At 73.4% G+C, this 57,671-nt stretch carries 46 protein-coding genes and 1 tRNA gene (2 of these 47 only partly in view); 22 read left to right on the top strand and 25 right to left on the bottom strand.

Annotation, left to right across the window (positions count from 1 at the left end; translation table 11 throughout):
* Positions 1–169, bottom strand: the 5' end (the start) of a protein-coding gene (locus JS756_RS04445) for an LLM class flavin-dependent oxidoreductase (protein ID WP_205381577.1). 695 nt of this gene lie to the left of the window's left edge; only the first 169 of its 864 coding nucleotides appear in the window; the start codon lies at positions 167–169; the stop codon falls past the left edge of the window.
* Between the two features lie 288 nt (positions 170–457).
* On the bottom strand, positions 458–2,050 hold the full coding sequence (locus JS756_RS04440; RefSeq protein WP_438817284.1) for a DUF2252 domain-containing protein: 1,593 nt from the start codon (positions 2,048–2,050) through the stop codon (positions 458–460).
* Positions 2,051–2,633: 583 nt separating this feature from the next.
* Between JS756_RS04440 and JS756_RS38510 the strand changes: the two genes are divergently transcribed.
* From JS756_RS38510 to JS756_RS04420, 4 genes are all read left to right on the top strand, one after another.
* Complete coding sequence (locus JS756_RS38510) at positions 2,634–3,485, top strand: hypothetical protein (RefSeq protein ID WP_205381576.1); 852 nt, start codon at positions 2,634–2,636, stop codon at positions 3,483–3,485.
* Positions 3,486–3,574: 89 nt separating this feature from the next.
* Positions 3,575–4,762 (top strand): DUF6545 domain-containing protein, encoded by a 1,188-nt coding sequence (locus tag JS756_RS04430; protein WP_205381575.1) that lies wholly within the window; start codon positions 3,575–3,577, stop codon positions 4,760–4,762.
* Positions 4,759–6,183, top strand: a complete 1,425-nt coding sequence (locus JS756_RS04425; protein WP_205381574.1) for an FAD-dependent oxidoreductase — start codon at positions 4,759–4,761, stop codon at positions 6,181–6,183. The genes JS756_RS04430 and JS756_RS04425 overlap by 4 nt, the downstream gene beginning before the upstream one ends.
* Before the next feature lie 485 nt (positions 6,184–6,668).
* The gene (locus JS756_RS04420) at positions 6,669–6,932 is read left to right on the top strand and encodes a GntR family transcriptional regulator (protein WP_205381573.1); all 264 of its coding nucleotides are present in this window, start codon (positions 6,669–6,671) and stop codon (positions 6,930–6,932) included.
* A 215-nt stretch (positions 6,933–7,147) separates the two neighbouring features.
* Here JS756_RS04420 and JS756_RS04415 read toward each other — a convergent pair.
* Positions 7,148–7,234, bottom strand: a tRNA-Leu gene (locus JS756_RS04415).
* Positions 7,235–7,687: 453 nt separating this feature from the next.
* Between JS756_RS04415 and JS756_RS04410 the strand changes: the two genes are divergently transcribed.
* The 6 genes from JS756_RS04410 (at position 7,688) to pknB (ending at position 15,892) form a co-directional block, all read left to right on the top strand.
* A complete protein-coding gene (locus JS756_RS04410) occupies positions 7,688–8,542 on the top strand; it encodes an FHA domain-containing protein (RefSeq protein ID WP_205381572.1) in 855 nt (284 codons plus the stop codon).
* Between the two features lie 10 nt (positions 8,543–8,552).
* Positions 8,553–9,077, top strand: a complete 525-nt coding sequence (locus JS756_RS04405) for an FHA domain-containing protein FhaB/FipA (RefSeq protein ID WP_205381571.1) — start codon at positions 8,553–8,555, stop codon at positions 9,075–9,077.
* 140 nt (positions 9,078–9,217) lie between these two features.
* Entirely contained in the window at positions 9,218–10,771 is a 1,554-nt protein-coding gene (locus JS756_RS04400; protein ID WP_240203216.1) for a Stp1/IreP family PP2C-type Ser/Thr phosphatase, read from the top strand.
* A 27-nt stretch (positions 10,772–10,798) separates the two neighbouring features.
* A complete protein-coding gene (locus tag JS756_RS04395) occupies positions 10,799–12,238 on the top strand; it encodes an FtsW/RodA/SpoVE family cell cycle protein (RefSeq protein ID WP_205381569.1) in 1,440 nt (479 codons plus the stop codon).
* Positions 12,235–13,719 (top strand): peptidoglycan D,D-transpeptidase FtsI family protein, encoded by a 1,485-nt coding sequence (locus JS756_RS04390; RefSeq protein ID WP_205381568.1) that lies wholly within the window; start codon positions 12,235–12,237, stop codon positions 13,717–13,719. Before JS756_RS04395 ends, JS756_RS04390 begins: the two co-directional genes overlap by 4 nt.
* Before the next feature lie 169 nt (positions 13,720–13,888).
* On the top strand, positions 13,889–15,892 hold the full coding sequence (gene pknB, locus JS756_RS04385) for a Stk1 family PASTA domain-containing Ser/Thr kinase (protein WP_205381567.1): 2,004 nt from the start codon (positions 13,889–13,891) through the stop codon (positions 15,890–15,892).
* Positions 15,893–16,109: 217 nt separating this feature from the next.
* Here pknB and JS756_RS04380 read toward each other — a convergent pair whose 3' ends face one another.
* From JS756_RS04380 to JS756_RS04355, 6 genes are read right to left on the bottom strand one after another with little or no spacing between them, the layout of a single operon-like run.
* Complete coding sequence (locus tag JS756_RS04380) at positions 16,110–16,856, bottom strand: class E sortase (protein WP_205381566.1); 747 nt, start codon at positions 16,854–16,856, stop codon at positions 16,110–16,112.
* A gap of 12 nt (positions 16,857–16,868) precedes the next feature.
* Positions 16,869–18,074 (bottom strand): class E sortase, encoded by a 1,206-nt coding sequence (locus tag JS756_RS04375; RefSeq protein WP_307790313.1) that lies wholly within the window; start codon positions 18,072–18,074, stop codon positions 16,869–16,871.
* A complete protein-coding gene (locus JS756_RS04370; protein ID WP_205381564.1) occupies positions 18,071–18,709 on the bottom strand; it encodes an aminodeoxychorismate/anthranilate synthase component II in 639 nt (212 codons plus the stop codon). Before JS756_RS04370 ends, JS756_RS04375 begins: the two co-directional genes overlap by 4 nt.
* Positions 18,706–18,894, bottom strand: a complete 189-nt coding sequence (locus JS756_RS04365) for a hypothetical protein (protein WP_205381563.1) — start codon at positions 18,892–18,894, stop codon at positions 18,706–18,708. Before JS756_RS04365 ends, JS756_RS04370 begins: the two co-directional genes overlap by 4 nt.
* A gap of 26 nt (positions 18,895–18,920) precedes the next feature.
* A complete protein-coding gene (locus JS756_RS04360) occupies positions 18,921–19,592 on the bottom strand; it encodes a class E sortase (RefSeq protein ID WP_307790312.1) in 672 nt (223 codons plus the stop codon).
* Positions 19,593–19,607: 15 nt separating this feature from the next.
* On the bottom strand, positions 19,608–20,387 hold the full coding sequence (locus JS756_RS04355) for a DUF881 domain-containing protein (protein ID WP_205381562.1): 780 nt from the start codon (positions 20,385–20,387) through the stop codon (positions 19,608–19,610).
* A 154-nt stretch (positions 20,388–20,541) separates the two neighbouring features.
* On the opposite strand from JS756_RS04355, the gene crgA reads away from it, so the two are divergent.
* Entirely contained in the window at positions 20,542–20,796 is a 255-nt protein-coding gene (crgA, locus tag JS756_RS04350; RefSeq protein WP_205381561.1) for a cell division protein CrgA, read from the top strand.
* 269 nt (positions 20,797–21,065) lie between these two features.
* Here the strand turns inward: crgA and JS756_RS04345 are convergent, their stop codons facing one another.
* Positions 21,066–21,956, bottom strand: a complete 891-nt coding sequence (locus tag JS756_RS04345; protein ID WP_205381707.1) for a rhomboid family intramembrane serine protease — start codon at positions 21,954–21,956, stop codon at positions 21,066–21,068.
* Between the two features lie 91 nt (positions 21,957–22,047).
* Positions 22,048–22,581, bottom strand: a complete 534-nt coding sequence (locus tag JS756_RS04340; RefSeq protein WP_205381560.1) for a peptidylprolyl isomerase — start codon at positions 22,579–22,581, stop codon at positions 22,048–22,050.
* Between the two features lie 313 nt (positions 22,582–22,894).
* Here JS756_RS04340 and JS756_RS04335 point away from each other — a divergent pair, with 313 nt between their 5' ends.
* Together JS756_RS04335 and JS756_RS04330 are read left to right on the top strand one after the other, a co-directional pair.
* The gene (locus tag JS756_RS04335; protein ID WP_205381559.1) at positions 22,895–23,593 is read left to right on the top strand and encodes a DUF5324 family protein; all 699 of its coding nucleotides are present in this window, start codon (positions 22,895–22,897) and stop codon (positions 23,591–23,593) included.
* A gap of 520 nt (positions 23,594–24,113) precedes the next feature.
* Positions 24,114–24,938 carry an NshR family nosiheptide/thiostrepton resistance 23S rRNA methyltransferase gene (locus tag JS756_RS04330; protein ID WP_205381558.1) on the top strand — a complete coding sequence of 275 codons (825 nt, stop codon included), beginning with the start codon at positions 24,114–24,116 and terminating at the stop codon, positions 24,936–24,938.
* 40 nt (positions 24,939–24,978) lie between these two features.
* Here JS756_RS04330 and JS756_RS04325 read toward each other — a convergent pair whose 3' ends face one another.
* From JS756_RS04325 to JS756_RS04260, 14 genes are all read right to left on the bottom strand, one after another.
* Entirely contained in the window at positions 24,979–25,896 is a 918-nt protein-coding gene (locus tag JS756_RS04325) for an SDR family NAD(P)-dependent oxidoreductase (protein ID WP_205381557.1), read from the bottom strand.
* A complete protein-coding gene (tsrT, locus tag JS756_RS04320) occupies positions 25,893–27,734 on the bottom strand; it encodes a tryptophan 2-C-methyltransferase (protein ID WP_205381556.1) in 1,842 nt (613 codons plus the stop codon). The genes JS756_RS04325 and tsrT overlap by 4 nt, the downstream gene beginning before the upstream one ends.
* Entirely contained in the window at positions 27,724–30,654 is a 2,931-nt protein-coding gene (locus JS756_RS04315; protein WP_205381555.1) for a lantibiotic dehydratase, read from the bottom strand. The genes tsrT and JS756_RS04315 overlap by 11 nt, the downstream gene beginning before the upstream one ends.
* The gene (locus JS756_RS04310; protein ID WP_205381554.1) at positions 30,651–31,841 is read right to left on the bottom strand and encodes a cytochrome P450; all 1,191 of its coding nucleotides are present in this window, start codon (positions 31,839–31,841) and stop codon (positions 30,651–30,653) included. Before JS756_RS04310 ends, JS756_RS04315 begins: the two co-directional genes overlap by 4 nt.
* Positions 31,842–31,858: 17 nt before the next feature.
* Positions 31,859–33,205 (bottom strand): AMP-binding protein, encoded by a 1,347-nt coding sequence (locus JS756_RS04305; RefSeq protein ID WP_205381553.1) that lies wholly within the window; start codon positions 33,203–33,205, stop codon positions 31,859–31,861.
* Entirely contained in the window at positions 33,181–34,743 is a 1,563-nt protein-coding gene (locus JS756_RS04300) for a cytochrome P450 (protein WP_205381552.1), read from the bottom strand. Before JS756_RS04300 ends, JS756_RS04305 begins: the two co-directional genes overlap by 25 nt.
* Complete coding sequence (locus JS756_RS04295; protein ID WP_205381551.1) at positions 34,721–36,661, bottom strand: TOMM precursor leader peptide-binding protein; 1,941 nt, start codon at positions 36,659–36,661, stop codon at positions 34,721–34,723. The genes JS756_RS04300 and JS756_RS04295 overlap by 23 nt, the downstream gene beginning before the upstream one ends.
* On the bottom strand, positions 36,658–38,676 hold the full coding sequence (locus tag JS756_RS04290; protein ID WP_205381550.1) for a hypothetical protein: 2,019 nt from the start codon (positions 38,674–38,676) through the stop codon (positions 36,658–36,660). Before JS756_RS04290 ends, JS756_RS04295 begins: the two co-directional genes overlap by 4 nt.
* Complete coding sequence (locus tag JS756_RS04285) at positions 38,673–40,442, bottom strand: nitroreductase family protein (protein ID WP_205381549.1); 1,770 nt, start codon at positions 40,440–40,442, stop codon at positions 38,673–38,675. The genes JS756_RS04290 and JS756_RS04285 overlap by 4 nt, the downstream gene beginning before the upstream one ends.
* Positions 40,439–41,554 (bottom strand): lantibiotic dehydratase C-terminal domain-containing protein, encoded by a 1,116-nt coding sequence (locus JS756_RS04280; protein ID WP_205381548.1) that lies wholly within the window; start codon positions 41,552–41,554, stop codon positions 40,439–40,441. Before JS756_RS04280 ends, JS756_RS04285 begins: the two co-directional genes overlap by 4 nt.
* A complete protein-coding gene (locus tag JS756_RS04275) occupies positions 41,541–42,563 on the bottom strand; it encodes a lantibiotic dehydratase C-terminal domain-containing protein (protein ID WP_205381547.1) in 1,023 nt (340 codons plus the stop codon). The genes JS756_RS04280 and JS756_RS04275 overlap by 14 nt, the downstream gene beginning before the upstream one ends.
* Positions 42,560–45,274: a lantibiotic dehydratase family protein gene (locus JS756_RS04270; protein ID WP_205381546.1), complete on the bottom strand. Its 2,715-nt coding sequence runs from the start codon at positions 45,272–45,274 to the stop codon at positions 42,560–42,562. Before JS756_RS04270 ends, JS756_RS04275 begins: the two co-directional genes overlap by 4 nt.
* Positions 45,267–45,851, bottom strand: a complete 585-nt coding sequence (locus JS756_RS04265) for an alpha/beta fold hydrolase (RefSeq protein ID WP_498063046.1) — start codon at positions 45,849–45,851, stop codon at positions 45,267–45,269. Before JS756_RS04265 ends, JS756_RS04270 begins: the two co-directional genes overlap by 8 nt.
* 532 nt (positions 45,852–46,383) lie before the next feature.
* Entirely contained in the window at positions 46,384–46,566 is a 183-nt protein-coding gene (locus JS756_RS04260) for a thiocillin/thiostrepton family thiazolyl peptide (RefSeq protein WP_205381544.1), read from the bottom strand.
* Positions 46,567–47,086: 520 nt separating this feature from the next.
* Here JS756_RS04260 and JS756_RS04255 point away from each other — a divergent pair.
* The 9 genes from JS756_RS04255 to JS756_RS04215 all read left to right on the top strand — a co-directional run.
* Positions 47,087–47,494 (top strand): DUF2867 domain-containing protein, encoded by a 408-nt coding sequence (locus tag JS756_RS04255; protein ID WP_240203214.1) that lies wholly within the window; start codon positions 47,087–47,089, stop codon positions 47,492–47,494.
* Positions 47,495–47,682: 188 nt separating this feature from the next.
* Positions 47,683–48,519, top strand: coding sequence for an SAM-dependent methyltransferase (locus tag JS756_RS04250; protein WP_205381542.1), 837 nt, complete (start codon positions 47,683–47,685; stop codon positions 48,517–48,519).
* A 24-nt stretch (positions 48,520–48,543) separates the two neighbouring features.
* Entirely contained in the window at positions 48,544–49,863 is a 1,320-nt protein-coding gene (locus tag JS756_RS04245) for an acyl-CoA dehydrogenase family protein (protein ID WP_205381541.1), read from the top strand.
* A 94-nt stretch (positions 49,864–49,957) separates the two neighbouring features.
* Positions 49,958–50,365 carry an ester cyclase gene (locus JS756_RS04240; protein WP_205381540.1) on the top strand — a complete coding sequence of 136 codons (408 nt, stop codon included), beginning with the start codon at positions 49,958–49,960 and terminating at the stop codon, positions 50,363–50,365.
* A gap of 20 nt (positions 50,366–50,385) precedes the next feature.
* Complete coding sequence (asnB, locus tag JS756_RS04235) at positions 50,386–52,233, top strand: asparagine synthase (glutamine-hydrolyzing) (RefSeq protein WP_205381539.1); 1,848 nt, start codon at positions 50,386–50,388, stop codon at positions 52,231–52,233.
* A 256-nt stretch (positions 52,234–52,489) separates the two neighbouring features.
* Complete coding sequence (locus tag JS756_RS04230) at positions 52,490–53,473, top strand: alpha/beta fold hydrolase (RefSeq protein ID WP_205381538.1); 984 nt, start codon at positions 52,490–52,492, stop codon at positions 53,471–53,473.
* Positions 53,470–54,600, top strand: coding sequence for an aminotransferase class I/II-fold pyridoxal phosphate-dependent enzyme (locus tag JS756_RS04225; protein WP_205381537.1), 1,131 nt, complete (start codon positions 53,470–53,472; stop codon positions 54,598–54,600). The genes JS756_RS04230 and JS756_RS04225 overlap by 4 nt, the downstream gene beginning before the upstream one ends.
* Before the next feature lie 201 nt (positions 54,601–54,801).
* Positions 54,802–56,166 carry an alkaline phosphatase gene (gene phoA / locus JS756_RS04220; protein WP_205381536.1) on the top strand — a complete coding sequence of 455 codons (1,365 nt, stop codon included), beginning with the start codon at positions 54,802–54,804 and terminating at the stop codon, positions 56,164–56,166.
* Positions 56,167–56,469: 303 nt separating this feature from the next.
* On the top strand, positions 56,470–57,671 hold the 5' portion of the coding sequence (locus tag JS756_RS04215; RefSeq protein ID WP_205381535.1) for a tetratricopeptide repeat protein. 859 nt of this gene lie beyond the right edge of the window; the window shows 1,202 of its 2,061 coding nt (coding positions 1–1,202); its start codon is at positions 56,470–56,472; its stop codon lies off the right edge, out of view.

The raw sequence follows: 57,671 nt of genomic DNA, 5'->3' as shown, positions 1-57,671 counted from the left end.
GCAGCATCCAGGGGTCCGCGAAGGGGCGCCCCTGGTGCTGCCGGTGCAGTACGTGATCCCAGACGAAGAGTCCGTCCCAGCCTGCCTGTTCGGCGGCGACCGCCACGGTCACGACGTTGTGGGGATCAGCGAAGTCACCGAAGTTGGGAATATTGACGGAGAAGCGCATCCCAGCAGGATGCGCAGCCGACGACAGCACGGCAACGGTAAATCGACGCCGTGGCGGGCGAGTTCACGTCAGGCGCCCGCACAGGGGTCCGCCGACCGCTTCGCGACCGGGACGGGCCCGGCCCGCGCGCCCCTTGCGGCCCGGGCCCGGCCGACCGCCCCGAGACCGGAACGGCGCCAGGACCGCGGGACCGGTTGCCGGGACGGCGCCAGGACCGGCCCGGGACCAGGCCGGGAAGCCGGAGGGCCTCACCCGAGGGTCCCTGCCGGCCACAGGCCGGGATCGCTCCTAGACCCCCGTCTCCGCGGCGATCCGCCCCGACCGGACCGCCGCCAGCAGGTCCGCGTGGTCGGCCTCGGTGCGGTCGGCGTAGGCGACGGCGAACGCGGCCACCGCCTCGTCCAGTTCGTCGTTCTTGCCGCAGTAGCCCGCGAGGAGACGCGGGTCGGCGCTGTGGGCGTGGGCGCGGGCCAGCAGCGCTCCGGTCATCCGGGCATAGTCGTCGACCTGGTCGGCGGCGAGCGCGGCCGGGTCGACGCTGCCCTTGCGGTTGCGGAACTGCCGGACCTGGAAGGGGCGGCCGTCCACGGTGGTCCAGCCGAGCAGGATGTCGCTCACGACCTGGATGCGCTTCTGCCCCAGCACCACCCGGCGCCCCTCGTGACCGGGGGCCGGCACGTCGAAGCCGGCAGCGGCGAGGTGCGGCACCAGCGCCGAGGGCCGCGCCTCCTTCACCTGGAGCACCAACGGCTCGCCCCGGTGGTCCAGGAGCAGCACGACGTAGGAGCGAGTGCCCACGCTGCCGGTGCCGACGACGCGGAAGGCCACGTCGTGCACCGCGTGCCGGGCCAGCAGCGGCAGCCGGTCCTCCGGGAGCGTTCCGATGTAGGACTCCAGGGACGCCGCCACGGCCGCGGCCTCCTGGTCCGGCACCCGGCGCAGCACGGGCGGCGCGTCGACGAAGCGGCGCCCGCCGTCCTCGGCCCGCTCGGTCGACTTCGCCGCGAAGCGGCCGCTGGTGTTGGCCCGTGCCTTCTCCGAGACCCGCTCCAGCGTGCCCAGCAGGTCGTGGGCGTCGGCGTGGGAGACGAGTTCCTCGTCGGCGATGGCGTTCCACGCGTCCAGGACCGGCAGCTTGGCCAGCAGCCGCAGGGTGTGCCGGTAGGCGCCGACCGCGTCGTGGGCCGCCGCACGGCAGGTGTCCTCGTCGGCGCCTGCCTCGCGGCCCGCGAGCACCAGCGAGGCGGCGAGCCGCTTCAGGTCCCACTCCCAGGGGCCGTACACCGTCTCGTCGAAGTCGTTGAGGTCGATGACCAGACCGCCGCGCGCGTCGCCGTACAGGCCGAAGTTGGCCGCGTGGGCGTCGCCGCAGAGCTGGGCGCGGATCCTGGTCACCGGGGTACGGGCCAGGTCGTACGCCATGAGGCCCGCGGAACCGCGCAGGAACGCGAACGGCGTGGCCGCCATCCTGCCCACCCGTATCGGCGTCAGCTCGGGCAGCCGGCCCCGGTTGGACTCCTCGACCGCGCTCACCGCGTCCGGACGCCCGGTGTCGAGGTCGAGCTCGGCGTGCGCCGCGCGGGGCACCCGGTGGCGCAGCGCCTTGCCCTCCGCCTTCGGCGAGCCGGCCGGCCCGTCACCCGCGCCGGACCACTCGGCGAACCCCCGCACCCGCGGCAGCCGCCGCACCGCGGCCCCCGAGGAGCCCGAGATGCCCGACGTACCCCGCGAACCCGAGAGCCCCGACGACTCCGAGGACTCCGAGGACTCCGAGGACTCCGAGGACTCCGAGGACTCAAGCAACTCCGGTGATTTCGGTGATCCCGGTACTTCCGCCGGAGGCACCGTGCGCCCGCCCGCCGCCACACCCGTACCAGTCATTCCGACCGCCTCCCCCGCACTCACCGCACACCAGGACGAACATCAACTGGAGCCGACCGTACAGCCGGCGGCGGAAACGCGTCAGACCCTGTGGACGACTCGCCCTCTCCCGAAGCGCCCCGCCCGGCCACCGGGAGCCCGCGCACCTTGAGAGCATCGGCAAAGCCGCCGACCGTCACCGCAGGTACGGCGGTCCGGAACGCACACGGCTCCTTCCCTTCGGCGAAGGAGGGCAATTCCGACCGGCGTGATTCGGCCGATGTGAAGCGCCCCTTCCTGTTCGGCTCCGGCCCGCACCCGGCGGACATGCGCCAACACCCTTTGCTGTGCGTTGAGTTGACAAAGTCCGGAGCGTAGGGTGTCGGCTCCGCGCCTACGCCGGGTCCCTCGTGGAATCCCCTGTGGCCGGCACGGGTGAGCGCGTGTACCGGCGCGCGAAGCCCGATGCCTTCCGCCGAGGAACCGTGAGTGAGCGGCGCTCGATTCGAGCCGTCGGGATGCTCGACATGCTCGGCACGAGGCCGAAGGCACCGCTGGACCGCGACGACGGGGAGGCAGACCAGTGACCGCAGGTGCGAGGGCGATGCGGCGCCTCAGCGCCCGGCTCGTCGAGAACCTGACGTTGCCTCCCGGCGGCGGGGATGTCGTCCCCGCGCTCGGCGAGGCACTCAGCCGTGTACGGGGCAGACCGGTCCGGCTGCGCGCGGCGGCCTTCCCTCCCCTGACCGCGAGCGGGCTCTGGGTGGACCGTGTCGACCACGACCTCATCGTCTACGAGGAGAACACCGAGCCGGAGCACCAGCTCGTGATCATCGGTCATGAGGCCTGGCACATGTTCCAGGGCCACTGCGGCGGCGTCACGCACCACGGCCCCGTGGCGTCCCGCGCGTCGGGCGGCGAGGCGTCGACCGTTCTGGCGGACGTCGTGGCCTCGGTCACCGCGTCGGAGACGGGCGTACCGGAACCGGGGAAGCACGGGACCGCGGAAAACGGTCCCGGGGAGTACGGGCGGCCCGCAGCTCCCGGGCCCCGGGACCCCGGGGCCGCCGGTTCCCGACCGGCGACACCGCCGACCACCCGGTCCGCACCGCCGAGGTCCGCACAGGCGAGGTCCACCCGGCCGTGGTCCACGCCGCCGGGCACCGTGAAGGCGGGGGGACCCGAGGCGGAGGCGGTCGAGGCGGCAGGGACAGCCGGGGCGGCACGGGGAAGACCCGTGAAGCCGAGGCACGTCGCCTCCGTGTTCGCCGCCTTCCCGTTCGCCGGGCGCGGCGACACCCGCGAGGGCGAGGAGGAGCGCGACGCGGAACGCTTCGGCTTCCGGTTCGCGACCGACGTACAGAGGGCGCTGCACGAAACCCGCCCGCCGGGCGAGGCGCACGACCTGGCCGGCCGCATCCAGGCGTCCATGGTCCACCGCATCCGCCGGATCTGATCCGGCGGCCCCGCCCCCGCCCCCGCCCCCGCCCCGGCCCCGGCGCCGCGCGCCCGCACCGTGCCCGTCCCGAGAAGGAGAACAGCAAGGTGACGTCCGGGCCGGGCAACCTCATGTACTTCAGCAGCGGGGGCGCCCTGCTGCTGGTCTGCGCGGTGAAGGTGCCCGCGCTGATCCAGCGGCCGCACGACGCGCTGCTGCGCGCGGCCTGCAGACTCCTCTTCGCGGGCGGATGCATCATGTTCCTCGCCGCCCCGGGCACGATCGTCGCGCTCAACCGGCTCACCGGGATCACCAACTTCTCCGCCCCCGTGGTGTACGCGACGCTGACCGCGTACTCCGGTTCGAGCCTCCTGCTGATCATCCACTGGCGGCCGGGGCCCGCGGAGCAGACCCGCCGCCTGGCACGCCGGTGCACGGCCTTCTACGGCCTGGCGATCGTCGCCGTCTTCCTGCTGTTCGCCGCGGGCAGCACTCCGGTGGAACAGATCACGCTGTTCGACGTCTACTACGCCGACACGCCCTTCATCCGGGAGATGATCGTCACCTATCTCGTCGCCCACGGTGTCGCGGCGACCGCCAACATCCTGCTGTGCCTGCGCTGGTCGCGGCAGATCGGCGGCTGGCTCCGCGCGGGTCTGCGGCTGCTCGTCTCCGCCTACCTGATGCACCTGTCGTACGACGTCACCCGGCTCGCCGCCGTGGGAGCCCGATGGTCCGGGCACGACCTGGACTTCCTCGTCGACGAGGTCTCGCCGCGGTTCGCCGCCCTGTCCGCCTTCCTCGGCGCCGTCGGCTTCGCTCTGCCGCTCGCCGGTCCCCGCGTGGCGGAGACCGTGCGGGCCGTGCGCCGGCTGCGGCAGCTGGCACCGCTGTGCGGGCTCCTGCAACACGTGCCCGCCCCCGGTGCCGTCCGCACGCTGCTGTCGTGGTGGCGCACCCCGCCGACCGTGCTGCTGACGAGCCGGAAGACAGCCCTGTACGACGCCCTCCTGGCGCTGACGCCCTACTGCGACCCCGCGGTGCGCGACGCGGCCCACGCGGCAGCCCTGCGGTCCGGCGACGACGCGGCCCGCGCCGCGGCCGTCGCGGACGCCGCCATGATCGTCACGGCGGTCCAGCGGCAACGTGCCGCACCGGGCCGGGTGCCGGACCGCGCACGCCCCTCGCCGTGGCGCTCACCGGCCCTGGCCCCCATCTCCCGGGCACTGGCCTCACCCGTCGTCCGAGGCATCCGCCGGCACGACCGTGCCCCCGCAGAAAGCAGCACGCCATGAAGGAAACCCCGAGCCGGACCGCTGCACGTGCCGTCGTCGTCGGGGGCAGCATCGCCGGGATGCTCGCCGCCGCGGCCGTCAAGGACCACGTGGGCAGCGTCGAGATCATCGAGGCCCACGACCTGCCCGACGGACCCGGCCCGCGGGTGGGCGTACCCCAGGCGGCACACCTGCACCTGCTGCAGTCCGGCGGCGCCGAGGCGATCGACGGCCTCCTGCCCGGCGTCCTCGACCAGTTGCTGGCCGAGGGCGCGCACCGCATCCCGATGACCACGAACACGGTCATCCACTCCCCCGAGGGCTGGTACCGCCGCTGGCGGCGGGCCACCCACTACCTCGTCGCCGCCAGCAGGGACCTGACCGACCACGTGGTCCGGGAGACGGTGCTCAAGGACCCGCGCGTGCGCGTACGCCCCCGCACCACGGCCGTCGGGCTGCTCGGCGACCGCAGGCAGGTCACCGGGGTGCGCCTGCACGCCGACGGGCAGGGGGAGACCGAGCTGACGGCCGACCTCGTCGTCGACGCCTCCGGCCGGGCCTCCCGCACCCCGCAGTGGCTCGCCCGGCTGGGCATCGGCGGCCTGCGCCGGGACCGCATCGACTCCGGGCTCGTCTACGCCAGCCGGATCTACCGCGCCCCGGTGCCCACCCGGGACTGGCCCATGGTCGCCGTGAACGCCGACCCCCGTCTGCCCCGTCCCGGCAACGCCGGCGGCATCCTGCCGATCGAGGGCGACCGCTGGCACGTCAGCCTGATGGGCGCCCCCGGCGGCCGGCCCACCCGCGACGCCGACGCCTTCGAACCGTTCGCCCGCACCCTGCGCCACCCCGTGGTCGCCGACCTCCTCGCGCACGCCGAGCCGCTCACGGAGGTGAGCGTCACCCACAGCACGGCCAACCGCCGTTCCTACTACGAGCGCCTCGCCTCCTGGCCGGAGGGCCTGGTGGTACTGGGCGACGCCGTCGCGGCCTTCAACCCGGTCCACGGGCAGGGCATGTCGGTGGCCGCGCAGGGCGCCGCCGCGCTGCGCGACCTGCTCCGCGACGGCCCGGCCGGCGGACCGTCCGCGGGACTGGCCCGCCGCGCCCAGCGGGCCGTCGCCCGCCCCGTCGACCTCGCGTGGGCCCTGGCCGTGGGCCAGGACATCCACTTCTCCACCACCACCGGCCGCAGCCCGAACCTCGCCGACCGTCTCCTGCACCGCTACGTCGGCCGCCTGTCCCGCACCGCGACGGGCTCTTTCCGCGCCGCGACGGCACTCACCGACGTCCTCACCCTCCAGGCCCCGCCCGTCACCCTCGTCAGGCCCGACGTCCTCCTCGCCGCACTCGCCGGCCCACTGCGCCCGCAGCTGGACGGCCCCCCGCTCACGGCCGCCGAACACCACCTCCTGAACTCCGCACCGAAACGCCCCCGGTGACCGGCCCCACCTCACGCGACGCCGACGGCACCGACCGTGCCTCCCGCAACCGGAGATCGCGGGCCACGCCCGGGCCGTTCCACCCGGTCACTCCCCGTCCGCCGCCATGATGCCGACGCATTCCCGGAGCGCCGCGTGCAGCGGCGCCACGAAAGCGGCGAGCTCGGCGTCCGACGCCTTGTCCGCCTCCAGTACGGCGCCGACGACCCCGGGGGCGTCGCCCGCCGCACGGGAGCGGGCGGCCAGGAGGAGGTGAGGGGTGGTGGCGTGACGGCCCGATGCACCCCTCGGGCGGGCAGGAACAGGCTCAGGATCGCGGCCAGTAGGCTGCGCATGGGTCGACTCCTCTTCGGTCGGCCAAGGCCCCGGTGAGGAAGTAGCCGCTTCCTGTCGGGGCCGCTCTTGTGTTCCTGGCTCCCACTAGCCGTGGATAACTGCAGATAACCACGGATGCACGGAAAGCCACGGTCACCCACGCTGAATCCATGGACCTTGATCGCACGCGCCCGCTGTGGCGGCAGATCGCAGCGGAGATCATCCGTCGCATCAAGGACGGCGTGTATCCGCCGGGAAGCCGCGTGCCGTCCACCCTGGAGATCGCCCAGGAGTTCGGCGTCGTGAACGCGACGGCGGCGAAGGCCATGCGGTACGTGCGGGAACAGGGCTGGACACGGGGCGAGGTCGGCCTGGGGACCTTCGTGGCCGATCCCCTGCCACCGTCCTCGGGAGCCCCTGGACCCCCTGCCTGAGCGAAGCCGCCGGGACGCCTTCGGAGGCTCAGGGCCACACCACCCGCCCTTGAGAGCTTCCTCACAAGCTGCCCGAGGCCAGCGAGAGGGCAGGCGGAGGTCAACGTCCGAAGCCCGGACCGCCGACGCCGCCGCACGGCAGGCGGTCCGCGTGGTTCCGGCCACACCCCGGACATGCGAAAGCCCCCAGATCCTGAGACCTGGGGGCTTTCGGCTGGTGCGCGAGGGGGGAGTTGAACCCCCACGCCCTTGCGGGCACTGGAACCTGAATCCAGCGCGTCTGCCTATTCCGCCACCCGCGCATTGGGTGTGTCTTCCGGTCCTGCCCCTGGGGGGCGCGGCGCCTTCCGACATGCAGAACATTAGCACGCCGGACGGGGTGGGTTCACATCACTTCCCCGCGGGCCCGGCAGGCCCCCCGACCAGCGGTCCCGTCCGTCTCGGCACCGTCTCCGTCTCGTCTCGACGCAGCCCCCGCCTCGTATCAACCTCGTACCGTTCCCACCCATCTCGCCGGAAGGCTGGCAGGGTCCACAGCCAGGTGCGGGACACTGGTTTGCGCCCACCTCTACGATCCTGGGCAGAAGCAGGGCGCAAGGGGTACACGCACGAGGACGTCGACGCCCGTCGACGGGGCCGAGTAGGGGGAACCAGCCGATTCAGCGGCGCGTGGATACGATCAGTAAGCAGTACCAGGCACGGCAGTACCCGCACGGCGGGCAGCAGGACGGCAGCAACGACGGAGGAGGTGCCCCATGGGAGTCATGAAGCGTTTCGAGCAGCGTCTCGAAGGTCTGGTCAACGGCACCTTCGCCAAGGTCTTCAAGTCCGAGGTCCAGCCCGTGGAGATCGCGGGAGCACTCCAGCGGGAGTGCGACAACAACGCGACCATCTGGAACCGGGACCGCACGGTCGTCCCCAACGACTTCATCGTGGAGCTCAGCGCGCCCGACTTCGAGCGCCTCAGTCCCTACTCCGGACAGCTCGGCGACGAGCTCGCCGGCATGGTCCGGGACTACGCCAAGCAGCAGCGCTACACCTTCATGGGCCCGATCAAGGTCAACCTGGAGAAGGCGGACGACCTCGACACCGGTCTGTACCGGGTCCGCAGCCGTACGCTCGCCTCCTCCAGCAGCCAGCAGGCACCCGGCGGCGCCCCGGCCCCCGGCGGACAGCGGCCCGGCGGCTACGGCTACCCGCCCGCCGCCGCGCCCGCCGGCGCCCCGCCCATGCCGTCCGCACCGCCGCCCGGCGCCCGCCCCGGCGGCTACGGCTACCCGCAGCCCGCCGCCCCGCAGCGGCCCGCGGCGGGGCCCGCGCCCGGCGGACGCGCCCGCTACTGGATCGAGATCAACGGCACCCGCCATCAGATCTCCCGCCCGACGCTGGTGCTGGGCCGCAGCACCGAGGCCGACGTGCGGATCGACGACCCCGGCGTGAGCCGCAGGCACTGCGAGATCCGGACCGGAACGCCCTCGACGATCCAGGATCTCGGGTCCACCAACGGCATCGTGGTGGACGGGCAGCACACCACCCGCGCTACGCTCCGCGACGGCTCGCGGATCGTCGTGGGCAGCACCACCGTTATCTATAGGCAAGCCGAAGGGTGAAGCGGGGGCAATGTCAGAGCTGACCCTCACGGTCATGCGGCTGGGTTTCCTGGCCGTCCTGTGGCTGTTCGTGATCGTGGCCGTGCAGGTCATCCGCAGCGACCTGTTCGGTACGCGCGTCACCCAGCGCGGCGCCCAGCGGGCCGGACGCCGGGAAGCCGCCGGCCGCCCGCAGCAGGCCGCGCGGCAGGCGCCGCCGCCGCAGCGCCAGCAGTCCGGCGGCGGGCGCCAGCGCCGCAACGCCCCCTCCAAGCTCGTCGTGACCGAGGGCACCCTCACCGGCACCACGGTCGCGCTCCAGGCCCAGACCATCTCGCTGGGCCGGGCGCACGACAGCACGATCGTGCTGGACGACGACTACGCCTCCAGCCGGCATGCCAGGATCTACCCGGACCGCGACGGCCAGTGGATCGTCGAGGACCTGGGATCCACCAACGGCACGTACCTCGACCGAACGCGGCTGACGACTCCCACGCCGATCCCGCTGGGTGCGCCGATCCGCATCGGCAAGACCGTCATCGAGCTGCGGAAGTAGTGCTACATCATGTATGAGCGCGAGCGGAGCGAGCACGCAGCGGAGACCCAGACCCAGGACTCCGGCGCGCTCCCGACCGGAGGGTGGGCAGTGTGGCGCGACACGACCGGCTGCATGCGGAGCCGACGGGCGAGGTGGGCATGAGTCTGTCACTGCGCTTCGCCGCCGGATCGCACAAAGGAATGATCCGGGAGGGCAACGAGGACTCGGGGTACGCGGGCCCGCGGCTGCTCGCGATCGCCGACGGCATGGGCGGCCAGGCCGCCGGCGAGGTCGCCTCCTCCGAGGTGATCTCCACCATCGTCGCCCTCGACGACGACATCCCCGGCTCCGACATCCTGACCACGCTCGGCACCGCCGTACAGCGCGCCAACGACCAGCTGCGCCAGATGGTCGAGGAGGACCCCTCCCTGGAGGGCATGGGCACCACGCTCACGGCGCTGCTGTGGACCGGCCAGCGGCTGGGCCTCGTGCACGTCGGCGACTCCCGCGCCTACCTGCTCCGGGACGGCGTCCTCACCCAGATCACCCAGGACCACACCTGGGTGCAGCGTCTGGTCGACGAGGGCCGGATCACCGAGGAAGAGGCCACCACCCACCCGCAGCGCTCCCTGCTGATGCGCGCCCTCGGCAGCGGCGACCACGTCGAACCCGACCTGTCCATCCGTGAGGTCCGGGCCGGCGACCGCTACCTGATCTGCTCCGACGGCCTGTCCGGCGTCGTCTCGCACCAGACGCTGGAGGACACCCTCGCCAGCTACCAGGGCCCCCAGGAGACCGTCCAGGAGCTGATCCAGCTCGCCCTGCGCGGCGGCGGACCCGACAACATCACCGTCATCGTCGCCGACGTCCTGGACCTCGACACCGGTGACACCCTCTCCGCGCAGCTGTCCGACACCCCGGTCGTGGTCGGCGCCGTCGCCGAGACCCAGCACCAGCTGCACGACAACAACATCATGCAGACCCCGGCCGGCCGCGCCTCCGGCCTGGGCCGCCACCGCGGCGGGGGCGGCGAGTTCGGCCCGCCCGGCTCCGGCGACACCACGGGCTACACCCCCGAGGGCACCTTCGGCACCTACACCGACGACGACTTCCTCAAGCCCCGCAAGGGGCGCACGTGGCTGAAGAGATCCTTCTACATCGCCCTCGCGCTCGCCGTCGTCGGCGGCGGGCTCTACGGCGGCTACCGCTGGACCCAGACCCAGTACTACGTCGGCGTCAAGGACGATCACGTCGCGCTCTACCGCGGCATCAGCCAGGACCTGGCGTGGGTGTCGTTGTCGAAGGTCCAGAAGGACCACCCCGAGATCGAACTCAAGTACCTGCCGCCCTACCAGCAGAAGCAGGTCAAGAACACGATCCCCCAGGGCAACCTCGCCGACGCCCGCAAGAAGGTCGCCGATCTGGGCGTGCAGGCCTCCGCCTGCAGGAAGCTCGCCGAGCAGCGCACCGCGGAGAACGAGAACAACGCCCAGACGGGGCAGGGCCAGGCCGGAGGCACCACGGGAACCACTCCCGCCTCCCTCACGTCCAAGGCATCACCGAGTCCCTCGGTGACCGCCGACCCCACCACCCCGACCTCCCCGTCCTCCCCTTCCTCATCCACCTCACCGTCACCGACCGCCACTCCCAACCCCGGCGCCACCCTCACGGAGGAGGAGCAGAAGGTCGTCTCGTACTGCGGTACGCAGTAGGCAAGCCGTGAGAGGCCCCGTCACACGATGAGCAGTACTACCAACTCGCCGACGCACCACACGTCCACGATCGGCGCCATCGGCGCGCCGAGCCGGCGCAACACCGAGCTCGCGCTGCTCGTGTTCGCCGTCGCCATCCCGGTCTTCGCCTACGCCAACGTCGGGCTCGCGATCAACGACCAGGTGCCCTCCGGCCTGCTGAGCTACGGTCTCGGCCTCGGCCTGCTGGCCGGCGTCGGCCACCTCGCCGTCCGCAAGTTCGCGCCGTACGCGGACCCGCTGCTGCTGCCGCTGGCCACGCTGCTCAACGGACTCGGCCTCGTCGTCATCTGGCGCCTGGACCAGTCCAAGCTGCTGCAGTCCATCAAGCAGGCGGGCACCGCCGCCCCGCGCCAGCTGCTGTACACGGCGCTCGGCATCGCTCTGTTCGTCGCCGTGCTGATCTTCCTCAAGGACCACCGCGTCCTGCAGCGCTACACCTACATCTCCATGGTGGGCGCGCTCTTCCTGCTGCTGCTGCCGCTGGTGCCCGGCCTGGGCCAGAACATCTACGGCGCGAAGATCTGGATCTCCGTCGCCGGCTTCTCCATCCAGCCCGGTGAGTTCGCCAAGATCGTCCTGGCGATCTTCTTCGCCGGCTACCTGATGGTGAAGCGCGACGCGCTCGCGCTCGCCAGCCGCCGCTTCATGGGCCTGTACCTGCCGCGCGGACGCGACCTCGGCCCGATCATCGTCGTCTGGATGATCTCCATCCTCATCCTGGTCTTCGAGACCGACCTCGGTACGTCGCTGCTGTTCTTCGGCATGTTCGTGATCATGCTGTACGTCGCCACCGAGCGGACCAGCTGGATCGTCTTCGGTCTGCTGATGTCCGCGGCCGGCGCCGTCGGCGTCGCCAGCTTCGAGCCGCACGTCCAGCAGCGTGTCCAGGCCTGGCTGGACCCGATGAAGGAGTACACGCTCTCCCAGCAGGGCGTCATCGGCCACTCCGAGCAGGCCATGCAAGCCCTGTGGGCGTTCGGCTCCGGCGGCACCCTCGGCAGCGGCCTCGGCCAGGGCCACTCCGACCTCATCCGGTTCGCCGCCAACTCCGACTTCATCCTCGCCACCTTCGGCGAGGAACTCGGCCTCGCCGGGATCATGGCGATCCTGCTGATCTACGGCCTGATCGTGGAGCGCGGCGTGCGGACCGCCCTCGCCGCCCGCGACCCCTTCGGCAAGCTGCTCGCCATCGGCCTGTCCGGCGCCTTCGCGCTCCAGGTGTTCGTCGTCGCCGGCGGTGTGATGGGGCTCATCCCGCTCACCGGCATGACGATGCCCTTCCTGGCGTACGGCGGTTCCTCCGTGATCGCCAACTGGGCGCTGGTCGGCATCCTGATCCGGATCAGCGACACCGCGCGCCGCCCGGCCCCGACCCCCGCCAGCAACCCCGACGCCGAGATGACCCAGGTGGTCCGCCCGTCATGAACAAGCCCCTGCGCCGGATCGCGATCTTCTGCGGCCTCCTCGTCCTGACCCTGCTCGTCCGGGACAACTGGCTGCAGTACGCCAAGGCGGACTCCCTCGCGTCGGACAGCAAGAACCGCCGTGTCACCATCGCCCGCTACTCCACCCCGCGCGGCGACATCGTCGTCGACGGCGAGCCCGTCACCGGCTCCGCGAAGACGAGCAAGAGCGGCCTGAACGACCTGGAGTACAAGCGGACCTACGTGAACGGCCCCATGTGGGCGCCGGTCACCGGGTACGCCTCCCAGGCCTTCGGCGCCAACCAGCTGGAGAACCTCGAGGACGGCATCCTCACCGGCAACGACGACCGGCTGTTCTTCCGCAACACCCTCGACATGATCACGGGCAAGCAGACCAAGGGCGGCAACGTCGTCACCACCCTCGACGCCGCCGCCCAGAGCGCCGCCTACAACGGGCTGAAGAAGCAGGGCGCCAAGGGGGCCGTGGTCGCCCTGGAGCCGTCCACCGGCAAGATCCTCGCGCTCGCCTCCTACCCGTCGTACGACCCCTCGGTCTTCGCCGGGAACTCCAACGACGACGCCGAGGCCTGGAAGAAGCTCCAGAAGAAGTACGACCCCGACGACCCGATGCTGAACCGGGCGCTGCGCGAGACCTACCCGCCGGGCTCCACCTTCAAGGTGGTCACCGCCTCGGCGGCCCTGGAGAACGGCCTCTACGGGGACGCGGACTCCAAGACGGACTCCCCGCTGCCGTGGATCATGCCGGGCACCTCGACCCCGCTGAACAACGAGGGCAACATCCCCTGCAAGGACGCCACCATGCGGGAGGCGCTGCGGGTGTCCTGCAACAGCGTCTTCGGCAAGATCGGCGCCGACCTCGGGCAGGACAAGATGCGCGAGGAGGCGGAGAAGTTCGGCTTCAACGCCGAGCAGTTCACGCCCGTCCGCTCCAGCGCGTCGGTCTTCTCCAAGGACCTCAACGCCTCGCAGACTGCGCTGTCCTCCATCGGCCAGTTCAACACCGCCGCGACCCCGCTGCAGATGGCCATGGTCGCCTCCGCGATCGCCAACGACGGCAAGCTGATGAAGCCGTACATGATCGACCAGCTGCAGTCCTCCAACCTCGACCAGGTCTCCAAGACCGAGCCCGAGGAGCTGAGCCGGCCCCTGTCGCCGAAGAACGCCCAGATCCTCCAGTCGATGATGGAGACCGTCGTCAAGGAAGGCACGGGCACCAACGCGCAGATCGACGGCGTCACGGTGGGCGGCAAGACCGGTACCGCCCAGCACGGCGTCGAGAACAGTGAGAATCCTTACGCCTGGTTCATCTCCTACGCCAAGGTCGGGGACAACAGCTCGCCGGTCGCCGTGGCGGTCGTGATCGAGGACGAGAACGCCCACCGCGACGACATCTCCGGCGGCGGTCTCGCGGCCCCGATCGCGAAGAAGGTGATGCAGGCGGTCATCAACGCGAAGAAGTGACTCCCATCACGTCACCTCCACATCGATGCACGTTGCGATACCGGTCCTGTATCGGGTGACGGGCTTGGCCAGGTCACACAAAAGGAGCCGGGTACGGTATGCCCGGACGGCAGCCTCCGGCCGCGCACAGGTGACGGCCGGGACCGACGGAGAGGGCTGGTAGGAAGCTATGGAAGAGCCGCGTCGCCTCGGCGGCCGGTACGAGCTGGGCCAGGTGCTCGGCCGTGGTGGCATGGCGGAGGTCTACCTCGCGCACGACACCCGCCTCGGCCGCACCGTGGCGGTGAAGACGCTGCGCGCGGACCTCGCGCGCGACCCGTCCTTCCAGGCCCGGTTCCGCCGGGAGGCCCAGTCGGCCGCCTCGCTCAACCATCCCGCGATCGTGGCGGTCTACGACACGGGCGAGGACTACATCGACGGGGTCTCGATCCCGTACATCGTCATGGAGTACGTCGACGGCTCCACGCTGCGCGAACTGCTCCACTCCGGCCGCAAGCTGCTGCCGGAGCGCGCCATGGAGATGACCATCGGCATCCTCCAGGGCCTGGAGTACGCCCATCGCAACGGCATCGTCCACCGCGACATCAAGCCGGCCAACGTCATGCTGACGCGGACCGGTCAGGTGAAGGTGATGGACTTCGGCATCGCCCGCGCCATGGGCGACTCCGGCATGACGATGACGCAGACCGCCGCGGTCATCGGCACCGCGCAGTACCTCTCGCCCGAGCAGGCCAAGGGCGAGCAGGTCGACGCGCGCTCCGACCTGTACTCGACCGGCTGCCTGCTCTACGAGCTGCTGACGGTCCGCCCGCCCTTCGTCGGCGACTCCCCCGTGGCCGTCGCCTACCAGCACGTCCGCGAGGAGCCGCAGTCTCCCTCGGTCTTCGACCCCGAGATCACGCCCGAGATGGACGCGATCGTGCTGAAGGCCCTGGTCAAGGACCCCAACTATCGCTACCAGTCGGCGGACGAGATGCGGGCCGACATCGAGGCCTGCCTCGACGGCCAGCCCGTGGGCGCCACCGCCGCCAGGGGCTCCGTCGCCTACGGCGGCTACCCGGACGACCAGCAGACGACCGCCCTGCGCTCCGACGCGGGCGCCGCCGCCGGGGCGACGACGATGCTGCCGCCCATGAACCCGGACGACGGCGGCTACGGCTACGACGACCGCCCCGACCGGCGCAGGCAGAGGAAGTCCAACACCTCGACGGTGCTGCTGGTGGTCGCCGCGGTGCTGGTGCTCGTGGGCGCGATCCTGATCGGCAAGTTCGCCTTCGGCGGCGGTGTCGGCAACGACAAGGTGCCGGTGCCCCAGTTCGTGGGCCTGACGCAGGCGGACGCGCAGAAGCAGGCGGACAACTCCGACCTGAAGCTGTCGATCAGCCGGGACACCTGCGACGACCAGCCCAAGGGCACCGTCTGCTCGCAGGACCCCGAGGCCAGGACCGAGGTCAAGAAGGGCGAGACGGTCAGCGTCGTGGTGTCCACCGGGGCGCCGAAGGTGGCCGTGCCGAACGTCATCGACAAGAACATCGACGACGCCACCCGGCAGCTGGAGGACAAGGGCTTCAAGGTCGAGCAGAAGCGCACGGAGTCCTCTCAGAAGGAAGGCACCGTCCTCAGCCAGAACCCCGACCCCGGATCCGAGAAGGAGAAGGGCTCGACCATCACCCTGGAGGTCGCCACCAAGCCGGCGACGACCACGGTTCCGGACGTCACCAACGGCCTGTCCTGCGACGAGGCCAAGGCCCGGATGTCGGCCAGCGACCTCGTGGGCACCTGCGTCGACACCCCGGTGAACGACCAGAACCAGGACGGCAAGGTCGTCGGCACCGACCCGACACCCGGCTCCGAGGTGAAGAAGGGCTCCCAGGTCCAGATCAAGGTCGGCAGGTTCCAGCAGCAGCAGAAGGCGGTTCCGACGGTCCGCAACCGGACGCTGAAGGAGGCCGTGCAGATCCTGCGGGACAACGGCTTCAACAACATCAACGTCGCGGGCAGCCAGAAGGACAACGCGATCGTGGTCAAGCAGGATCCGTCCGGGGGAACCCAGGTCGATCCGACCACGCAGACGATCACGCTGACCACGCTGGAATTCGGCGGCAACAACAACGGCGGCGGCGACAACGGCGGCGTCAACTTCTTCGGCGGTACGACCGGCGCGGGGAACTGACCCCGCCCTCTCACCTCCGTACAGGCGAGCCCCGGCCCCCGCAAGGGGCGCCGGGGCTCGCGCGTGGGGCCGGTGGCGCGGCGGGCCGGGCGCATGCCGCGAGGCTCGGAGCTCCGCCCGCAGGACTCCGGAGGTGACGCGTCCGGCGCCGGGTCCCCGGGCGCCGCGCGGAAGCCGGGGCGGAAGCGGGGGACGCGGTCGCCCGGAGCGGGTTGCGTCAGCCGCCGAGTTCCCGCGGCGGGGTGCGGTCGCCGTCGACCGGGTCCACCCGCACCAGCTCGCCCCAGACCACGTACCGGTACCGGCTCGTGTACACCGGCGTGCAGGTCGTGAGGGTGATGTAGTGGCCCGCCTTCTTCTTCCCGGACTCCTGGGGGATCCGGGCGAGGACGTCGACGTTGAACTTCGAGGTCTCGGGAAGGACGGCGTAGACCTTGTAGACGTACCACTTGTCCTTCGTCTCGAAGACGATCGGGTCGCCCTTGCTCAACTTGTCGATGTTGTGGAACTTCGCGCCGTGGCCGTCGCGGTGGGCGGCGAGGGAGAAGTTGCCCTCCTTGCCGGTCATCGGCAGCGTGGCCTCGACCGGGTCGGTGTAGTAGCCGGCGACGCCGTCGTTGAGGACCTTCGAGGAGGTGCCCTTCTCGACCAGGACATCGCCGTCGTCCATCGCGGGGACGTGCAGGAAGCCGATGCCGTTCCTGGCGTCGAAGGCGGCGGGGGTGTCGTCGCCGCCCTCCTGCGCCCACTGGTGGCGGACCTTGTCGGCCTGCCGTCCGGCGGCCCGGTCGGCGATGACGTTCGTCCACCACAGGGAGTAGACGACGAACAGCCCGAGCACCAGGCCTGCTGTGATGAGGAGTTCACCGAGGACGCTGACGGCCGCCGCGGTCCTGCCACCGCGGCGGCGGCGCCCGGGGGACGGGGAGGGTGACGTGTCGGTGTCCTCTGCGGTCGCTGCCACTGTTATCTGCCCTTAACTGACGAGCGCATCCGGCTTGCCCTTGCTGCGCGGCCGTTCCTCGACCATCTTGCCCCAGACGATCAGCCGGTACTTGCTGGTGAACTCCGGCGTGCATGTCGTGAGGGTGATGTAGCGTCCGGGGGCCTTGAAACCGGAGCCCTTGGGGACCGGGTCGAGGACGGAGACGTTGCCGGGTGAGGTCACCGGCAGCGTCGACGTCATCTTGTAGACGTAGTAGGTGTCCTGGGTCTCCACGACGATCGCGTCGCCGGGCTGGAGCCGGTTGATGTACCGGAACGGCTCGCCGTGCGTGTTGCGGTGGCCCGCCAGGCCGAAGTTGCCGGTCTTCGCGTCGGGCATCGCCGTCTTCAGCGGGCTCTCGCCGTAGTGCCCGACCATGCCCTTGTCGAGGACCTTCTTGTTGCTGACGCCCTCGGCGATGGGCACCACGACGTCCAGCTCGGGAATGTGCAGGAGGGCGAAGCCCTGCCCCGGTGCGAACGCCCCCGGGTTCCGCTTGCCGTCCGCCCAGTCCTGCTGGAGGCTGCTGGCCTCCTTGCCCGCCTGCGCGTGCGCCCGGACGTTCGTCCACCACAGCTGGTAGGAGACGAACAGCAGCATCAGCACGCCCATGGTGATGAACAGCTCGCCGACCGCCCGGCTGGCGACGACGGCGGCGCCCGGCTTCCGGGCCCGCGCCCGCCGGCGGGCCTCGACGCGGGACAGCGGTGCCTGTGGCCTGTCCTCGCCGGCTGTGCCGGTGGCCGGGGCGCCGGCCCTCGGCGGGCCGCCGCGACGCCCGCGGCGGCCCTTGGCGGCCCTTCTGCGGGCCGCGCGACCTCCGGGTGTGGCTCCGGAGGCGGAGGGGCCTGAAGAGGGCGTAGAGGCGGATGCCGCGGCGGCCCGTAGGCCGCCCTCCGGCATCCGCAGGGCCACCGTCTCGTCGTCGGCGGGAGGTCCGTACCCCCCGTCGTACGGCTCCGCGTCGTACGGATCCCCGTACTGCGCTTCGGACGGCTCACCCTGCGCGGCGGCGCGGTTCGGCCGCGGCCCCTGCTCCGCCGGCTGCTCGTACAGCGCCGCGTAGGCCCGGTCCGCGGAGGATCCGTCGCCGTGCGCCCCGGGCTCGGCGGACCAGTCCTCGAACGCGCGAGGCTCCCCGTACGCCTGCTGCCCGTACGAGGTGTCCGTCTCGCGCTCGGGGCGCAGCGCGGTCACGCCGTGGCCCTGCCCACCACCGGGGCGAGCCCCGCCGACCTCGCCACGGCATCCTGGTCGCCGCATTCCACCAGCCAGTTGGCCAGCATCAGGTGGCCGTGCTCGGTCAGCACCGACTCCGGATGGAACTGCACTCCCTCGACGGGGAGTTCACGGTGGCGCAAGCCCATGATGATGCCGTCGTGCGTGCGCGCGGTGACCTCCAGCTCGGCCGGCACGGTCAGCGGCTCGGCGGCCAGCGAGTGGTAGCGGGTCGCCGTGAACGGGGACGGCAGGCCCGCGAAGACGCCCTTGCCCCCGTGCTCCACCAGCGACGTCTTGCCGTGCAGCAGTTCCGGCGCGCGGTCCACCACGCCGCCGTAGGCGACCTGCATCGACTGCATGCCCAGGCACACGCCGAAGACGGGGACCCCGCTGTCCGCGCAGTGGCGGACCATGTCGATGCAGACGCCCGCCTCCTCCGGCTTGCCCGGTCCCGGTGAGAGCAGGACGCCGTCGAAGCCGTCGTCGGCGTGCGCGGTCGACACCTCGTCGTTGCGCAGCACCTCGCACTCGGCCCCGAGCTGGTAGAGGTACTGGACCAGGTTGAAGACGAAGCTGTCGTAGTTGTCGACGACGAGGATGCGCGCGCTCACTGGTTGTCCACCGTCACATCGTTGAAGGGAAGCAGCGGTTCGGCCCAGGGGAAGACGTACTGGAACAGGACGTAGACCAAGGCCAGGGCCAGCAGGAGCGAGAGCAGCGCCTTCACCCACGCGTTCCCCGGCAGATGCCGCCAGATCCAGCCGTACATGCCGTCCCTTCCCGTCGCCCACGGCATCGAACTCGCGCCGTACCGCCCCCAGACTAACGGCGCAGCGCCTCCGGTTGGCCTGTGTCCACGGGCCGGGTGGAGTCGAGGTGCCCCCAGACGACGAGGCGATGGCTGTGGCCCCACTCCGGATCGCACGTGGTCAGCGTGAAGTAGCGGCCGGGACGGGTGTACCCCGATGCCCGGGGCACAGGATCGATCACCGCGACGTCCGTCGGGACGGTTTTGTACGGCCCTTTGTCGATCCGATACGTGTACCAGCGCGCTCCGTCGGTCAGGACGACGGCGTCGCCGGGCCGCAGCCGGGGGAAGTCCTTGAAGGGGTCGCCGTAGGTGCGGCGGTGGCCGGCGACGGAGAAGTTGCCCGGTTGCCCGAGCCGCGCGGTACCGGGGTAGTGGCCGAGGCCCTTCTTCAGTGTCCCGGTGTCGGTGCCCTGGAGGACCGGCTTGTTCCAGGTGGAACCGAGACGGGGGATGTACATGATCGCGAAGGGTTCACCGGCCGGGTACGCCGTGGGCCGCGGCGAGGGTGCCGGCTGCGCGCTCTGCAGGGCCCAGTGGTGCCGTAACGCGTCGATCTGGTCGTCCATGACGCCGTCGGCCCGTACGCCCGTCCAGAACAGCACGTAGGTGACGAACAACACCATCACGATGCCCGCGGTGAGGCTGAGTTCGCTGAGCGTCCTGACGATCACCCGCACCGGCACGGGACCCCCCGGTGATCACTCCACTGGTTGCGCGTAGTGCAGGTCCAGGGTGCCCGAGTAGCCCGGCAGAGTCACCGTGCCGTCCTCGGTGACTTTCCAGCCGAGGCCGTACACGTTCACGTACACCATGTAGTTCTGGATCGCCGGGGAGTCGGCGAGGGCCTTCTGGAGCTTCTCCGGGTCACCCACGGCCTGGATCTTGTAGGGCGGCGAGTAGACGCGGCCCTGGAGGATCAGGGTGTTGCCGACGCAGCGCACGGCGCTGGTGGAGATCAGCCGCTGGTCCATGACCTTGATGCCCTCGGCGCCGCCCTCCCAGAGCGCGTTCACCACGGCCTGGAGGTCCTGCTGGTGGATGACCAGGTAGTCGGGCTGCGGCTCGGGGTAGCCGGGGAGCTTGGCGGTGGCGTCGGGCGGGGCGTCGTCGAGTGTGACCGTGATCGCCTCGCCGCTGAGCTTCTGGGTGCCGGCACTCTGCTCCAGCGTCGTGAGCCGGTCGCCGTCGGCCTTCGTGCTGCCGTTGTCGCGGCCCGCGAGGGAGTCCACGTCGTCGCGCAGCACCGCGTTGGCGTCGTCCAGCTCCTTGTTCTTTCGGCTGCGCTCCTGGATGAGGTCGGAGAGCTTCAGCAGGGACGCGTCCGTGCGGATGTCGGTGCCTTTGGCCGTCTGGAAGCTGGTGAAGAAGATGAGACCCGCGAGAGCGAAGACGGCCACGGTGAGCACCCGCACGGGACGGAAGCCTCCCCGGCGGGCAGCACTGGAACCCGTCCCGGGGGAGTCGGCAGAATTGCTCAACGTACCCTTATCTCCTTCGGCGCCGCGGAAGCACTACGCTAACGGACGCCCGGGGGAGCGCTCAGTGTCCCCTCAGTACGCTCCTCGGACACTGCAACCACGCCCGACCCAGTTCTCTGCGCGGCCACGCAGCGCATCGACAGGAGAGACCCTCGTGCCGAAGTCACGTATCCGCAAGAAGGCCGACTACACACCGCCGCCCGCCAAGCAGGCGGCGGCCGTCAAGCTGACCAACCGAGGCTGGGTCGCACCCGTCATGCTGGCCATGTTCCTCATCGGGCTGGCTTGGATCGTCGTCTTCTACGTCACCGACGGTTCGCTGCCGATCGACAGCCTGGACAACTGGAACATCGTGGTGGGCTTCGGCTTCATCGCGGCCGGATTCGGCGTCTCCACGCAGTGGAAGTAGCGGCGACCGGGCGGTGAATGCAGCTCTGCCCAGGGCTATCCGCTGAGTTATCCACAGCTTGGAGAAATATCCACACCCCGCCTGGGGAAAAGAAACGACGATCTGTGGATAACCCGCCGGACGTTGACGCTGGTACGACTGCCACACCGCATCTCGCAAGACTGTTCGCCCCCTGCCTGACCTGGGAAAACACGGGTCAGCGACAGGGGGCACAGTTGTTCCCGCACCGTATGCACAAGATTCGCCACACCCTGTGGACAACGTTTCGCTCAGGTGAGCTGGGCCGTCCTCAGCAGGGTGATCAGCACCACCGCCGCCAGCACCACCGCACAGGTCCCGTACTGCACCAGTGACCGCCGCTCACGAGGGGCGTGCACCATCGCGTACCCGACGATCACACCGGCGACGAGACCGCCGATGTGCGCCTGCCAGGCGATGTTGGCCCAGCTGAAGGTGAAGATCAGGTTGATGACCAGCAGGGCGATGACCGGCCGCATGTCGTAGTCGAGCCGGCGCAGGAGGACCGCCGTCGCGCCGAAGAGGCCGAAGATGGCGCCCGAGGCGCCGAGCGAGGGCTGGTTGGGCGCGGCGAGCAGGTAGGTGAGCGCACTGCCCGCCAGCCCGGAGACGAAGTACAGCGCGACGAACCGGGCACGGCCCAGCGCCGCCTCCAGCGGACCGCCGAGCCACCACAGACTGAGCATGTTGAACAGAATGTGGATATAGCTGCCGTGCAGGAACATCGCGGTCAGCAGCCGGTACCACTGGCCCTCCGCGATCCCCTCCAAAGAGCCGAGGAGCGGGACGTAGGCCCGGCCGAGGAGCTCGAACCGCTCCGTGAAACGGTCCCCGACCGCCATCTGGGCCAGGAAGGCGGCCAGACACACACCGAGGATGATCTTCGTGACCAGCCGGGGGTCCTCGCTGACCGTGCCGCCCGCCAGGGTGCGCGGCCGGGAGGCCGAGCGGGACGGGCCCCCGCCGGAGGCACCGCGGACGCAGTCCGGGCACTGGAAGCCCACGGACGCCTCGACCATGCACTCGGGGCAGATCGGCCGCTCGCAGCGGGTGCAGCGGATACCCGTCTCGCGGTCCGGGTGGCGGTAGCAGCCGGGCAGGCTCTGCGCATCCTGCCGGCTGTCGCCGGGAGCCTGCTCCATGGGATCCCCCAGGTCGTCGGTCGTCTCGGGCGGCTGCACCACAGGTGTGCCCCGCTCATCCTTACGGACGAGCGGGGCAAATGGTTCCCTCTCAGCCTTGGCGGGTCTCCACGACCACCGTCTCGACGACGACGTCCTGGAGCGGCCGCTCGGTGCGCGGGTTGGTCGGGCGGGCCGCGATGGCGTCGACGACCTTCCGGCCGGCGGGGCCGCTTACCTCGCCGAAGATGGTGTGCTTGCGGTTCAACCAGGTCGTGGGGGACACGGTGATGAAGAACTGCGAGCCGTTGGTGCCCGGGCCGGCGTTGGCCATGGCCAGCAGGTACGGCTTGGAGAACTGCAGGTCGGGGTGGAACTCGTCGGCGAACTGGTAGCCCGGGTCACCGGTGCCGTTGCCCAGCGGGTCGCCGCCCTGGATCATGAAACCGCTGATCACGCGGTGGAAGACCGTGCCGTCGTACAGCCTGGCCGTGGACCTCTCGCCGGTGGCGGGATGTGTCCACTCCCGCTCGCCGCGGGCGAGCTCGACGAAGTTCTTGACCGTGGCGGGAGCGTGGTCCGGAAACAGCCGGATCTCGATGTCGCCGTGATTGGTCTTCAGGGTGGCGTAGAGCTGCTCGGCCACGGTGTGCCTTCCGTCGTCCTCCGGTGCGTCACGATCCTCGCACGATCGGCGAAAAGGCGGAAAGCAGGCGCCGGTCGGTCCGTGACGGGGGCGCGCGCCGCCGATCCGTGGCATTGTCGTCGACAAGCTCCTGTTGCCCCGCATTCATCCCCTATTGCACCGGAAGCGGGGCGGCCGTACCGGCCGGACGGCGCTCCCCGGGGCGCGTCTGCACCCGTATGCCGCTCCCCGCATGCCACACGGATCCGGTGCAGGCATGATCCGCAAAAGGGTGGAAAGTCGAATTACCGTACGCCACCGAGGAGGAGGAACCGTGACCCGCATCGACAGCGTGCGCGCCGCGACCGGTTCGGCGAAGGACAGCGTGCTGCACGCCGCGGAAGTGGTGGCGCCCTACGCCGACACGGCCAAGGAGAGGGCCGCGCACTACGCGCACGAGGCCCGCGTACGGCTCGCGCCCATGGTGTCGCAGGCCGCCGAACAGGCCCGCGTCCAGTACGACGCCCTGCTCGCGCCCCGGGTGGAGCAGGCCATGACGTATGTGCCGCCGAAGGTGGACGCGGCCGCGCACGAGGCCGCCGTGTACACCGCCCGTGCCGCCCGGCAGGCTGCCGACTACTCCCTGCCGAAGATCGAGCAGGCGTTGGCCACGGCCGGGCCCATGAAGGACGAGGCCGCGGCCCGCGGCGCCGCGGCGCTCGCCGCGCTGCGCACCCAGGTGACCGCCGAGGAGATCCAGCGGATGGCCCGCAGGCACGACCGGCGGGCACGGGCCGGCCGCGTCGCCAGGACGCTGCTGGTGTTCGGGGCCGTCGCGGGCGGCGCCTTCGCCGTCTGGAAGTGGTGGGACAAGCAGGCCAACCCGGACTGGCTGGTGGAGCCGCCCGTCGCCACGGAGGTGCCCGAGGGCGGCCGGCTGACGTCGGTCGACGGCAGCGGCGACGCCGTGCTGGACCCGGAGGTGCTGGCCAAGGAGGCCGAGGAAGCGGCGAAGCGCGACGACCAGGACTGAGGCGCGGGACGCGCCGGACAGCAGTGCCGCGGGACGCGCCGGACAGCGGTGCCGCGGAACGCGCCGCAGGGTTGGGCGTGCGGCCGAGGCCCACGGTCGGCCGATGCGACCGGTGTGAGCGGTGTGAGCGGTGTGCAGCGAGCGGCGCGGTGGGGCGGAGGGCTCGACGGCCCTCCGCCCCACCGTGTCGTTCTGGGGTGGCACGGACCGCGGGCTGCGGGGACTGCACGTCCTCGGGGTCCGTGGGCAGCGAGTTCGGGCCTGTCCTGCTGTCTTCCGGTCTCCGGTTTCCGGAGGAGCCACGGGGTCTGTGCGTGTGCGCGGGACGGAACGGGCGCGATTCTAGTGCCGCACCAGGCGACGTTCGCCCCGTCGCGACGCCCGGCACGCACTCTCGCTGCACCGGACGAAAGCCCGAGTACATCCCGTACGAGGGCTTCCGGCCGGCACACCGGGAGCACGCACCGGACGCCGCTCCTCGACGGGCGAACGTTGCCTGCCGCGGCACTAGAATCGCGGCATGACTGAGCTGGACACGATCACGGATGCCTCTGACCCCGCGGTGCAGAGAATCATCGACGTCACGAAGCATTCGCGCGCCAGCGTCAAAACCACGCTGATCGAGGACACCGAGCCGCTGATGGAGTGCATCAGGGCCGGGGTGCAGTTCCTGGAGGTGTACGGCAGCAGCACCACTCCGTTCGATCCGGAGCTGCTGGAACTGTGCCGGCAGCGCGAGATCCCCGTCCGGCTCGTCGACGTGTCCATCGTCAACCGGCTGTTCAAGGCGGAGCGGAAGGCGAAGACCTTCGGCATCGCCCGGGTTCCGCGGCCGGCCGGGCTGAGCGACATCGCGGAGCGCGGCGGGGACGTCGTCGTGCTCGACGGCGTGAAGATCGTCGGGAACATCGGTGCCATCGTGCGGACGTCGCTGGCACTGGGTGTCGCGGGCATCGTGCTGGTCGACAGTGATCTGACGACCGTCGCCGACCGGCGGCTGCTGCGCGCGAGCCGGGGGTACGTGTTCTCCCTCCCCGTCGTCCTGGCGGACCGTGAGGAGGCCGCCGGTTTCCTGAAGGACAACGGCATTGCGCTGCTGGTGCTCGACGCGGACGGCGACCTCGGGGTGAAGGACCTGGGGGACAGGGCCGACCGGCTGGCGCTGGTCTTCGGCAGCGAGAAGGGCGGCCCTTCCGGTTCGTTCCGGGATAACGCCGCGGCCTCGGTGTCCATTCCGATGATCAGCTCCACGGAGTCCCTCAACGTGTCGGTGTCGGTCGGCATCGCGCTGCACGAGCGGTCGGCGAGGAACTTCACCGCCCGACGGGGCGCGGAACAGGCCTGACCCTCGGCTGCTCACCGTCTCGGCCGGCCCGGGCCGCGCCTCAGGTGTGTCCCGCGGCCGGGTCCGACGGGCCGGTGGCCCGCAGCCGGAGGGTGCGGGCGCCGTCGGCGCGGATCCGGTCCGCAGCGGTGAGCAGGGCGTCGAGGTCGTCGACGCCCGCGTGCAGGAACCGCCCGGCGAGCGCGTCGAGCTCACCCCGGGCCAGGCGGACGGCCGCGTCCAGGAAGCGTGCGGGGTCCGTCCAGTCGTCGCGGCCGGCGCAGACGGCCATGCCCAGGGTCATGTCCGTGCGCACCATGCCCGGGCTGAGGTCGAACAGGCGGACCCCGTGGGCGTGGAGCGAGTCGGCGAGGACGCCGGTGAGCGTCAGCAGGGCCGCCTTGGAGCCGCTGTAGGCGGAGTAGCGGGCGTCCGTCCGCACCGCGAGCATCGAGTTCACGTTGACGATCCGGCCGGAGCCGCGCCGGACCATCTCGGGTGCGATCGCACGGCAGGCGTTGACGGTGCCGCGGACGTTGGTCTCGTACACCTCCCACCACTGCCCCGGATCGGCCTCCCAGAAGGGGAGTTCGCCCCGATCCACCTTGCCGGCGTTGTTGACCAGCAGGTCGGCGGGGCCGAGGACGGTGCGGAGGGTCCGCGCCGCCCGCTGCGTCTGCTGCGGGCAGCGCACGTCCGCCACGGCGACGGCGACGGCGGCACCGCTCCGGGCGCAGGCGCGCGCGGTGGCGTCGAGTGCCCGCCGGTCGCGCCCCACGAGCCCGACCGCCATGCCCTCCCGGGCGAGCCGCACGCACAGCGACCGGCCGAGCCCCCGCCCGGCTCCGGTGACCACCGCGACCCGACCGTGCAGGGAGGCGGGCGCCCGTGGGAGGCCCCCGGCGGGCCCCGGAGAGGTGTCCTGCGGGGAGAGTGCGGAGCGCGAGGGGGCCTGGGCGGCCGGGTGGGGTGCGGTCACCGGGAGGCCTCCGTGGCGAGTTCGCGGAAGGCGTCGGCGCCGTTCATGATGGCCTCGCGGTCGCGCCAGTGGGCCCAGAAGGCGCCGGTGAAGCCCTGGCGGTTGAGGCTGGTCAGGAACGGGTTGTCGGCGTAGTTGTTGTCGTTCTCGCTGCTGCCGGAGAGCGTCGGCAGCATCACGCGGTGGTGCTCGGACTTCGGGATGTGGTTCCACAGGAAGTCGACCGAGTTCTGCCAGATCCCGCGGGGACTGCCGACGGTGCCCGGCGCCTCGGGCAGGTCGGGGGAGAAGTAGCAGACCAGGCGGAAGTCGCCCGACTCGTCGAACATGAACTGCCGTTCGTACTCGACCGGGCTGCTGCACCGGGCCAGCGGCTTCAGGACGATCGGCCGGGTGGCGGTGTTGGACTGCAGGCCGGGAACCGTGCGGACGCCGTCGCACTGCTCGGCGAGGGAGATCGCCAGGTCCATGTGGGGGAACAGGCGCAGGCCGAGGCTGAACCCGGTGACCGTGGCGTCCAGGGCCATCAGCCGGTCGACGCATTCGCGCATCGTCTCCAGGGTCTCCCCCGGCATCCCGAACAGCGCCTCGACCATGGTCAGCATGCCGTGACGGTGGCTGAGTTCCACCAGCCGCACGGTGTCGGCGAAGTCGTAGTAGCGGGTGCCCTTGCCGGTGACCTTCCAGCCGTCGAGCATCTCCGGCCGCACGTGGTCGGTGCCGACGTTGACACCCGCGCATCCGGCGTCCGCGAGCAGCTCGGCGAACTCCTCGTCGAACGGGGCGGGTTGGCAGTAGACCCACAGCCGCAGACGGCGCAGCGGGCTCGTGGCGTCGGCGTCCCGGCGCCGGACGATCTCGCGCAGCAGCCACTTGCTGTGGGCGATGGAGAGGTTGAACTCGCTGTCGGTGGTGTGCAGGTCGTACACGCCCTGGGCGGTCAGCGACTCGATCTCGTCGACGACGGCGTGCACGCCGCGGCGGGCGAACTGCGTTCCCTTGGCGTCCGGCTCCACGCACTGCGCGCACCGGTAGACGCACCCGCTCTTGGTGAGGATGCCGCCCAGGCCGCCCTCACGGTAGTAGCGCAGGTTGTCCACCTTGTGAGGCACTCCCGAGCGCCGGACGTAGGCAAGCTCGGTCTCGGCCTGCCAGGCACGGCCCTCGAAGCGGCCGGCGTCGCCGGGGGCCCGTGTCAGGAGCGGCAGCGACTCCGGCAGCGGCAGCGACTCCGGCCGGGGTCGCTGCCGCGGTGTGGGCAAGGGGTACGGCTGCGGTGGGGGAAGGGTCCGCCGGGGCCGCGGTGCCGGGGCCGGGCGGGCGGTGAGTGCGGGGGGCGGGACCCGGACGACGTGTCCGGGTCCGCGGTTGACCAGCAGTCCGGGGACGCGGTCCGCGGGCCGGCCCTCGTGCAGCGCCTGCGCCAGGTCGCAGAGGATCTTCTCGCCGGGCCCCTTCACCCCGTACTCGACCCCGAAGTAGTCGACCAGCGCGAACGGCATCGTGGAGAAGCCGACCCCGCCGGTCACGACGGGGGCGGGGGTCAGGCGGCGGACCTCGTCGATGACGGCCTTGTAGCGGTCGACGAACGGCCGCTGCTCGAAGGCGTACACGGTGTCGGTGTTGCGGCAGGTGACGCCGACCAGCAGCGGGCGCCGGGCACGGAAGTACGCCCCGAGGACACGCTGCCAGTCGTCCAGGTGGAAGGTCAGGTCCACGACGTGCGTGTCGAAGCCGGCGGCCTCCAGCGCGGTGGTGAGGACGTCCAGCGCGTACGGCGCGATGGGCGGGTGTATCTGGTTGGGGTTGACGAGCGTGACGAGGCCTTTATGTTCCATCGGTTTCCTTCGCGCGCGGAGGCTGGGACGTCTCCAGGACGTACTCGGTGACCCGGCCGTCCGGACCCGGGTCGGCGGGGTCGGGCAGGGGCTCGGTGAAGGTGAGCGTGTCCCCCGGCCCGGCCGTCGCGGCGGACCGGCACAGGGGCTGCGACAGATCGACGTAGAGGGGTTTGCGGACGGCCGCCCCCGAGGCGGAGCGGGCGGCGAGCACCGGCCGCATGTCGGCCCGGCCGCGCACCACGTCCCAGGGGTCGGGCAGCGTCGCCGTCCGCAGGAAGGCGCGGCGCGGTACCCCGGTGCTCCGGCACCAGCGGTACCAGGCCAGGGACTCCTCGCCCTGCCCGGCCGGGTCCCGGCCGGGCAGGGCGGTGCCGGGGACCTTCCAGGTGCGGCGGCACAGCACGAGACGGCCCAGGGTCAGGCGGGGGTACCGGCGGACGGCAGAGGGGTCGCCGGGGGCGGTCCGCGCGTCCACGTGGTCCCACACGTCGAGCGTCGCGCCGGAGGCGGGGCCGAGGCGGCTGAGCCACCGGTACAGTCCCGGCGCGACCGTCGGCAGCGTCGCGTTGTGCGGCACGGGGAACAGGGGCCGGCCGGGGAAGCGGTCGCAGAACAGCAGCAGCCGTCCTCCCTCGGCCCGCACGGTGCAGGAGGCCAGGTCGATCCGGGCGTCGGCCGGGCACTCCAGGGCCCGGCCGGGGCAGGCCAGCGCGGCGGGCAGCAGGAGCGGATGCTCGTTGACGGTGGCGCCGAGCAGCGCGGCGATGTCGACCGCGACGCCGTCGGGGTGCGGGGTGTGGGCCGCCGCGGCCCAGCCGCGCAGCTCGGCCAGCCGGGCGTCGTCCAGGTCGGCCGCGACACGGGCGGCGAACCGGCCGTGGCCGCCGCCGGCGCCGTTGAGCACCAGGCGCCGGCCGGCCACCTGGACGGGCCAGGCCGCGCATGTCAGCTCCGGTACGGCGGCGGGCAGTCCGGCCGCCACCGCGTCCAGCAGACCGGGGTCGCAGGCCACCTCGGTACCGGGTTGCCCGGCTGCCGCGCGCAGCCCGGCGAACAGGCGCTCCCTGAGCGCCAGCACCGCGGCCAGTTCGTCGGCGGTGCAGTCGGCGAGGAGGGTGTCGCTCTCCGTGCGACCGGACTCCAGGAACCACCGGTAGGCGGCGGGCAGCGGCACCGCGTCGGCACCGAAACGACGGCGGAAGGCGATCGCGGTCGCCAGCTGGAACGGCAGCTCCGCGGCGAGCAGCGGCACGATGCGCTGCACGCGGCCCAGGTCGGCCAGGACGTCGGCCGAGCCGCGCAGGATGCCGTCGTCGACGGCGACCCCGACGACGTCCTCCCCCACCGCCGTGCGTCCGCCCTCCCGCCCGTCCTCCCGGTCGGCCGCCCCGAGAGCACGCCCGAGCACCCCGAGCTGGCGCCGCGCACGGTGCAGCGCGCCCGCGCTCCGCCCGTCGGCCAGATCGTCCTCGGCGTCGCGCAGGGCGCACAGGGCGTCGTGCACGGTGCCGGGGACGTCGGGGTGCGTGTCGCGCGCGGGGTCGGGGGCGGGGGTGGTGGGAGCGGGGAGGGCAGCCGGGGACAGGGGGGGCGGAGGGGTGGGGCCCGCAACGGGAGAAGGGGCGGTGGCCGGGGTGGGGGTGCGGGGGAGGAGGGCGGCCGGCGTCGGGCGGGTGGCGTCCGCCGCCGCGTGCAGCGTGCGTCGGCCGTACGTCGGCAGGGCGGGTCCGATCTCCAGCAGGCCGCGGGCGGCGAGGGTGGTCAAGGAGGCGGGCAGGGTGCCGCCGGGGGCGACGGTGTCCAGGCGGACCGGGGTGCGCAGCCTGCGCAGGGTCTGCGCCAGTGCCGGGCCGCAGCGTGCGGACAGGACGCGTTCCGTGCCGTCGGGGGCCGGCATCAGCCAGGTCACCCGGGTGTCGCCGGCGTCCGTGTGGACCAGCGCGCTCGGGTTGGCCGTCAGCCACAGGTGTGCGGGCGCCAGGGCGTGATGACCGCCGGCGCCGATCCACTGCCGCACCCGTTCGACCGCCGCGCGCTGCACCCGGACGTGACGGCGGGCCGGTGCGGGCGGGCCGTCGCGGAAGAGCACGTGCGTGGTGGCGAACCCGGCGAACGGCGTGGGCTTGGTGGCGGCCCGCTGCACCAGACGCAGCAGCGTCACCGCCCGGCGCCGGGTCCTGCGGCCCGCGGCCGGGTCCAGGGCACCGACCGGCCCGGCCGCGAGCAGGCCGGGCACGGACAGCTCGACGGACCAGGCCATGTCCGGGTCGCGGAGCACGGCGTCCACGGCGGCTCCGGAGGTGCGGGCGAGCTCGTCCAGCGCCAGGTCCAGGGCCCGCCGGGCGTCGTCCCGCTCGGCGAGACGGTGCGCGTAGGCCCGCGTGTACGACGCGGTCAGCGGCCCGCCCGCCACCGGCCCGGTCGGCAGGGGGCGGGCGTTGAACGCGGCCCGCCGTGCCCGCAGCAGGAGGCGGCGCTGCTGCGGCGACGCGGTGGGCACCAGCGCGCCGAGGTGGTCGGCGAGCCGGGCGCCCAGCTCGCGGGCGGCGTCCTCGGCGCCGGCCCGGGCGCCGGCCGCCCGCCACACCGCCTCGCCGCCCAGACCGGCCAGGACGGACCCCGGTACCCGGCACCTCCGGCGCACCGCGACCGGGCCCAGGGCGACCCGTTCCGCAGGCAGCGCTCCGTCGGACCCGGCGGGTCCGACGGAGCGGGTCTCACCGCGCGGGGTGGCGCCGCCCGCCGGACGGGCTTCGCCGTGCGGTTCCGCCACCCGCCCGCCGTCGATCACGCGGGCCGCCCCGGGCACGCCACCCGTGTCACCCGGGCCGCGCGCACCACCCGGATCACCCGGCCCACCGGGACCGCACGCGCCGGTCGAGCCGCTCGGGCCGGCCCGGCCGTCGGTGCCGGTCATCGCTGCCGCCACGTGATGTCCAGGGGCAGCCGGTCCAGTCCCCGGTGCAGGAAGTGCGGGGCCCACACCGGCTCGCCCGCCGGGCGGACCGCGGACCAGCGCCCGGCGACCGCCTCCAGCAGCACCCGGCCCTCGGTGCGCGCCAGGTGGGCGCCGAGGCAGACGTGGCGTCCCTCGCCGAAGCCGACGCCGGTGTGGCCGGCGTCGGGGTCGGTGGTGAGCAGTTCGTGGTTGGCGGCGCCGAGCATCACCCTGATCCGGTCGCCGGGGCGGACGCGCCGCCCCGCCAGCTCGCACTCCTCCCGGGCGACCCGCACCGTGAAGGTCAGGGGGGACTCCCCGAGCAGCAGCCGATCGACCTCGGCGGCGCCGTCGACCGTTCCGGCGGCGAGACCCGGCAGCAGGCCGGGCCGGGTGGCCAGGCGCAGCAACAGGCCGCTGAGCATGTTGCGGGAGGTGTCGTGGCCCGCGATGTAGAGGCTGAAGACGTTGGCGAGCAGCTCGGTGCCGGACAGCGCGTCGGGGGTGGCCCGTGCGGCGGCGGCGAGGGCCAGCACCGAGTCGGGCATGAGGCGCCCGGGCTCCTCCGTCCACCGGTCGACGAGGCGGCCGAGGTCGTCGACGCGGGCGAGCGCGGTGCCGACCTCCTGCCCGGAGGGGCGGCCCGAGGCGACGCCGCCTCCCCTGCTGATCGCCCGGCACAGCACGCTGGCCTCGTCGCGGTCCTCCTCGGGGATGCCGACGAGGTCGCCGATCACGCTCACCGGGAGGCGGGAGGCGATGTCGGCGACGCCGTCCACGGCGTCCCGGGCCGCGACGGCGTCCAGGATCGCCGCGGCGGCGGCCTCGATCCGCACGGTGCGGGCACGGACCGCCCTCGGTGTGAAGAGCTGTCCGAGGAACCGCCGCAGGCGGGCGTGCCGCTCCCCCTCGCTGGCCAGCAGCATGCTCTGGAAGAACCCGCCGTGGCTGCCGTACTCCGACCACTGCGAGTCCCGCGGCGGGCCGGGCATGCGGAAGCGGGGGTCGCGCAACACCAGCCGGGCGAGTTCGTAGCCGGTCACCACCCAGGTCTCGTCCGGGCTGCTCCACAGCAGGGGGCCCTGGCGGTGCATGCGTGCGTAGAGGGGGGCCGGGCACCTCAGCAGTGCCTCGGTGACGGCCGCTCGGGCGGGTCCAGTCGTCATGCCATCACGCTCATTCCTCAGCGAAGCAGCTTGCCGCGGGCGTCGTAGGCGGACCGGTCGGCCGGCCTGGCAACGACCCGGTGCGGGGTCACGGAGGTGGGCAGCCGCCGGCAGGCGTCGCGGACCTGCTCCTCGGTGACGTCGCCGACAGCGACGACGGTCACCCGGTCACCGGCCGCCGAACGGTCGACGGAGACCGAGGCATCCACGGCACCGGGCAGCGCCACGACGGCGGCGACGATCTCCCGCGGGTAGACGCTCACACCGTCGACCTTGACGAGGTCGTCCGTGCGGCCGTCCAGGACGAAGCCGTCACCGGCCCGGTGGGCGAGATCACCGGTGCTGACGGCGCCGTCCGCCCGGATCACCGGCGTGCCCCCGGACGCCGCGAACCGGGTGTCGGGGCCGCGCGTCCAGAGCGTGCCGACGCCGTCCGGGCCGATCTCCTCCAGCCACACCGGTTTGCCGGGCAGCGGAGCGCCGACATGCCCGTCGTCGCGTACCTCGCGACCGACGGTGAGCAGGCCGGTCTCGGTGGACCCGAGCATGGTGAGGAACCCGCAGCCGGGGAACCCGGCGCTGATGCGTTCGGCGCGCTGCGGGGTGAGGCCGCCGCCCGCGGGCACGAACGACGTGTCCCTGAAGGCGCGCCGACCGGCCGCCGTGCGCGCCCCGAGCACCGCGAGGGCGGGCGGTGCCAGGCACACGCCCGGCCGCCCGGCCAGTTCGGCGACGGCGGTCTCCCACCGGCTCGGCCGGAACAGCACCAGGTCGCGGCCGAGCAGCAGGGCCGGCGCGACCACCATGCAGAAGGCTGCGGCGAAGTCGATCGCCGAGCAGGTCGCGAACACCTCGGCCGCGGCGTACTCCGGCATGCCGTCGACGTACAGCTCGACCGCGGACGCCATCGCGTGCGGCCGGCCGAACAGGAGCTTGGGGCGGCCGGTCGTGCCGGAGGAGGCCGTGGCATACGTGGGGCCGCCGGCATCGGGCGGCGGAGCCGCGCGGGGACCGGCCGGCAGCAGGACGCCGCCGGGTCCCGCGGGCGGCGCTGTCGCCGTGCCGGCCGATGCGGCGGGTGGCCCCGCCCGGACCGGGGACTCGGCCCAGCGGGCCGGGTCGCCCAGGACCCAGGAGGGTGCCGGGTCCATCAGGCCGACGGCGAGGAGGGCGACGATCGACTCCTCCCCGGCGTCCGGGCGTACGACCAGCCCCTGCGGGGCGTCCGGGCGGGCCGCGGCGAGGCGTTCGGCCCGTCGCAGCAGCACGGGCCAGGGGACCCGGCCCCGCTCGGTCACCACGCCCGCGCGGGAGGCGCGCAGCACGGGTTCGGCCCGGTTCAGCCATGCGCCTGAGTCGCCCATGTCACCCATTCCCTGATCGTGGTCGGGTCCCGCAGTTCCTCGGGGACGGTCACGCCGTGCTCCTTCAACACGACGTACGCCACCTCGCGCTCCAGCGAGGTCAGCGGCCGGTCGAGGTCGTCCTCCTCCAGCGCCGCGGTCAGCGCGCGGGTGAGGGCCGCGCCGTCGGCCGGCGGCGGGGTGCACCGCACACGCAGGCTGCGCGGCATGTCGAAGCGGATGTGCCGGACGCGTTCCACGTCGTCCTCGGCCGCGGCGGCGTCCGGGGCGATGCGGTGCAGTGCCGCGAACAGCTCCGCCGCCTGGTGGCGGGCGAGCCGGGCACCGAGGCAGCGGTAGGCGCCCCAGCCGAAGGAGAACAGGGCGCGGCCGGCCACCGGGTCGGCATCCGGACGGTTGGCGTCGGCGACCCGGACGGAGACGATCTGGCCGGGCCGCAGCGAGTGACCGGCGGCCGTGACCGGTTCGCGGACGACGCGTTCCAGGGTCTTCAACGGCGGCTCGGCGCGCAGCGCGTCGTCGAGGAGGCGTGCGCGCCGGGCCGGGTCGGCGAGCGCGCCGGGCGCGGTGAGGATCCGCGCGGCCGTGTTGCCGAGCATCCCGGCGACCGTCTCCAGCGACGCCTGGACCAGCATGACCGCGTTGGCCTCGACGTCCTCGTCGGGCAGGTCGATCGCCCCGGCGTGCCAGGCGCCGAGCACCGAGGTGCGCGGTGCGGCGGCGCGGGCCGCAGCGACGGTCTCGCGGACGCGGACCAGGGCGGCGTGCCCGGCGCGGACCGCCGCCGCGGGATCGTCCAGCCGGGCGGCGTAGGCGACCAGGGCGAGTTGCTGGCTCAGCCGGTGCAGTCGGCGGTACTCCTCGTCCGTGACGCCGACCAGCCGTGCCCCGGTGCGCACGGCGTACGGGAACGCCACCGCGGTCATGAACTCGCCGCCGCCCGCCGCGGCGAACCGGCGGACGACCCGCTCGGCGTCCTCCCGCAGGCCGGGAACGCGGGAGTCGACGGCCGCGGCGTCGAAGAACCCGCCGAACGCGCGACGCAGCGCCATGTGCCGGTCGTGGCCGGTCTGCAGCATGACGCGTTCGGCGAACGCGGTGATCTCCCGCAGCTCCGGCCGCACCGCGGCAGGCAGTTTCGTGGCGAGGTGGGCCATGACCGGCTGCGGTTCCAGCACGCCCAGCCGCTGGTCCCCGAGGAGCCCGAGGGCCACGGACCGCCCCGTCACCACCCAGCCCAGGCCGCCCGGGAGGGGGGTCAGACCAGCGGCTTCGGGGGCATCGGCGGGGGCGGCGGGGTCACCGTGCGGGGCTGACCCACCCGTGCCGTCCGCGCCGCTGACGTCGGCGTCGGCGCTGCCGTCGGGGGCACCCGTGTCGCCGGTCTCGCCGGGGTCACTCGTCCGGCCGGGGCCGCCCGAGTCGCCGGGGTCCGGGTTGCGGGGCTGGGCCCGGGGCACGGTTCGTGCGGCCTCCGACTCGGCGGGGGTCCCCGGCTCGGCGGGGGACTCCGGGTCATGGGAACGGGTGCGGCTCATGCCGTACCTCCTCGGGGGAGAACGCGCGCCGGCCCAGGCCGTTCCTGGCCCGGAACGCGCTGAGGGCCTCGGGCGGAGGCAGCCGCCGGTGCCGGTGGCCGAACGTCATCGGCGCGGTGCCCGGCACGACCGCCTTGACGCAGTTGAGGCCCAGCCGGTGCAGTTCTTCGGTGGTGTGGTCGACGACGAGGACGTCCTGTCCGTCGCGCCGCGCGGCCCGCAGCAGCGCCCCGAGGTCGGCGGCGACGTCACCGACCGGGTCGTGCAGGGCGGGCGCGGACGGCGGCGCGGGAGGCGTTCCGTCCAGCAGGAAGGAGAACCGCGGCCGGGCCTGCGGCAGGGCGGCGACCAGCGCGTGGTCCTCCATGTGGCGCACCAGGTCCGGGTCGTCCAGGGCGCGCTCCAGCTCCGGACGGCGGCGCCGGTACTCCAGGGTGATCACGGGCGCGGCGGCGGCCATCTCGTGGACGGCCCCGAGCAGCGCCCGCTCGGTGGTGAGGGCCGAACCGGCGGTGACCAGGGTGGCGGGCCGGTCGGGCTCCCGCGAGGTCGACACCAGCAGCACCACCGGCACGTCGAACGCGCCGACCGCGCGAAAGGCCCGCAGGTCCCGGCCGGTGCGGTGGCGCACCGTGCGCACGGCACGGCCGACGGCGCCGCGCACCCCGTCGAGGTCGACCTCCGGCAGCGGCGCGGCGGAGTACCAGGCGCACAGGAAGGCGTCCCGCTCGGCCACCTCCAGCAGCGCCGCCAGCAGCGCCTCCTCGGTGCCGGAGCCCAGGGCGCAGCCGTTGGAGTTCTCGTAGACGAATCGGGGGCCGGTCTCCGGGCGCCGCGCCGCGCCGTAGTAGGCGACGTGGAAGGGCAGGAGCGTACGCCGGCCGGTGAGAGCGGAGTACGCCTCCGCCCAGCCGGTCGGGGTGTCCGGGCTGAACGGCGTGAACGCGAAGCCCGGCGTGCGGTACGCGTCGTCGGGGTGGAGGAGCAGGGTGCGGGGGTCGACCGCGTCGTCGAGATCGGCCCAGGCGGCGAAGCGGACGGGGTCGCGGCCCCCGCAGTGCCATCCGGCGTAGCGCTCCAGTCCCTCCAGGACGGCCGCGGGACGGGCGCCCGTGTAGTCCTCGGCCCGGCCGATCGCGATCTCGTCGAACCCCCACACCGTGGGCACCCGTACCTGCGTCGACGGCAGAGCCGCCCCGTCGCCGACGGACGCGGAGCGGGTCAGGCCGGACCAGGCGTCGAGGTACTCCCGCTCCAGCCGATCGGCGTAGCGGGCGGCCGGGTGGCGGCGCGCGGAGCCCACGCCCGTCGCGGGGCGGGACCGGGACAGGTCGGGCAGGGGCGGCGGCAGCGGGCGGCGCGCGGCGCGGCAGTGCGGGGCCGCGCACAGGGTGTGCGGGAGGGCCGGGTGCCAGTCACCGGCGACGCGGGCGGGGCCGATGGCGTAGGCGGCCTCGGCGCTGCGGGCCGGAGCGCCGTCGGCCAGCCGGGCGGCCTCGTCCCGGACCAGGGCCGCCACCAGCCGCTCGGCGCCCGGCGGCAGCCAGGGCGCGCCGCGGGCGGACAGGGGGCGGGGGGCCGCCGCGGCCAGGGGGACGCCCTCGGGCCCGTCGGCCGCACGGACGCGCAGCGCGAGGCAGTGCGGACAGCCGGGCCGGCCGGGCCGGGTCAGCGGGCCGACGACGAGCCGTCCGCGCAGCCCGTACACGGGCAGCACGACGGTGTCGGCCGCCGCCCGGTCCGACAGGTCCGCGTCCCAGGCCGGGTCCACGACGACCCTCAGCCGTCCGGTTCCACCGGCTGCGGGGGCGTCACCGGCCCGCACCTCGGCGGCACCGCCGACGAGGCGTTGCAGCCGGGCCGCGAGATCGGCGTCGGTGTGCTCCCGCGCGGGGCTCACGGTCAGGGTCTCGTTCATGCCGCGGGTCCCGGGGTCAGGACGACGCCCACCAGCGCGCCGGCGACCAGCGGGGGCAGGGCGGCCTCCCGCCGCACGAGCCCGAGCGCCGCCGCGATCGCGGCGGGGTGCCCGGCCGTCCGGGTGGGGACGGGCTCGCCGGGGCTGTCGTGGGCCCGTCGGGCAGCCGACTCGGTGGCCCGCGCGGCATCCGGCCCGGCATCCGCCGACACGTCCAGCGCCGCGGACGGCACCGCCGCCACGGCCCCCGCGGCGTCCCGCGCGCCGAGCTGCTCGTGGGCCAGCGCGGTCAGCAGGGCACGTTCCTCGGCCTGGTCGGGGTCGAGTCCGGTGCGGACGACGGTGCCGGAGGGGCCGTCGACCCGGGTCCGCCACAGGCCGCTCGGATGGCCCTCGGTGTGCACGGCGAGGTCGGCCGGCGCAGACTCCGCCAGGCGCAGCACCCGTCGGGAGCGGGGCCCATCGGCGTCGTGGAGTGCCGCCCCCTCGTCCGGGACGGCGTCGTCCGGTGCCACCGCGTCCGGAGCCACGGCGTCCGAGGACGCACCGTCCACGGGGACGCCGCCCGCAACCGTCCCCGGCAGGACCGCCCCGGCCGGAACCGCCTCCGCCCGAACGGCTTCCGTCGGGGCACCCCCGCCCCGCCCCGCCTCGGACCGACCGGCGCCGGACCGCCTCGCGTCCGCGGCGTCGGCCCAGGCCGCGTCCGCCCAGTGCAGCAGGGCACGGGTCAGGGCCGCGTGCGCGTCGCGGCCGACGCCGACCGCGGAACCGTCCGCCCCGTCCCCGCCGGGAGCCGTCAGGGTGGCCTCGACGGCGGTGATCGCGGCCTCCGCGCGGGCGTCCGCCATGGTCTCGGCGACGACCACGGGGCCGTCCGCCGAACCGGCCGGCTCGCTGCGCCCCGGCGGATTGAGGCGGACGCGCAGTGCGGTGAGCGGGAACTGAGGGAGCTGCTCCGGGGCGCACGAGAACAGCGGGCCGAAGCAGCGCGCGCCGAACACCGACTCGGGGAACCGGCTCCCCCCGCGGGCCGCGAGGCCGCCCGGCCCCGCGGGGTGGACACCGTGGCCGGGGCACCCGGGGTCCGGGTCGACCGCCGTACGCCAGATGCTGAGCCGGGTCAGGTCCACGACGACGCCCTCGCCGAGCACGCCGTCGTCGCCCGCCGCGACGTACTGGAACAGTTCCTGGGCCAGCACGGTCGCCGCCACCGACACCGGAACGGTTCCGAGCCCCGCAGTGCCGGGCAGCGCGACGGCGCGGTGGGCCAGGCGCCGCCAGGCGCACCGTACGCAGGCCCGGCCGGAGCCGGGCATCTGGCCCTTCAGCAGCAGCGCCTGACCCTGCACCAGCCCCACCCAGGCGCCGGCCCCGGCGGCCTCGGCCCGGTCCAGCAGCCGCCAGGCCTCGGGGGCGGTGCCGGGCGGGACGATGCCGATCAGCGTGCGCCCCGCACCGGCCGCGCCGGCGTCGGGTCCGGACAGCCGGACCGGTGCGCCGCGCCCCGCGAGGTCCGCCGCCATGTCCCTCAGTTCCACGTCGGGTTCGGCATCCAGCAGCGCGATGTCGCCGAACCCGGTCTCCATGAGTGCCGCGGCCAGCGGTGCCGCCCGCTCGACCGGACCGGCCAGGGCGACCGGAAGGCTGCGGGCCCGGTCCAGGCCGGCGGCGGGGTCGGTGGTGAAGTGCCGCAGGAACTCGACCTGCTGCGGGAACAGGCCCGCCCGCACCAGCCCGTCGAGCCGGTCGTCGGGGCGCTCCCGGCGGACCACCTTCCGCTCCTCCAGCACCTTCAGCAGCCGTTGCACGAACGGGGCCCGGTCCGGGCCGAGGGCGCCGAGCAGTTCCTCGGGCACGACCCCGCGGTCCAGCAGCGGTGCGAGTTTCTCCACCCAGGTCGCGACCGTGCCGCCGGTCAGCGTGAAGGAGCCGTCGGTGGTGCGGATCCACACCCCGTTCGGCACCGGTACGTAGTAGGCGTCGCTGCGCAGCCGCAGCAGTCCGGCGTTCATGCCCCACCCCCGTCGCCCGCCGGCACGGCGGCCGGACGCAGACCGTTCTCCAGGTACAGGCCCCTGCGGTACGCGCCGACCGGCACCGTCAGCAGGGCCGTCAGACGCCGCGGCGCCAGGCCCAGTGCCTCGTCGAGCAGGCCGCTGACGAAGCCGAGGACCGGATGCGCGGACAGGCCGGCGCGGGCCGCGCACACCGCGAGCCGCTGGGCGAGGACACCCGCCAGGACCTGCTGCGTGCGGTACCCGACGGGTCCGGACGCGCCCCGGTGCGGGTCCGGGGTGCCGGCGACGACGGCGATGAGCGGCGCCTGACCGACGTTCATGTAGTCGGCGAACATGCTGCGCTGGACGAGCGCGCCGAAGTCGCCGCCGGCGAGCAGGGCGAGCCGCCGCCCGTCCCGGTGCGGCAGGTAGGCGCCGGGCGGGACGCCGGGCACGGACCGCACGACCAGCACGCACCGCGGGTGCCGCGGCGCGCCCTCGCTGCCGGGCACGTCGCTGGGCAGCGGGGCGAGCACCTCGGGCAGCCACTGTGCGAGGACGTCCGCCGCCAGCGGTGATCCGCGCAGTTGCTCGCCCAGGGCGGAGCGGGCCCAGGAGTCGGCGACCGTGAGCCGCGGGCCGGTCGAGGCCGGCAGTTCGGCGTCGGCCCGGCCGACGAGGTCCGGCGGTTCGAGAGGCGGTAGGTCGACGGGCCGCCCGGGCCGTGCGGCGGCCAGGCAGGCGGCGTGCATACGGCGGCTTCCGGCGCCGGGTCCGGGCGGCACGGCCGCCCCCAGCCACCGGGGCCGCCCGGGCGGCGCCGCCTCACCGGCACGCCCGGCGGCCTCATCGGCGGAGGATGCGGCGGGGACCAGGGGCGTGTCGGGGTCGAGGGCGATGTCGAGGACCGCCGGGGCGGCCTCCAGTTCGGGGTCGAGGCCGAGCCAGTCGAGGATCCGTCGCTCGGCCGTGCCGAACGTGACCCGGCACGGCAGGTTCCAGGACCGGGCGGTGAGCGCGAACTGCCCGACGACCGCGCCGGTGTCCATCGCACCGAGCCGGTAGGAGAAGTCGCCGTACTTGAAGTGGTTCTTCCACAGCGGCTGGGTGAGCAGCAGGCGCACGCCGCCCTCGGGTGGTGCCAGATGCGCCGGGGGCCGCCCGGGGGAGAGGACCGCCAGGGCGTGGCGGACCGCGTCGTAGTGGTGGACTCCGGCGGGCACGCCGTCCGCGCCCGCGGTCGCCACGTAGCACTCGGCGGGGTAGGTCACACCGCCGGACGGGACGGCCCGGCGGAGCTGGTAGTGCGGGTTGCGGTGGACGGGCAGGGGTTCCTCGGGGCTGCTCTTGGCGATGCCCTCCGGGTACCAGCGCACGCCGGTGAGGCCGTAGCCGGCCTGGAGCAGCATCCCGAGCCGGGCCGCGGGGCGGGCGGCGGCGAGGGCGGCGACCGCCGCGGGACCACCGTGCGCGGCGGCCCGCGGCAGGACCGGCAGGTCGATGCGGGGCAGGTCGGCGTACCAGCGGAACGGGCTGGGGATGTTCCTCCAGTCGATCTGCCAGTGCCGCGGGTGGATCTCCTCGTAACTTCCGCGCATCCGGCGCACGAAGGCGTCCGCACCGGCCGCGTCGAACGGTCCGCTCCCTGCTCCGCCGCCGGACCCCGCGCCGGATCCACCGCCGGGTGCTCCGGTGGTGGGCCCGCCGCCGGTGGGCAGGGGCGCGCTCCCCGGCGCCCGCGCCCCCACCCCGGTGCCGCCGCTCGTCCCGGTGGCCGTCATCCGGTCACCTCGGCTTCCGGGCGCACGGACCGGATGATCTCGGCGGCGTCGAGGTCGTACTCCTCCTCGAAGGCCCGGGCGATCAGGTGGAAGAGCGTGTACCGGTCGGCGAGCAGGAAGCCCAGCCGGTACAGGTGCCAGTGCGCGTACGCCTGGGCCAGCCGGGAGGCCAGGAAGCGGCGGTCCTCGCGGATCATGCCCTGGTAGAACGGGTTGTCGGCGATCGCGCGGTGGATGCCGGCCACGGGCGGCTCGGGCAGGTCCGCCAGCCACTCCACCTGCGGCCTGCGATAGAGCCCGTCGGGCGACGGGGTGAGCCGCGCGGTCTCGGCCCTGCGCGGTGTGGCGTACAGGTGGAACCTGCCGTCGTCGAAGCCCTGCTGGACGGCAGGCAGGTATGCGCGCAGCCGCAGCGTCCAGTCGCGGGCCGGTTCCGGTACGTCGGCCAGGTCGCCGTCGGGATCCCGCATCGCGTCGACGAGTCCGCGCAGCCGGGGCCGGAGCAGGTGGCGGTTCTGCTCGTAGCGTTCGGCGTGCTTGGCGCGGGTGCCCTCCGGATCGCGGATCAGCAGCAGATAGCCCTCGAACGTGGCCAGGTAGGACAGGTAGCCGGCCCTGAAGCCGAAGCGGGCGAGAGGGGCCGGCAGGTGCGGGGCGAGTACCAGCCCGCTGCACACCAGGTAGTCGAAGGCCACGGCCAGGCGCAGGGACCGCTCGCCGCGGGTGGCGCGCAGGGTGGTCAGGGCGAGCGGCGTGGTGTCGGTCCAGAACGACTCGGCCAGGTCCAGCGCGGCGGCCCCGCCGAGCCAGTCGTGCTCGTGGTTGTAGGGCTGGTGCGCGAAGACGTCGTCGACGCGGGCGTCGACCCCGGCGGCGCCGATGTGCTCGACGATCCGGGCCTTCAGGCGGCGTTCGACGGAGGGGCTGCCGGTGCGGAAGCGCAGCCGCAGGAAGGGCCGGCCGCCGTGGTTCTCGCGGAGGTAGAACCACGACCGGGTCTCCCCGAGTTCCACGGACTCGTCGAGCGCGGGCGCGACCACGTCGAGGAGGAGGTCCTCCTGCACGGACCACGGGACGCTGACGGTGAGATCCTTGTGTTCACTGGTGGACATGACGCTCATCCCTGTCGTGGGCCGCTGTCGCCGGGCGGGGCCTCACGGCCGCCCGGTCCGTGGCCGCCCGGTGGGCCAGGTAGGCGACGAAGCACTCGCCCTGCGGGCGGACGTTCATCCTGTTGTTGGTGGTGTGCAGGTAGTGGCTGACGAGGGCGCCCAGGGCGGCCTCGGCAGGTGCCGAGCGGTCCGTCTCCGCGGGCCACACCCGCCCTGAGGCGACGAGCGGACGCAGCCGCCCGACCGCCTCGCCGACGGTCCGCTCCCAGCCCTCCCCCAGCCCCCTGCCCACCGGGTCCCCCGCGTCGAGGGCGGCGACCAGGGCCGTGTAGGTGCCGCGTTGGAGCCGGTACTGCTCGTCCCAGGCGGCGAGCAGCCGCCCGTCCGTGACGTAGGCGGCCCAGCGTTCGTGGTAGGTCCGCAGGAACACGGCGCGTTCGTCCGGGCCGAAGCCCAGCGCCCGGGCGGCCAGCAGCAGCAGTTGGAGGGAGACGCCGAGACGGGCCCGGTCGCTGCGGACCAGCCTCAGCACCTGCCCCGCCAGCAGGGAGCCGGCGTGGAAGACGTCCTCGGCGATCTCCACGCCCTCGGGTCCGCCGTACTTGGCCCGCTCGGGCCGGTAGTCGATCCAGCGCACGGTGTTGGGCGGTTCGGGGGTGTACAGGCGCGCGTCGGAGGCGTCGCCGTGCTCCAGTTCGCCCAGGCGGCGCAGCGCCCGGCGCAGCCGCTCCGGGTCGGTGTCCGCGGGGCCCGGGTACCGCTCCAGGTGGGCGGTGATCCGGCGCTCCGCCTCCTCCCGCACGCCGTCCCGGTGCTCGGCGGGCACCTGCATGCGCAGCCGGACGTGCGGGCCGCGTTCCCAGTGGCGCAGGTAGAAGTGGCGCAGCAGGCGCCCCTCCCGGCGCAGGTCGTCCGCCATCGGCAGCAGGAGGTCCGTCAGCAGCGGGTCGGTGTCGCCGTGGTGGAAGACGTGGCAGGACAGCCAGGGCTGCGCGGCGGCCGGGCTCATGGTGCCCCCTCGGTGGTCTCGACGATGAACTCCTCGGTGAACGGCCCCCCGTCGCCCGCCGGGCCACCGGTGGCCGCCCGGCCGTCGAGGGGCTGCGGGTGGTCGAGGTCCGGCACCGGCAGGCACTCCTGGAACGTGATGTCCCCCTCGCACCGCCGCAGGGCGCGCTGCCAGGCGAGCAGGCCGGTGACGCTGGTGAAGTCCAGGAACGTGGGCTTGCGTTCGGCCGAGGTCGGGAACCGCGCCAGCGTCCGCGCCCAGCTGTGCCGCTCCTCGGCGGAGACCGGGACGAGCGGATCGGGCAGGGTGAAACCGCGGTGGAAGACGCGCTCGGGGAGCCCCAGCTCCTCCCGCCAGCGCCGCACCTCCCGCACCAGGCCGACGCCGGTGCGGCCGGCGACGTCCGGGAGCAGCCGCGCGGGCACCTTCCACGTCCGGCGGGCCAGGACCAGGCTGCCGGAGCGCACGCGCGGATACCGGCGCACCGTGTCCCGGTCGGCGGGCCGCCGGGCGACCCGGCGCTGGTCGACGCGGTCCCACCAGGCGAGGTTGGCGAGGCTGCCGGAGCCGAAGAACCCGAGGAACTGGTAGAACCGCGGGGCGAGTTCGTTGAGCAGGAAGTTCAGCATCACCAACCGCAGTTCGTGGCCGTCCCTGCCGTGCCGCAGGAGCAGCCGGCCGGAGTCCTCGTCGTGGGCGACCCAGCAGTCCTCCAGCGAGATCCCCGTGCCGCCGCCCCACGGTCCGGGCGCGGCGCAGGGGTAGCGCAGGTGGCTGCCCAGGAGCGGGGGGTGGACGTTGGCGTTGATGCCCAGGACGGCCGACAGGTCCGTCAGCGGGGCGCGGGCGTCGTCGTGGCGGGCGATGTCCGCGGTGACCAGGTCGCCGAACCCGTCGTCGCCGGCCGCTTCGTAGGCGGGCAGGAAGCGGGACACGGCTCGGCCGAAACCGATCGAACCGCCGTTGACGACGAGCAGTTCCCCGTCGGGGGACGGGTGGTGCTGCACGTTCCAGCTGACGCGGGACCAGCGGGGGACCCACGGCGGCAGCTGTCCGGCCAGCCGGGCGACGCGCCGCGGGTCGACGACCGCCTCCCCGTCGCCGGCCGCGAGCTCGAACACGGTGTCCTGCAGACCGCGCAGTTGCCGCGGCACGTCGGCCGACAGGTCGGTGAGCCGCTCGGTGAGCAGGGGTTGCAGCTTGGGGGAGGACAGCGCGGCGAACAGCGTGAGCAGCCGGTGGGGTCCGGGGCCGAACCGGTCCCGGACCACGTCGGCGACGACCGCCCGCACGTGCGCGCCGTCGTCGAAGGCGGGCAGCATCCGGTGCCAGGGCTCCAGGTCGGGCAGGTGCCGCCGCCACCGGGCGGGCTCCTCACGGCGCGGTCGGGACACCACCGCGTCCTCGTAGACGAGCGTCCGGGCGGTGTCGACGGGCGGCACGTCGACACCGCAGTGCGCGGCGAGGTCGCCGACGTGCCCCGTGATCCGGGCGACGAGGTGCTCCCGCCGTTCGACGTCGGCCGTCGCGAACGCGGTCTCGGCGGCGGCCAGGCCCCGCACGCAGTCGGCCGGACCGGGGTCCGTGTGGTCGGTGTACTCCGGCAGCAGCTCGGCCAGGCGCGCGACAGGATGCGGGTGCTGGTCGCCGACGCCCAGATCGCGGGCCAGGACGCCCTGCTCGAACAGGGCGTCGAGCTCCGCCGCGGCGGCCTGCGGTGCCGTGCCGGGTGGGGCCGCGCACCGCTCGCGCACCTCCCGCTCGGGGACGGCCTCGTCGGCCGGGAAGGCGAGCAGCGCGGTCACCACGGGGCCGGCCGGGACGCGCACGAAACGCTCCCTGCTCGCGGGCTCCCGACTCCCGTCACGGCCCCTGACCAGGAAGACGGCCCCCTCCGCGGAAGCCGCCACCACGGGTGCCCGGCGCACCACGGCGGCCGGCCGCAGCCCGGGCGTCTCCGCCAGGCACCGCTCCACCCAGCTGACCAGTTGCCGGGGCAGCCGGCACACGGACACCGGGACGCCGTCCCCGGCACCGGTGGCATCCGCACCGCCGGCGGTTGCGGCGGAGGCGGCGATGTCTGCGGTGGGTTCCAGCAGCACCGGCCGGGTGTGGACGAGCCGGCCGAAGGGGGACGGCTTGAGGGCGCTGCGGGTGAGCAGGTTGAGGACGGTGGACTCGGTCATCCGCTCCCGTTTGCCGTGCGCGGTGCCGTCGGCGACCGCGGCGGCGTAGCGGTCCATGTTCCGCACCAGACCGTCCGCGCTGAGCTGGGCGCCCGCACGCAGGGCCGGGTCGAGGGCCGCCGCGGCGAGCGCCTTGCGCTCGCCGGCCAACGCCGTCTCGTACTCGGCGGCCAACCGGGCGGTCAGTTCCGTGCGCCGGGCCGCCAGGCGTCGGAGTTCCGCCGCCCCGGGAACGGCGGCGTCGGGTGTCGTGAACTCGTCCTCCGGCACCTCCAGCGCCCGGTGCAGCCGGCGCCGCAGCGCCAGCACCGTGCGCCGACGGTCGCGGTCGTCGAGTGCGGGCACCAGCGCGGTCAGTTCCTCGGCGACCCGTGGTGCCCGCTCCGCCCAGTCGCGGCGCAGCCGTTCCAGTTCGTCGCAGAGCCGGGCCACTTCGGGCGAGGAGAGCCGGGCCACGGCGTCGAGGGGCTGCGAGCACACGCGGACGACGCCGTACCCGGCGAACCCGAAGCCCTGCCTAGACATGCGCCTCACCTCCGGCCGCGGACCCGGCCGGGGACCGGTCCGCGGCCCGCTCCCCGGCGCGCAGGCGTTCGTGGAAGGCGGTGCGGCCGGCGTCGACACGGTCGGCGAACTCCTCCACGGACGCGGCGAAGACGCGCGGCGCGTCCATCGGCACGACATGTCCGGCCCCGGCGACGACGGCGACGTCGGCACCGCCGGCGGCGGCCGGGACGATCGCGTTCCGCTCGTTCTGCAGCAGCGCTCCGTTGACGAGCTGGACCGGGACCTCGAGGTCCCTCAGGTCGTCCAGGCCGGGCAGCCGGAGGCAGCCGTCGGACAACTCGTCGAAGGTCGCGGTGAGCAGCCGCTCCCATGTGTCGCCGTGCAGGTGGGCGAAGTGGTCGCGGGTCGCCCGCTGCCGGGCCGCCATGCTCGTGAAGCCGACGAGCCAGCGGTCGAGCGTGCCGGGGGAAAGGAGGAAGGAATACCCGGACATGACGACGCCCGCAACGGCGTCCGGCGCATTCCCCGGGGCGCGGGCCGACGCGTTCTCCGCGGCGCGGAACGCCACCGCTGCGCCCAGATAGGAAAGTCCCACGACGATGGGTGCGTCGAGTTGTCCGCGGATCGCTTCCCGGACCCGATCGACCGCCGCCGCGGCAGGATGTGCAGGGATTTCCTCCTCGTTTCCGTGCCCAGGGAGACGTATTTCGGTGACGGGGTGGTTCCACCAACGCCGGCACCTCGCGTAATGGACTTCTTCCGTGCCCATCAGACCGTGCACCAGGATTACGGGTCGCACGTGATACCAGCTTTCTTCCGCCGGAAACAGTGTGCGGGCAGCAAGAACACAGAGCTTCTGCCGATCATTTTCATCGGAAGTCGAACCCCCCGGCGGCAGCTGAATTCAGGCCGCGAAAAGGCATGGCGAATCCGCCCGCCGTACGGTGGTGTACCCATGCCTTGATCAGGCATAGTGAAGCCGGTGACGGGGAGCCGACGGCCCGTGCAAGGGTCGGCCCCCGCATCACCCTGGCGCGGAGCACAGCCGGGCCGGAGCCCTCGGACCTGCTCGATTGGCGCGGGCAGGTCCGGGGGCGGCGCGGTCAGGCCCCGCGTCGGGAACTACCTCACGAACTGCAGCTGCACGTGCAGATACAGGTCGTGCAGGAGGCGGACGAGACCATGGTCACGGTCAGGTCCTCGCTGTCGAGCAGCGTCTCGTCCATGTAGTCGCTGATCTCCAGGGCATCGACGTCGAGGCCGGTCAGACCCTCGACACCGATGTCCTGGCTGGTGGCAGGACTGCTCATGCTGTTCCACCTCTCAAGTAAGTGCGGATCGCGCACTTCGCGCCGCACACGGGCCGGCGCCGGTAAACACAGCCGGCCCCCGGGACCCTTTTTGCCCGGCTCGGGCCGACCATAAGCACGACCACTTCCGACCATCAAGGGGTCGTTCACGCCACACCGACGGCTTTTCTCGCCATCCACCCATGTGATGCAGGTCACACATTTATCGCGGCAGGGGCCTGCATTTCGGTAACGGATCACGGGTACGGTCGCGGTCAGCGGCGCGTTTACCCGCCGTTGACCGTAGGACGCGTTCGACGTCCAGACATTGGCGCCCTTCAAAACCGCTGACCACGGCGGCGCCATCCATGGGGGATCTCCGATGAAGGTAGATACCTGTTCGATTCCTGACGGCACCGCACTTGCACGTTTCCGCGACAGCGGCGCATACACGCACGCCGAAGCGGCGGAAGCAGTAATTCCGAGAAAAGGCAGGGTCGACGCGCGGGAACTGGCGCGCCTGACCATGGACCGTCCGAGCATGACGCCCGAGCGGGCGTTCTGGCTGGTCGATCTGTGGATCCGGGTCCAGGGCCTGCTCCTGCGCCCCTTCGGCGTCAAGGCCAACACCATGCGCGGCGGCCGGGAGCAGCCCCTGCCCGAGGCGGGCGGACGACTCGGCCCGTACGAGGTGTTCGAGGCGAGCGAGGCCGAGGTGCTCCTCGGCGACGCCGACGCCTTCCTCGAACACCGCATGTCCTTCGTCGTCGCCGACGGCAAGGCGTTCATCGGCGTCGTCCTGCGCACCAGGAACGAGGCCGGCGAGGCCTATTGGAACCAGCTGCGCCACAACCAGACCCTGATCCTGCACGAGTCGCTGCGCCGCGGGCTCACCCGGGCCGTGGGCGACGACGAAGCCGCCGACCGGGAGACACCCGCGGACCGCTGACGTCACCCGACCGCGGGGCCGGCCGGGGCACCCGCACGGCATCCGCACGAGCCCCGCGGCACACCCGCACCCCGCCCTCCTCTCCCGCACCGCACGGCACGCACCGCCCGATCCCTCTCCACCAGGTGCCGACCGTCCGCCGCCCCCTCAGCCGGGTCCCGCCTCCCGGCGCACGTGAGAAGAGCCCGATGTCGAGTCTGACCGAGACCGCCCGCTGGATCGCCTGCGCCCGGGCAGCCGAATCACTGCGCCCCGACCGCCTCTTCGAGGACCCGCTCGCGGTGACGTACCTCCGGCGCACCGACCCCGACCTGTACGCCGGACTGCGCTCGCAGCCCGGCGCGCGCTTCGACGTGCTCGCCGTACGCACCAGGTTCTTCGACGACCACCTGCTGCACGCCGTCACCGAGGGCGCCCCCCGACAGGTCGTCGTGCTGGCCGCCGGGCTGGACGGCCGGGCCTTCCGGCTGGCCTGGCCCGCCGGAGTCACCCTCTACGAGATCGACCTGCCCGAGGCGGTCGAGGAGAAGTCCGCCTTCCTGGCCCGCCACGGCCCGGTGGCCGACCGGTGCCGGCGCGTCCCGGTGCCCGCCGACCTCACCGCCGACTGGCCGTCCGCGCTCACCGCGGCCGGGTTCCGCGACGACCTGCCCACCGTCTGGCTCGCCGAAGGCGTCCTCTACTACCTGACGGAGGACCAGGTCGACACGGTCGTCGCGCAGCTGACCGAACGGTCCGCGCCCGGCAGTGTGCTGTGCCTGGAACAGGTGAACACCGACCTGTACCGCGCGCCGTGGATGCGGGAGTGGCTGCGCTCCCTGCGCGACGAGGGCCGGCCCTGGCTCTCCGGGGTGGCCGACCCCGAGACCTGGCTCGCCGGCCACGGCTGGCGCGCCGTCGTCCGCGAGCCCTGCGACCTGCCCGAGGCGGCGGGCCGCCGGGTGCCCAGGACACCCCCGCGCGACGTCCCCGGAGCCGCCCGCACCTGGCTGATCACCGCCGACCTCGCGCCCGAGGCGGTCTGAGTCCCGTCCACCGCTGGAGTCTTCATGCGCCCTCTCATCACCCGGCCCGGACGCGCGCGGCACGTCGCGCTGGCGGAGGAACTCGCCGCGGTCTTCCGCCGGCGGGCCGCGGAGCACGACCGCAGCGCCGAGTTCCCCCACCGCAACATCGACGACCTGCGGGACGCCGGCTACCTGAGACTGACCGTCCCGCGCGAACTCGGCGGACTCGGCGGCGACCTCGGGGACATGGCGGCGGCCCAGGAGCGGCTGGCCGCCGGCTGCGCCTCCACGGCGCTCACCGTCAACATGCACCTGTCGATGGCCGGACAGCTGGCCAGGACCTGGCGGACCACCGGCGACGAGCGCGCCCGGCGGACACTGACCGGCATCGCCGACGGCCGCGTGGTGCTGATGGGGGCCACCGCCGAACCCGGACACGCCCTCGTGCGCAGCACCGGCGCCAAGGCCCGCAAGGTGGAGGGCGGTTGGCTGGTCACCGGGGACAAGACCTTCGGCACGGGATCCGCCGTGATGACCCACATGACATCGATGGCGGAGTACCGCGAGCACCCGGACGGCCCACAGGTGCTCGTGTTCCGCATCCCGGCCGACAGCCCCGGCGTCCGCGTCCTGGACGGCACCTGGAACACCTCCGCGCTCCGGGCCACCCGCAGCGAGAACATCGAGCTGCGCGACGTCATGGTGCCCGAGGAGAACGTCCTGACCAGCTTCCCGGTCGGCGTCCTGGACGGCTCCCTGCTCCAGACCCTGTGGGGCTGGGCCATGCCCACCTTCGCCGCGGTCTACCTCGGCGTCGCCGTGGGTGCGTACGAGAGCTGCGTGCAGGACGTCCTCGGGCGCGGTTGGGAGGAGCGGCCGTACGTCAGGACGACGCTCGCCGAGTGCGAGGCGCTCGTGGAGACCACCCGGGCCCTCATCGACCGGACCACCGACGAGGTCATGGGCAACGCCCTGTGGGACACCCTGAGCATCCAGCAGGGCATGTCCCGCGTCGTGCTGGCCAAGACCGTCGGCACCGACAACGCCGTCGCGATCGTCGACCGCGTCGTCCGGATCATCGGCACGGCGGCGCTGCGGCCGGGCTCGGTGTACGAGCGCGCCCACCGGGACGTGCGCGCCGGGACGATGCACCCCTACAGCCATGCCGACGCCTGCGACCTGATCGCCACGACCGTCCTGGGCGCCGAGGCCGCCCCGGCGATCCCACCCCGCCTGCCCCGGCTCGCCGAACCCGGGAAAACCGCCGGAACCGGCACCGAGGTCGACGGAACCGCTCGCGAAACCCTCGGCCCCGCCCCCGAGACCGACGCCGGCCGCACCCGGCACCCGCACCGCCCCTGACCCGCGCACCGCCGCCCCAGCCCCGCCACGCCCCGCCCCGCCCCGACGGCGGCGCCGACGGCAGCCCACGCCCCGACGACGAGAGGCGACAGCAGTGGACCGCACACACGCCCAGCGGCTGATGGACCACTTCCTCGCGGCCTACAACGAAGGCGACCCCCGGCACCTGGACCACTGCCTGCACCCCGACTACCGGCACCCCGACCCGTCGGTGGAACGCGGCATCGAGGGCATGCGCGCGGCCGTCCGCCGCTGGGCCGCCGCGATCGAGAACCTGCGCCTCGCCCTGGACGACCTGGTCGTCGAGGACGACAAGGTCGTCGCCCGCATGACCTTCAGCGGCCGGCAGACCGGCACCGTCCTCGGCATCCCGCCCTCAGGCAGGCGGTTCTCCATCGGCCTCATCGACATCTTCCTGGTCGAGGAGGGCCTCTTCGCACAGCACTGGGACCAGATCGACCGGCTCGGACTGCACCGGCAGCTCGGTGCGGTGCCGGCATGACGAACGGAGGCTGACACCGGATGTGTGGCATCGCGGGCTGGGTCGCCTACGCGCACGACCCCGCAGCACAGCGTTCCGCCGTGGAGGCGATGACGCAGACCATGGCCTGTCGCGGCCCGGACGCGGGCGGCATCCACTACGGCCGCCACGTCGCCCTCGGCCACCGCCGCCTCGCCGTGATCGATCCCGCCGGCGGCGCACAGCCCATGACGGCCGAGGACGACGGGCGGATCACCGCCGTCCTGTCCTACAGCGGCGAGATCTACGACTTCACCGCCCTGCGGGACCGGCTGAGCGCGGCCGGCCACCGCTTCGGCACCCGCAGCGACACCGAGGTCGTCCTGAGGGCCTACACCGAATGGGGCGACGACTTCGTCCACCGGCTCAACGGCATGTTCGCCCTCGCCCTGTGGGACGAGCGCCGCCGGGAACTGCTGCTGGTCCGCGACCGGCTGGGCATCAAACCCCTCTACTACTACCCCACCGCCGACGGCGTGCTCTTCGGCTCCGAACCGAAGGCGATCCTGGCCCACCCCCGGGCCCGCGCCCGGCTCGGCTCCGACGGCCTGCGGGAGCTGATGACCTGGACCAACACCCCCGGCCACGCCGTCTTCGACGGCATGTTCCAGGTGCGGCCCGGCCACGTCGTGCGCGTCTCGCGCGGCGGGCTCACCGAGCAGCCCTACTGGCGGCTGCGGGCCCGGCCGCACGAGGACGACCTCGACACCACCGTCGACCGGGTGCGCCGGATGCTGCGGACGGCGGTCTCCGACCAGACCGTGGCGGACGTCCCGCTGTGCTCGCTGCTGTCGGGCGGCCTGGACTCCAGCTCCGTGGCCGCGTTCGCCGCGCAGGCGCTGCGCGAACGGAACGAGCCGCCACTGCACTGCTACTCCGTCGCCTTCGCCGGCCCCGGCCGCGCACCGGACCCGGCGGGCTCCGGCGACGACGCCGGGCACGCGGCGCTCCTGGCCGGCCACGTGGGCGCCGTACACGAATCGATCGTGCTCGACGCGACACTGCTGTCCGACCCCTCCGCACGCGCGGCCGTCCTGCGCGCCCGGGACCTGCCGCAGGGCCTGGCCGACATGGACACCTCCCTGTACCTGCTGTTCAAGGCGATCCGGCAGCGCTCCACCGTGGCCCTGTCCGGCGAGGGTGCCGACGAACTGTTCGGCGGCTACCCCTGGTTCCACGACGAGGACGCCGTCCGCGCCCGGACGTTCCCGTGGATGCACCTGGGCGCCGCGGGCGTCCCGCGGGGCCCGTCCTTCCTCGACCCCGCGCTGCCCGAGCGCCTGAAGTTCGACGAGTACCGCGCCGACCGCTACGCCGAGGCACGGGCGGCCGTCCCCGTCCTGCCCGGGGAGGCCGAGGCCGAACAGCGCATGCGCACCGTCGGCCACCTCTTCCTCACCCGGTTCCTGCCGATGCTGCTGGAACGCAAGGACCGCATGAGCATGGCCGTGGGCCTGGAGGTGCGGGTGCCGTTCCTGGACCACGCCCTGGTGGAGTACGTGTTCAACGTGCCCTGGTCGATGAAGGCCTTCGACGGACGCGAGAAGAGCCTGCTGCGCGCGGCCGTGGCCGCCGACCTTCCCCGCTCCGTGCTGACCCGGCGCAAGGAGCCGTACCCGACGATCGCCGACCCCGGCTACGACCGGATCCTCAAGGACCGGCTGTCGGAGCTGATGGCGGACCCCGCGGCGCCCGTGCGCGACCTGATGGACGACCGCAGCGCCGCCGAGGCCCACGCCGCGGTGCAGCGGGCGGCACCGGAGGAACTGCGCTTCCTCCGCGTCGGCCTGGAGTCCCTGCTCAGGATCGACGACTGGATGCGGGAGTACCGGGTGGAGCTGGTGGAGTGAGGACCGGGCTGACCAGGCTGACCGGGCTGACCGGGCTGACCGGGAGCCCTCGCGGAGGCCACGCACGACGCGCGCAGGCAAGACGCAGCACCGCGGCACAGTCACGCACGGCACGCAGGCCACGCAGCGCTGCGCGCAAGGGCGCGCGGGACGCCGCGACCGAGGAGAGCGCCCGGAGACCGCGCGGCGAGCACGCCGAACGCGGCGCACCCGGCCGAGAAGGAACAGCAGCGGAAGAAGAAGGGGAGCGCGAACGATGACCGAAGAGACCGGGCGACGGTTCGCCGGTGTCCGCCATCCGATCCACACCCGCACCTGGCCGCACCCGTCCCCCCGGTACGTCGCCGTCTTCGTCCACGGCTACGCCGACCACGGCGGCCGGTACGGGCACCTGGCCGACGCCCTGAACCGGCACGGCGCCACCGTCCACGCCCCGGACCACATGGGCAGCGGACGGTCGGACGGGCCCCGCGCACGCGTCGAGGACTACGACGAGCTCACCGACGACGTCCACACGGTCGTACGGCACGCCCGCGCCGCCCACCCCGGCCTGCCCGTGGTCCTGATCGGCCACTCGATCGGCGGCATGGTCGCAGCGCGCTACGCCCAGCTCCACCCGGACGACCTGTCCGCCCTCGTCCTGGCCGCCCCGGTGCTCGGATCCTGGCACACCGCCACCGCCCTGCTCGCCTTCGACGAGATCCCCGAGATGCCGATCGACGTCGGCGCGGTGATGTCCCGCGACCCCGCCGAGGCAGCCCGCTACAACGAGGACCCGCTGGTCTGGCACGGGGCCTTCGTCCGCACCACCCTGGAGTCCGTCGTCACCTGCCTCGACCGGATCAACGGCGGAGGAGGCCTGGCCTTCCTGCCCACCCTCTGGATGCACGGCGACGCCGACCCGCTGGCCCTGATCGACGAGACCAGGAACGGCCTGGCGAAGATCCGCGGCTTCCACCTCACCGAGCGGATCTACCCGGGCGCCCTCCACGGGCTGTACCACGACCTGGACCGGGACCGCGCGCTGGCCGACACCGCGGCGTTCATCGACGACGTCCTGCAGGGCCCCGAAGGCACAGGCGCGTCCGAAGGTCCCGGCGTACCCGAGGGACCGGGTGCCGTCGAGGAGCCTCGCGCGGCGGAAGACCCCGACGCACCCGGAGGTCCGGCACGACCGGCGCGAGCGGAAGGACGCCGCGGCCGCCCGGAGGGCGGGGCGCACCCCGGAGGTGCGGCATGACGGAGACCGGCGCCCCCGCACCGGCAGGTCACGGGCACCACCCGCACCGCCTGTCCCACAACGAGCTGCCGCAGACCCCCCTCGCCGATCTCGACGAGGCCCTGCGGCCCGCGCTCCGGGAGCCGCACCGCTACCCCGACCCCTACGCCGGCGAGCTGGCCGAGGCCGTCGCACGGGCCTGCGCCGTCCCTGCCGGCGACATCGTCGTCGGCCCGGGCTCGGCCGCGCTGCTCCAGCTCGTCGTGCAGTGGGTGGCGCCGGGCCACGGCGAGGTGATCCACGCCCGCCCGTCGTTCGACGCCTATCGCCTGATCGTGCACTGCGCCGGCGCCCGGCCGGTCGAGGTGCCGCTGCGGGACCACCGGCACGACCTGCCCCGGATGCTGCGGAGCATCACCCCCGCCACCCGCGCCCTGATCGTGTGCAACCCGCACAACCCGACCGGCACGGTGGCCGCCGCCGCGGACCTCGCCGCGTTCCTGCGCGCGGTGCCGGAGCGGGTGGTGGTCGTCCTCGACGAGGCGTACCGCGAGTTCGCGGACCCCGGAGCGACCGCCGACGGCGGAGCGCTGTACCGGGACCTGCCGAACCTGGTGGTCCTGCGGTCCTTCTCCAAGGCCTACGGACTGGCCGGGCTGCGGGTGGGCTACGCCCTCACCCACCCGGACACGGCACGGACCCTGCTCGGCCGGCTGCTGCCCTTCTCGGTGAGCTCCGTCGCCCAGGCCGCCGCACGCGCGGCGCTGGCCCGCGGGCCCGAGGCACTGCGGCAGGCGGAGCACGTCGTCGCCGAGCGGGACCGCCTCACCGCCCGGCTCCGGGAGCAGGGCTGGCCGGTCGTGCCCTCAGCGGCGAACTTCCTCTGGCTGCCCCTCGGCACCGGCGCCGAGCCGTTCGCCGAGGCGGCCGCCCGGCACGGCCTCCTCGTACGCGCCGTACCCGGCGAGGGCGTCCGCACAACGGTGGGCGGCGCGGCGGCGAACGACGCCCTGCTGCGCTTCACCGCAGGCCGGAGGCCTCCCACGGGCACCGCACCCGCCGACGGACCGGACACACGACGCACCCCCGCACCCGCCGTCGGGCAGGCCACCGGGCCGGGCAGGGCCAGGGGCCGCCCCGCTGCGTGACACCGCCGTCGCCGGGGTGTCGACCGCTCAGCCCAATCAGGGACCGGCACGCAGCGAGCCGGTCCCTCATGTCATGTCCTGGATGCGATGGTGGAGCCGGTTCGTCACCGTCAGTTCATCAACACCTGTTGATCTGGCGCTCGTTGACACCTGCACCCGCTCGCAGGACGTCTCGACCGGACGCCTCAAGGAGTCGCTTCCATGCACAGTCCCTCCCGCCGCAGCCTCACCGTCGCCACCGCGCTGATCGCCGCCACCGCGGCCGCCGCGGCCGTCACGACCACCGCCGGCGCCTCCGACACCAGGCAGCAGGCCCAGCACGCCGTCAAGGGCGGCAAGGCGAAGAACGTCATCCTGCTGATCGGTGACGGCATGGGCGACTCGGAGATCACCCTCGCCCGCGACTACACCGTCGGTGCCGACGGGCGCCTGAACATGGACCGCTTCCCGCTCACCGGCGCGTACACCACCTACGCGGTGCACGAGGACGGCACCCCGGAGTACGTCACCGACTCCGCCGCCAGCGGCACCGGCTGGGCCACCGGCGTGAAGACGGTCAACGGCCGCATCTCCAAGACGCCGGGCAGCGACCGTCCCGTCCGCACGATCCTGGAGCTGGCGCAGCGCAACGGCTACGCCACCGGCAGCGTCACCACCGCCGAACTCACCGACGCCACCCCGGCCGTGCTCGCCTCCCACGTCACGAACCGCTCCTGCCAGGGCCCGGCCGACATGGCCAAGTGCCCCACCGACACCCTCGCGGCCGGCGGGCCGGGCTCGATCGCCGAGCAGACCGTCAACCACCGGGTCGACGTCCTCTTCGGCGGCGGCAAGCAGCGGTTCGACCAGACGGTCACCGAAGGCCGGTACAAGGGCATGACCGTCACCGAGCAGGCGCGCAAGCTCGGCTACCAGGTCGTCACCGACGCCTCGTCGATGAACGCGGCCAGGCCCGGCAAGCCCGTCCTCGGCCTGTTCTCCGACGGCAACATGCCCACCGAGTGGACCGGTAAGGCGGCGGCCGTCGGCGGCACCGACCCGCAGCGGTGCGTCACCTCCAACCCCGACCGGCCGTCCACCGCGCCCAGCCTGGCCGACTCCACCGCCAAGGCGATCCAGCTGCTGGAGGCCAAGCAGAGGCACAAGCACTCCGGCAAGGGCTTCTTCCTCCAGGTCGAGGGCGCCTCCATCGACAAGCGGGACCACGCCGCCGACCCGTGCGGCCAGATCGGCGAGACCGTCGCGTTCGACCGGGCGGTCAGGGTCGCCCGCGCCTACGCCGCGAAGCACCCCGACACCCTCGTCGTCACCAGCGCCGACCACGGCCACACCAGCCAGATCGTCCCGCTGGGCGCGAACCCGCCCGGCCTGTCGTCCACCCTGGTCACCGACGAGGGACAGCAGCTGAAGGTCAACTACTCCACCAACACCCCGGGCCAGTCCCAGGAGCACACCGGCACCCAGGTCCGCATCGCCGCCCAGGGCCCGCTCGCCTACCGCGTCCTCGGCGTCACCGACCAGACCGACCTGTTCACCACCATGCGCGAGGCCATGCGCCTGCGCTGACCCGGCGTCGCACCGCACGAGGGGGAGACCGCATCCGGCGGCCTCCCCCTCCGCCGTGTCCGGACCGGGCCCCGCCGCACCTGCCCGTCCCCCTCACGCCGTGCGGGTCCGGACGCGCGGACGGCGGCGCTCAGCCGCAGCTCGCCGACGGCAACCGCCCGGATGTTCGCGGGCACGCTGTCGACACGGCCGACCGGGTGCCGAAACAATGGAGAGCCACATCACGCAATGGGGGCAGGCGTGTTGCGCTATCTGCGTCGAGAAGGTGGCCCGAGTCGCGGCTGGTTCAGGTACCTGACCGCCATGGGGATCGGAGCCTGCACGGTCGCCCTCGCCGCCACCTGGACGACCGGTCCGCTCGCCACCGGCATCGGTGCGGCCGTCACGACCGTGTACGGCCTCGTGGCGGACCACTTGCGACCGCAGCACCGCCCCTCGCCCGCCGCGGCCCTGCTGTGGACCCTGGACGGGCGCATCCCCCGGCTCGACCGGCTGGACCATCCCGAACTGGCCGGTGTGCACCCCGCGGACGGACATCGCGCGCAGCCCGCGCCTCCGTACGTGGAACGCGACGCCGAGCCGGTGCTGCGAGAGGCCCTCACGCAGGGCGGGTTCGTCCTCATCGTGGGCGAGTCGACCGCCGGCAAGACACGTCTGGCCTACGAGGTCGCCCGCTCGCTCTTCCCCCGGCACTCCTTCGTACGCCCGCTGGCCAGAACCGCTCTGGCCACGGCCGTCGAGGTCGCCCGGCGCCGTCGGCGTGCCGTCCTGTGGCTGGACGATCTGGAGAACCATCTGGGCGCCGACGGCCTGACCACTTCCATGCTGGCCGGCCTGCTCCAGGGGCGCTCCCGCCGCACCGTGGTCCTGGCGACGATGCGGTCGGAGGAGTACCGCCGCTACGACGCCCGGGAGGAGAGCCGGCTGACCGGGTCCGACCGCGACGCCTGGCGAGCCCAGCGCGACGTACTGGACCAGGCGAGAAAGATCCGGCTTCCTCGGCATTGGTCGCCGACCGAACAGCGCCGCGCCGCGGCATATCAGGCGGACGCTCGGCTCCGCGTCGCTCTGAAGTCCTGCGACCGGTTCGGCCTCGCCGAGGTGATCGCCGCCGGTCCCGAGCTGCTCGCCGCGTGGGACCACGCGTGGGCGCCCGGTGCCAACCCGCGCGGGGGAGCCATCGTGGCCGCGGCCGTCGACTGCCGCCGTTCGGGACTGCGACGACCGGTGAGCAGGCAGTGGCTCCGGGAGCTCCATCCGCCGTACCTCGCCGAGCGCGGCGGGCCGGATCTGCAACCCGAGCCGTTCGAGGAGGCGATGCAGTGGGCCTGCAGAGCGGCCTACGCGACCAGCGGGCTCCTGATCGGCAACTACAGCCAGGGCTATGTGGCGTTCGACTACCTGCTGAGTGCGCCGGGCCTGCCCCCGGTGCCGGACCACCTGTGGGAGGCGCTGCTGAGCCGGGCCGAACCCGCCGACGCCTACGACATGGGTCTCGTCGCGCA

Origin of the sequence: Streptomyces actuosus (assembly GCF_016921115.1) — a bacterium.
In the GTDB taxonomy this organism is placed as follows: domain Bacteria; phylum Actinomycetota; class Actinomycetes; order Streptomycetales; family Streptomycetaceae; genus Streptomyces; species Streptomyces actuosus_A.
This window is presented reverse-complemented; position numbering and strand designations above follow the sequence as displayed.

Excerpts from the sequence above, each read along its gene's own strand:
- JS756_RS04310 (WP_205381554.1), bottom strand. The coding sequence starts at position 31,841 with ATGACGACTGGACCCGCCCGAGCGGCCGTCACCGAGGCACTGCTGAGG.
- JS756_RS04225 (WP_205381537.1), top strand. The coding sequence starts at position 53,470 with ATGACGGAGACCGGCGCCCCCGCACCGGCAGGTCACGGGCACCACCCG.
- JS756_RS04295 (WP_205381551.1), bottom strand. The coding sequence starts at position 36,661 with ATGAACGAGACCCTGACCGTGAGCCCCGCGCGGGAGCACACCGACGCC.
- phoA (WP_205381536.1), top strand. The coding sequence starts at position 54,802 with ATGCACAGTCCCTCCCGCCGCAGCCTCACCGTCGCCACCGCGCTGATC.
- JS756_RS04280 (WP_205381548.1), bottom strand. The coding sequence starts at position 41,554 with ATGTCCACCAGTGAACACAAGGATCTCACCGTCAGCGTCCCGTGGTCC.
- JS756_RS04365 (WP_205381563.1), bottom strand. The coding sequence starts at position 18,894 with ATGCCGTGGGCGACGGGAAGGGACGGCATGTACGGCTGGATCTGGCGG.
- JS756_RS04290 (WP_205381550.1), bottom strand. The coding sequence starts at position 38,676 with ATGAACGCCGGACTGCTGCGGCTGCGCAGCGACGCCTACTACGTACCG.
- JS756_RS04330 (WP_205381558.1), top strand. The coding sequence starts at position 24,114 with ATGACTGAGCTGGACACGATCACGGATGCCTCTGACCCCGCGGTGCAG.
- JS756_RS04440 (WP_438817284.1), bottom strand. The coding sequence starts at position 2,050 with ATGACTGGTACGGGTGTGGCGGCGGGCGGGCGCACGGTGCCTCCGGCG.
- JS756_RS04390 (WP_205381568.1), top strand. The coding sequence starts at position 12,235 with ATGAACAAGCCCCTGCGCCGGATCGCGATCTTCTGCGGCCTCCTCGTC.
- JS756_RS04425 (WP_205381574.1), top strand. The coding sequence starts at position 4,759 with ATGAAGGAAACCCCGAGCCGGACCGCTGCACGTGCCGTCGTCGTCGGG.
- JS756_RS04255 (WP_240203214.1), top strand. The coding sequence starts at position 47,087 with ATGACGCCCGAGCGGGCGTTCTGGCTGGTCGATCTGTGGATCCGGGTC.
- JS756_RS04395 (WP_205381569.1), top strand. The coding sequence starts at position 10,799 with ATGAGCAGTACTACCAACTCGCCGACGCACCACACGTCCACGATCGGC.
- JS756_RS04315 (WP_205381555.1), bottom strand. The coding sequence starts at position 30,654 with ATGACCGGCACCGACGGCCGGGCCGGCCCGAGCGGCTCGACCGGCGCG.
- JS756_RS38510 (WP_205381576.1), top strand. The coding sequence starts at position 2,634 with ATGCGGCGCCTCAGCGCCCGGCTCGTCGAGAACCTGACGTTGCCTCCC.
- JS756_RS04230 (WP_205381538.1), top strand. The coding sequence starts at position 52,490 with ATGACCGAAGAGACCGGGCGACGGTTCGCCGGTGTCCGCCATCCGATC.
- JS756_RS04250 (WP_205381542.1), top strand. The coding sequence starts at position 47,683 with ATGTCGAGTCTGACCGAGACCGCCCGCTGGATCGCCTGCGCCCGGGCA.
- asnB (WP_205381539.1), top strand. The coding sequence starts at position 50,386 with ATGTGTGGCATCGCGGGCTGGGTCGCCTACGCGCACGACCCCGCAGCA.
- pknB (WP_205381567.1), top strand. The coding sequence starts at position 13,889 with ATGGAAGAGCCGCGTCGCCTCGGCGGCCGGTACGAGCTGGGCCAGGTG.
- JS756_RS04410 (WP_205381572.1), top strand. The coding sequence starts at position 7,688 with ATGGGAGTCATGAAGCGTTTCGAGCAGCGTCTCGAAGGTCTGGTCAAC.
- JS756_RS04275 (WP_205381547.1), bottom strand. The coding sequence starts at position 42,563 with ATGAGCCCGGCCGCCGCGCAGCCCTGGCTGTCCTGCCACGTCTTCCAC.
- JS756_RS04300 (WP_205381552.1), bottom strand. The coding sequence starts at position 34,743 with ATGAGCCGCACCCGTTCCCATGACCCGGAGTCCCCCGCCGAGCCGGGG.
- JS756_RS04400 (WP_240203216.1), top strand. The coding sequence starts at position 9,218 with ATGAGTCTGTCACTGCGCTTCGCCGCCGGATCGCACAAAGGAATGATC.
- JS756_RS04405 (WP_205381571.1), top strand. The coding sequence starts at position 8,553 with ATGTCAGAGCTGACCCTCACGGTCATGCGGCTGGGTTTCCTGGCCGTC.
- JS756_RS04345 (WP_205381707.1), bottom strand. The coding sequence starts at position 21,956 with ATGGAGCAGGCTCCCGGCGACAGCCGGCAGGATGCGCAGAGCCTGCCC.
- JS756_RS04305 (WP_205381553.1), bottom strand. The coding sequence starts at position 33,205 with ATGGGCGACTCAGGCGCATGGCTGAACCGGGCCGAACCCGTGCTGCGC.
- JS756_RS04260 (WP_205381544.1), bottom strand. The coding sequence starts at position 46,566 with ATGAGCAGTCCTGCCACCAGCCAGGACATCGGTGTCGAGGGTCTGACC.
- JS756_RS04420 (WP_205381573.1), top strand. The coding sequence starts at position 6,669 with ATGGACCTTGATCGCACGCGCCCGCTGTGGCGGCAGATCGCAGCGGAG.
- JS756_RS04270 (WP_205381546.1), bottom strand. The coding sequence starts at position 45,274 with ATGTCTAGGCAGGGCTTCGGGTTCGCCGGGTACGGCGTCGTCCGCGTG.
- JS756_RS04245 (WP_205381541.1), top strand. The coding sequence starts at position 48,544 with ATGCGCCCTCTCATCACCCGGCCCGGACGCGCGCGGCACGTCGCGCTG.
- JS756_RS04285 (WP_205381549.1), bottom strand. The coding sequence starts at position 40,442 with ATGACGGCCACCGGGACGAGCGGCGGCACCGGGGTGGGGGCGCGGGCG.
- tsrT (WP_205381556.1), bottom strand. The coding sequence starts at position 27,734 with ATGGAACATAAAGGCCTCGTCACGCTCGTCAACCCCAACCAGATACAC.